Genomic DNA, 41,237 nt, shown 5'->3' on the forward strand with positions numbered 1-41,237 from the left:
GACCCGGCCGCGGTCGGCGCAGCCGTGACCGGGGACGAGGCGCTGGCCGCCGGCCTGCTGCGGGCGGCGGCCACCCTCGGCTGCGACTGAACCGAACCGGCGCCGGCCTTGCCGCGAACGCGATGTAGGGACGTCTCGCGCGCAAGGGGAGCAGGCTCGGTGGACGGCCAGCCGCCGCGGTTCGGGGAGTGGGAACGGGACCTGCGCGCCCGCCTGCTGGACGGGGACGAGCTCGCCCTGGCCGAGGCCTGCGACCAGTTCTCGCCCGTGGTCTACGGCCTCGCCGTCCGGGTCACCGGCGACCCCGCGGCCGCCGAGGACGTCGCCCAGGAGGTGTTCCTCCACCTCTGGGAGCGGCCCTGGGCCTTCGACCCCGACCGGGGACGGCTGCGGGCCTGGCTGGCCACCATGGCCCACCACCGCGCCGTCGACCACCTGCGCCGCGCCGGCGTCCGCGGCCGCGCCGCCACCCGGGCGGCCGCCGAGCTGCCGCCCGCCTCCGGTCGGAGGGCATGGAGGGCGGGTGGTGACGCGTCCGGCGCCGCCGGCTCAGCGCCGCAGCGGCGGCGCCGGCGGGCCGGGGACCAGCGGCGGCCGCCCGTCCAGCTCCCAGCGGACGGGGTCGGGAGCGCGGCCGAGCAGCGCCCGGATCCGCCCGGCGGTGGTGGGGACGAACGGCCAGGCGGCCACGCCCAGGGCGTCCAGCAGGGGGAGGAGGCGGGTGAGCTCGCGATGGGCGTCGGGGTCGGGGAGCCGCCAGGGCTCGGTGGCGGCCAGGCGGCGGTTGACCGTGCGGCCGACGGCGTGGACGGCCTGGAGGGCGCGGCGCAGCTCGGCCCGGTCGATGGCGGCGCCGACCTCGGCCAGGGCGGCGGCGGCCTCGGCCCGCTCGGGGGTGGCGGCGGCCAGGGCGGCCGGGTCGGGCTTGCCACCGAAGCGGCGCCACAGCAGGGTCGCCACCCGGTGGGGCGGGCCGGCGATCGCCCCGAGCAGGCCGCTGGCGGTCAGCTCGTCGACTTTGTCCCAGGCCAGCTCGACGTCGGCCGTCTCCGGGCCAAGGGCGCACAGGGCGTGGCGCAACGGGTCGAGCCCCACCCGGTCGATCCCGTCGTCGATCGTGGGGGCATGCCCCCGGCTGGCCGACAGCTTGGCTCCTGACAGGAGGAGATGGTGGTTGGCGACCACCTCGTCGGGCGGGCGCAGGCCCTGGCCGGCGCCGAGCAGGATGGCCGGCCACCAGACGGTGTGGAACCAGATGTTGTCCTTGCCGACGAAGTAGCGGTGGCGGGACTCGGGCCCCTGCCACCAGCGCCGCCAGGCGTCGGGGTCGCCGCGCCGGCCGGCCCACTCCACCGAGGCCGACAGGTAGCCGATGACGGCGTCGAACCAGACGTACAGGCGGCGGTCGCCCCAGCCGGGCAGGGGAACGGGCACGCCCCAGTCCAGGTCGCGGGTGATCGCCCTCGGCCGCAGGCCGGCCGCCAGCCAGCCGCGGGCCTCGGCGCCAACGAACGGCCGCCAGCTCGCCTCGTGGCCGTCGAGGTAGCGCTCGACCGCCGGCTGGAGCAGGTCCAGGCGGAGGAAGAGCTGGCGCAGGGGCCGCAGCTCGGCCGGCCCGCCGCAGCGCCGGCAGCGCGGCGCGCCCAGCTCCTCGGGGTCGAGGGTACGGCCGCAGGTGTCGCACTGGTCGCCGCGGGCGCCGGGGGCGCCACAGCCGGGGCAGGTCCCCTCCACATAGCGGTCGGGCAGGGAGCGGCCCTCGCGGCCGCAGAAGGCGGCCGGCTGGGTCGCCTCGGCGACCAGCCCGCGCTCGTGGAGGCGCGCGAACAGCTCCTGGGTGACGGCGTGGTGCCCGCGGGTCGCCGTCCTGGTGTAGTGGTCGAAGGAGATGCCGGCGCGCGCGAAGGCGGCCGCGATGCGCTCGTGCTCGCGGTTGGCAAGGGCCGCCGGCGACAGCCCGGCCCGCTCGGCCGCGACCGTGATCGGGGTGCCGTGCTGGTCGGACCCGGAGACCAGCAGGACGCGGTCGCCGGCCAGGCGGTGGTAGCGGGCGGCGACGTCGGCGGGCAGGTAGGCCCCGGCGAGGTGGCCGAGGTGGCGCGGCCCGGACGCGTACGGCCAGGCGACGCCGATCAGGACGTCCATCAGTAGGTCCTCTCGCTGGCACCGGCCGACGACAACGGCATGGAGTCGGCCGTCGGCCGACGATCAATTGGATTCCGACCGGCGAATCGCCGGTCGGGTCAGTCGAGCAGGGCTCGGCGCAGGAGGTCGCGCAGCTGGCGCTGCTCGTCGACCGGGAGCTTGCCCAGGCCCGGTGGTGGCTCGGACAACCGGTCGAGCAGGCGCATTCGCAGGGCGGTGCCCTCCTCGGTGAGCATCAGGGTCTTGACCCGCCGGTCGCCCGGCGCCGACCCGCGCTCGACCAGGCCCCGGTCGCCCAGCCGGTCGACGATCCCGGTGATGTTCGAGGGATCGCAGTGGAGGCCGTCGGCCAGCTCCCGCATGGGGATCGGGTGCCCGGGGCGCAGCACCTTGAGGGCGTGCGCCTGGGGGAAGGAGAGACCGAGGTCGGTGACGGTGGCGAGGAACCGCGCCCGCATCCGCGACATCGACAGCTCGAGCAGCAGCTCCCAGATCTCCCTTGCCACTGGCGAACTCCGAGAGGGTTCCCCAGACCCCTCCGGAGCCACGGGGGATGCGTCGACGTCAGTCCTCGCCGTCATCACCCGCTCCGATACTTGAGGCCCTCAATGGTATGACCAGGATTCCACACGCCGTTGCCGGTGACAAGAACCACGGGCCCGGACCAGGACAAATGCCACGCATTCCGGCGAGACGCTCCAGGGCAACCCGCGCGAAATCGTTGCCCCATAAGGAGATCGCCACACCTTCACCAGTCGCGAGCCGATGATGCCGTTGTGTCGCAACGGATTGACGAGAATCGAGCTTGTTGACCTTTGCTATTCCCGTCTTTACGATGCTCGGCCGAAGGGGGACGGGCCAATGGGGTCCGGTCCCGACCGGGGGAATTCCCCTTACTGGGCAAGGAGGCGCCCTTGAACCGCAAGGAACTCGTCGACTCGATCCAGAAGCACACGTCTGTGGCGCGTGCCGATGTCGACAAGGTGCTCGGCAGCCTGATCCAGCACACCCAGGTCGCCGTCAAGAAGGGCGAGCGCGTGGCGCTGGTCGGCTTCGGGACCTTCGAGCGGCAGGACCGCAAGGCCCGCACCGCCCGCAACCCGCGCAGCGGGGCGCCGGTGAAGGTGAAGGCCACCAAGGTCCCGCGGTTCCGGGCCGGGCAGGGCTTCAAGGACGTCGTTGCCGGCAAGGCGGCCGCGCCCAAGCTCACCCCGGTGAAGTCCACCGCCAAGGCGACCACCGCCAAGGCCAGCTCGTCCAGGTCCACCGCGTCGCGGGCCAGCACCGCCAAGGCCTCGACCGCGAAGGCCTCGACGGCCAAGGCCAGCACCAGGGCGGCCGCGTCGCGCACCAGGGCCGCCAAGAGCTCGGTGAAGAGCACCGCCAAGGCCGGCTCGCGCGGCAAGGCCAAGAGCGGCAGGAAGAAGTAGCACCGCCGACGACGTCGAGGCCCCGCTCCGGCGGGGCCTCGGTCGTTCCCTGGGGAGAGTCGCTCAGGCGGGGTCGGGCAGGGTGAGGATGTTGACGTAGGTGACCCGGGCGTCGTCGCCCTCGCCCTCGACCCGGAACTTGACCCGCTGGCCGAGGGTGAGCTTGCGCAGCCCCGAGCCACGGAACGCCTCCGCGGGCACGTCGTACTCGACGCGGGCGTCGGTGAGCACGACCGCCGCCTGGGTCTCGGGGTCGAAGCTCTTCACGGTGCCCTGCAGCATCACGCCTCCTCCGGTCGATCCGGTCGCGCGGGGAGCATATCCCTGATCCATCGGGGGCTACCGCTTCACTAGGTGAGCCCCCGAACCCCAAGATCCCGGAGCCGGCGGGCGGTCACCGAGGCCGGGTCGAGGCGGCCGGCGACCAGGCGGAGGTCGTCGGCGGTGTCGACGTCAAGGGCCAGCCCCGGCTCGTCGACCCGGACGGCCCCGGGCACGGCCAGGTGGCGGGCGGCCGACGCCGGGCCGAAGCTGGGCGCGAACGACGCCGGGTCGCGCCAGGCGAGCACGTTGGTGCCGCCGCCGTCGTGGCTCGGGACCACCGCCACCGGCGCCGTCGCCGCCGCCAGCACCCGCTCCAGCCCGGCCGCCGAGGCCAGCGGCAGGTCGGCCGCCACCACCAGCAGCCCCGACCCGTTGGCGGTGGCGGCCGCCGCGGCCAGGGCGCCGTTCAGGTCGCCGGCCCCCGCCGGCTCCTCGACCACCCGGCAGCCCATGGCATCGGCCCGCCGCCACACCTCACGGTCGGGGGAGACCACCACCGGCCGCTCCAGCCCCCGGACCGACTGGAGGGCCGCGACCACGTCCTCGAACATGGCGATGGCCAGCAGCCGCCGCTGCAACGGCCCGACCTCGGGCGCGAGGCGGCCCTTGGCCTCGGCCAGGGCCTTCACGGGAATCAGCGGAACAGGCATCGCCGGGCAACGGTACTATGCGCCGAGCATGGCCGGCCTCCGGTATCCCGTCTACACCCTGGCCAAGGTCGTCGTGCCGCCGGTGATCCGCTTCTGGGTCCGGCTCGACTGCCAGGGTCTGCTCAACATCCCCCGCGAAGGCCCGGTGATCATCGCCGCCAACCACATCTCCTACTTCGACCCGCTGTGCCTTGGGACCTTCGTCGACACGGCCGGGCGCCAGGTCCGCTTCCTGGCCAAGTCGGAGCTGTACCGCAACCCGCTGCTGGGGGCGGTCCTGCGCGGGGCCGGGCAGATCCCGGTGTACCGCGAGACCCGCGACGCCCACCTGGCCCTGACCGACGCCGTGGCGGCCATGCGGGAGGGGGCGGCGGTGGCCATCTACCCGGAGGGCACCACCACCCGCAACGCCGACTTCTCCCCGATGGCGGCCAAGAACGGGGTCGCGCGCCTGGCCGCCCTCACCGGGGCGCCGGTCGTGCCGGTCGGCCAGTGGGGCGCCCACCTGCTGTTCACCCGGGGCAGGCTGGGCCCGTTCCGGCGGGGCGTCCGGGTGGTCGAGAAGGCCGGGCCGCCGATCGACCTCGGCCTCGAGCCCGACGCCTCCCTGGCCGAGATCAACCTGGCCAAGGACAAGGTGATGGAGGCCATCACCGGCCTGGTCGCCGAGGCCCGGGAGGGCTGGAGCCCGCCCGCCTGGTACCGGCCCAAGGCGGCCGGCCCGACATGACCGAGCGGTTCCAGCCCGGCGGCGTGACCCACGCGCTGGTCAGCGGGCTGGTCGAGCTGGCCCTGGCCTCGGCCCTGCTGGCCGGCTCGCTGGCGGTGTCGGAGTCGAGCCCGGGGGCGGCCACCTCCCTGTCGGTGGCCAGCCTGGTCTGGGCCGTCCTGGCCGTCGTCAGCCTGGTCGTGGCCTGGCTGCGGGCGCGGGTGCTGGCCGCCGAGCTGGACGACGAGGCGGTGACCCTGCACGGGCTGGGCGGGGCCCGCCGCTACCGCTACGACGAGTTGTCGGCCGTGGAGGTGTCGGGCCGGCGGACCCGGCTGGTGGCTCGCGACGGCGGGGTCCGGGTGGTCCGCGGGGTCCGCGGCCCCGCCCAGGGCAACCGCTTCCGGGCCCGGGTCCTGGCCCGCGCCAAGGCGGCGGTGGGAGTTGATAGCCTGCCCGCCGACCAGAGGGAAGGGGACAGCGATGGCTGACGGCTTCGCCACCCGATCGATCCACGCCGGCCGCCTGCCCCTGCCCGCCGAGCCGCCGCTGGCCACCCCGATCTGGCAGACCTCGACCTTCGTCTTCGACGACGCCGAGCACTACGCGCACACCCTCCGCCAGCCGCGGGAGGGCTACGTCTACACCCGCTACGAGAACCCGACCACGGCCGCCCTGGAGGCGACCGTGGCCGACCTGGAGGGCGCGGCCGAGGGCCTGGCCACCGCCTCGGGCATGGGCGCCATCGCCACCGTGCTGCTGTCGCTGGCCGGGACCGGCGACCACGTGGTCGCCCAGCGCGACCTCTACGGCGGGACCCACTCGCTGCTGGCCCACACCGCCCCCCGCTTCGGCATCGAGGTCAGCTTCGTCGACGCCGGCGACCCGGGGGCCGTCCGGGCCGCCCTGCGCCCCACCACCCGGGCCATCTACGCCGAGACGGTCGCCAACCCGACCATGGCCGTGGCCGACCTGCCCGCCCTGGCCGAGGCCGCCGCGCAGGGCGGGCTGCCCCTGGTGGTCGACAACACCGTGGCCACGCCGTACCTGTGCCGGCCGCTTGAGCACGGGGCGGCCGTGGTCGTCCACTCGGCCACCAAGTACCTGGGCGGCCACAGCGACGTGGTCGGCGGGCTCGCCCTGTTCGCCGGGCCGGAGCGGCACGACGCCGCCTGGCGGACCATGATCGAGCTCGGCGCCTCGCCCGACCCGTTCGCCGCCTGGCTGACCTTGCGCGGGGTCAAGACCCTGGCCCTGCGCATGCGCGCCCACGGCGCCAACGCCCGGCTGCTGGCCGAGCTCCTGGACGCCCATCCCAAGGTGACCCGCGTCTACTGGCCCGGCCTGCCCGGCCACGCCACCGCCGCCCTGGCCGCCAAGCTCCTGGACGGCGACCCGGGGATGCTCAGCTTCGACCTGGCCGGCGGCCGGGACGCCGGCCGGCGCTTCATCGAGGCGACCCAGGTGGCCAAGCTGGCCGCCTCCCTCGGCTCGGTGGAGACGCTGGTGTCCCATCCGGCGTCCACGACCCACCGCCAGTTCGCCCCCGACGCCCTGGCCGCGGCCGGCATCGGCGAGGGCATGGTGCGCGTCTCGGTCGGCCTGGAGGACGGGGCCGACCTGGCCGAGGACTTCACCCGAGCCCTGGAGGTGGCATAGCCAATGGCACGGACCCGCCTGGCCGTCCTGTACGGCGGCCGCTCGGCCGAGCACCAGGTGTCGGTGGTCTCGGCCCGCTCGGTCATGGAGGCACTCGACCCCGAGCGCTTCGAGGTCGTCCCGATCGCCATCACCCGCGGGGGCGCCTGGATGCTGCCCGAGCGGTCGCCCCTTGAGCTGCCCGCCGCCGACGGCGCCCTGCCCGAGGTGGAGGCGGCCGGGAAGGAGCTGGCCGTCCGGCCCCAGCAGGGCGTCAGCGGGGTCGACGTGGTCTTCCCGATCCTGCACGGCCCCTTCGGCGAGGACGGGACCGTCCAGGGCCTGCTCGAGCTGGCCGACCTGCCGTACGTGGGCAGCGGGGTGCTCGCCTCGGCCCTGGCCATGGACAAGGCCATGGCCAAGGTGGTGCTGGCCCAGGCCGGGCTGCCCCAGGCGCCGTACCTGGTCGTGCCCGAGCGGGACTGGCGGGCCGACCCGGGCAGGGTGGCGGCCGAGGTGGCCGGGCGCCTGGCCTACCCGGTGTTCACCAAGCCGGCCCGGCTCGGCTCCTCGATCGGCATCTCCAAGGTCAAGACCCCGGACGGCCTGGCCGCGGGCCTGGCCGCCGCCTTCGCCCACGACCCCAAGGCCCTGGTCGAGCAGGGCGTCGCCGCCCGCGAGCTGGAGTGCGGGGTGCTGGGCAACGACGCCCCCGAGGCCAGCGTGGTCGGCGAGGTCATCCCCGGCCACGAGTTCTACGACTTCGAGGCCAAGTACCTGGACGAGTCGTTGAAGCTGGAGATCCCCGCCCAGGTTTCCGACGCCGTCCGGGCCCGGGTGCGCGAGCTGTCGCTGCGCGCGTTCCAGGCGCTGGACTGCGAGGGCTTCGCCCGGGTCGACTTCTTCTACGAGGAGGCGACCGGCCGGGTCCTGCTCAACGAGGTCAACACCATCCCCGGGTTCACGCCCAAGAGCATGTTCCCGATGCTCTGGGCCGCCTCCGGCCTCGCCTACCCCGACCTGGTCGCCCGCCTGGTCGACCTGGCCGTCGAGCGTCACGCCGACCGCAGGCGCTGACCGCCAGGGCGTAGGCTTCCCGGGAGCGGCGCGCACGGGAGGCGGGTGCCGATGTTCGAGCGTTTCACGGACCGGGCCAGGCGGGTGGTCGTGCTCGCCCAGGAGGAGGCCCGGCTCCTCAACCACAGCCACATCGGCACCGAGCACATCATGCTCGGGCTGATCAACGAGAAGAAAGGGGTCGCGGCCATCGCCCTGACCGAGCTCGGCATCTCGCTGGAGGCGGCCAGGACGGAGGTTATCGAGGTCATCGGCCGCGGCGACGAGGAACCGGCGGCCCACATCCCGTTCACGCCCCGGGCCAAGAAGGTCCTGGAGCTGTCGCTGCGCGAGGCCATGGCGCTCGGCCACAACTACATCGGCACCGAGCACATCCTGCTCGGCCTCATCCGCGAGGGCGAGGGCGTGGCCGCCCAGGTGCTGGTCAAGCTGGGCGCCGACCTGGACCGGGTCCGCCAGCAGGTGGTGCAGCTCCTGGCCGGCCACTCCGGCCCGGCCGAGCCGGTCGCGGCCGGGTATCCCCGGGTGGCCCAGGAGGCGGTCACGTCGATGGTCGCGGGCGGGCCGGGCGCCTTCCAGACGGAGCCGGCCGAGCTGGTCCGGGTGGTGCCGCTGGCCCGCGAGGTGTTCCGGGGCTTCGGCGTCCGGCTGGTGCTGATCTCGCTGGAGGTCTGGTCGGGCTGGATGGACCTGCGCTACGTCCTGCTGCCCGAGGAGCAGCCGGGCGCGCAGCACCTGGTCGACTTCGACTGGCAGGTCAGCGACGACGCCGGCACCGACTACCAGCTGATGGGCATGGCCACCGGCGGCGGCCGCCTGCTCCACATCTTCCAGCTCGGCTTCCGGCCTGCCCCCCCGGAGGCGGCCCGGGTCATCACCCTGCGGGTCGGCGACCCCGAGCAGACCGACAGCCCCCTGGTGGTCGTCGAGATCGAGCTGGCCGCCTAGGCCGGGCGGGCTTCGGCCAGCAGCTTGGCGATGCGGGTGACCCCCTCGACCAGGTCGTCGTCGCCGAGGGCGTAGGACAGGCGGGCGTAGCCGGGGGCGCCGAAGGCCTCGCCGGGCACGATCGCCACCTTGGCCTCCTCCAGGATCAGGTCGGCCAGCTCCATGCTGGTGACCGGGTGCTGGCCGCGCAGCTCCCGGCCCAGCACCGCCTCGACCGACGGGAAGGCGTAGAAGGCGCCCTCCGGCTCGACGCAGGTCACGCCGGGGATGGCCCGGAGCAGCTCCAGCATCTTGCGGCGCCGCCGGTCGAAGGCGGTGCGCATCTCGTTCACTGCCACCAGGTCCCCGGAGACGGCGGCCAGGGCGGCCGCCTGGGAGACGTTGGCCACGTTCGAGGTGGCGTGGCTCTGGAGGTTGATGGCCGCCTTGACCACGTCAGGGGGGCCGATCAGCCAGCCGACCCGCCAGCCGGTCATGGCGTAGGTCTTGGCCACCCCGTTGACGACCACGCAGCGGTCGGCCAGCTCCGGCACCACCACCGGCATGGACGAGAACTCGGCCCGCCCGTACACCAGGTGCTCGTAGATCTCGTCGGTCAGCACCCACAGGCCGCGGCCGGACGCCCAGCGGCCGATGGCCTCGACCTCGTCGGGCGGGTAGACGGCGCCCGTCGGGTTGGAGGGGGAGACGAACACCAGCAGCTTGGTCCGGTCGGTGGCGGCCGCCTCGAGCTGGGAGACCGAGACCCGGAAGCCGGTCGACTGGTCGGTCTCCACGATCACCGGCTCGGCCCCGGTCAGCGAGATCGCCTCGGGGTAGGTGACCCAGAACGGCGACGGCAGCAGGACCTCGTCGCCCGGGTCGAGCAGGGTGGTGAAGGCCTGGAAGAGGGCGTGCTTGCCGCCGTTGGTGACCATCACCTGGCTCGGCTCGACCCGCAGGCCCGAGTCGCGGGCCGTCTTGGCCGCGATCGCCGCCCGCAGCTCGGGCAGGCCCGCCCCCGGGGTGTAGTGGTGGAACCTGGGCTCGTGGCAGGCGGCCGCGGCCGCCTCGACGATGTGGTGGGGGGTGGGGAAGTCGGGCTCGCCGGCGCCGAACCCGATCACGTCCTCCCCGGCCGCCTTGAGCGCCTTGGCCTTGGCGTCGATGGCCAGGGTGGCCGACTCGGCGATGGCGGCGACACGGCGGGAGATCCTCGGCTCTTGGGCTGGCACAGGGGCTGCCTCCGTCAGGCGCTGCGGTTGTGGAGCGAGGATAGAGTGGCCGCATGACCGACCAGAAATCCACCCCGATCCTTCCGGGCGAACTGCGCCCGCGGGACGGCCGCTTCGGCAGCGGCCCCTCCAAGGTCCGCCAGGAGGCGGTGGCCGCCCTGGCCGCGGCCGCCCCCGGCTTCCTCGGCACCAGCCACCGCCAGGCCCCGGTCCGCCAGGTCGTCGGCCGCATCCGGGCCGGGCTGGCCGAGCTGTTCGACCTGCCGGCCGGCTACGAGGTCGCCCTCGGCAACGGCGGGTCGACCCTCTTCTGGGACCTGGCCACCTTCTCCCTGATCGAGCGGCGCAGCCAGCACCTGGTGTTCGGCGAGTTCTCGGCCAAGTTCGCCGCCGCCGCCACCGCCGCACCCCACCTGGACGAGCCCCAGGTGATCGTCAGCCCGTTCGGCAGCCACCCCTCCCCGCGTCCCGAGCCTCTGGTCGACCTGTACGCCCTGACCCACAACGAGACCTCCACCGGGGTGGCCATGCCGATCCGGCGGCCGTCCGGCGCCGGCGGCCTGGTCTGCGTCGACGCCACCTCGGCCGCGGGCGGGCTGGCCGTCGACCCGCGCGAGTTCGACGTCTACTACTTCGCCCCGCAGAAGTCGTTCGCCGCCGACGGCGGCCTCTGGCTGGCCTGCCTGTCGCCGGCGGCCGTCGAGCGGGCCGGGCGGGTCGCCGCCTCCGGCCGCCACATCCCGGCCATGCTCGACCTCGGGGTGGCCCTGGAGCAGTCACGGCTCGACCAGACCCTCAACACCCCTGCCCTGGCCACCCTGTTCCTGCTCGCCAACCAGCTCGACTGGCTGCTGGAGCAGGGCGGCCTGGCCTGGGCGACCAAGCGCTGCGACGAGTCGGCCGGGATCGTCTACGGCTGGGCCGAGGCCAGCGGGTACGCGACCCCGTTCGTGGCCGACCCGGCCATGCGCAGCCACACCGTGGCCACCGTCGACCTCGACCCGTCGGTCGAGGCGGCGGCGGTGTCGCGGGCGCTGCGGGCCAACGAGATCCTCGACACCGAGTCGTATCGCAAGCTGGGGCGCAACCAGCTGCGCATCGCCATGTTCCCGGCGATCGAGCCGGGAGACCTGGACCGGCTGACCCGGGCGGTCGACTGGCTGGTGGAACGCCTCTAGAGGTGGACCACCGGGCAGGTGAGGGTGCGGGTGATGCCGTCCACCGCCTGGACCCTCGCCACCACGAGCTTGCCCAGGTCGTCGACGTTGCGGGCCTCGGCGCGGACGATCACGTCGTAGGGGCCGGTGACGTCCTCGGCCTGCTGGACGCCCTTGATCTCGGCGATCTCCTTGGCGACCTGGGCGGCCTTGCCGACCTCGGTCTGGATGAGGATGTATGCCGTCACCACAAGCAACGACCTCCTTGATCATGCCGCCGCAACGGCGCGCCCACGGCTGCACCGGGGTCGAAAGGTCTGCGCATGGTACACGGGGGTCCTGGGTGTGCCAAGGGCGGGACAGGGGCCGGTCAGGAAGCGACCGGCCAGGCGTTTCACGAAAGCGCAAGGCTCGGTATGCTTGCCTTCCCCGACCGGGAGCGAGATGGCGGCACGGCAGCGGCGATTCCTCGACCGGCTGGAGGCCGGCGGGCTGCTGGCCGAGGTCGTGGCCGGTCTCGTCAGCCCCCCCGTGCTGGTCCTCGGCATCCCCCGGGGCGGCGTGGTCGTGGCCGCCCGGGTCGCGGCCCGGCTCGGCGCTCCCCTTGACGTGGTCGTGCCCCGCAAGGTCGGCGCCCCCGGCAACCCCGAGCTGGCCGTCGGCGCCGTCGCCGACGGGGTGCAGGCGATCGACGAGCCGGCCGTGCGCCGCCTCGGCCTCGACATGGCCGAGGTCCGGGCCGAGGCCGCCCGCCAGACGGCCGAGGTGGCCAGGCGGACCGCCGCCTACCGCCAGGGCCTGCCCCCGCTCGTCCTGGCCGGCCGGACCGCGGTGCTGGTCGACGACGGGGTGGCGACCGGCTGGACCTGCGCGGCCGCCGCCTCCTACACCCGCCGGGCCGGCGCCGCCCGGGTCGTGGTCGCCGTGCCCGTCGGCCCGGTCGGCCTGGCCGAGCGGTTGCGGCCGGTGGTCGACGAGGTGGTCGTGCTGGTCACCCCGGACCCGTACCTCAACGTCGGCCAGGCCTACGAGCGGTTCCCCCAGGTGGACGACGACGAGGTCCTGCGCTGTCTCCAGGAAGGGCGAGCCCATTCGCCACGCTAGACTGGGGAACTCTCGTCTCCAACGTTGGAGGGCCTAGATGCCGAGCTCGCCACCGTCCGACCTGGGCCTTGCCGCCAAGTCGATCGCCTACCACCCGACCGAGGCCGAGCTTCGGTCCTACACCGACGCCATGCCCCAGGCCCGACAGACCGAGTACGGCAACGTCAACGTCCAGACCAAGGTGGTGTCCCGCTCCAAGGGGTCGACCTACGTGGTCACCGACCGGCCCGGCGAGCACAGCGACCAGACCATCGACCGGGAGGAGGGCGCCCGGCTGGCCGCCCTCCAGGACGAGTACATCCGCGGCCAGGACATGGTGGTGGTGGACGGCTTCGTCGGCCACGCCGGCCCCTACCGCACCCCGGCCCGGCTGATCATCGAGAAGGCCAACGCCAACATCGCCGGCATGCAGCGGTTCCTCTACTACGACCCGGTCGAGGGCGACACCGGCCACGAGCCCGAGATCACCATGATCTACACCCCCAACCTGGCCGCCCCCGGCTACCCGAACGACCGGGTGATCGCCGTCGACCTGGAGGCCGGCGTCACCCGGGTGCTCAACTCCGACTACTTCGGGGAGTCGAAGAAGGGCGGCCTGCGGATGTGGAACCGCAAGGTCTACGAGGGCGGCGGGCTGGCCATGCACGCCGGCTGCAAGGTCATCCCGACCTCCCACGGCGAGAGGACCATGCTGATCGTCGGCCTGTCGGGGACGGGCAAGACGACCACCACCTTCACCAAGCAGAACGGCTCCCAGGCGGTCCAGGACGACTTCATCGGGCTGTTCGCGGGGGGGAAGGTCGTCTCCACCGAGGACGGCTGCTTCGCCAAGACGTTCGCCCTGTCGGCCGAGGACGAGCCGGCCATCCACGGGGCGGTGACCAAGCCCGACGCGTATCTGGAGAATGTCTCCCAGCATGGCGACAAGATCGACTTCTTCGACACCTCCTATACCCAGAACGGCCGGGCCGTGTTCAACATGCGCTCGATCGACAACTACCCGGCCGACCGGGTCCCGCCGGCGTCGTTCCTGCTGATCCTCAACCGCAACGAGAACATCATCCCGGGGGTGGCCCGGCTCAACATCGAGCAGGCGGCCGGCTACTTCATGCTCGGCGAGACCCAGGGCACCTCGGCCGGCGGCAGGGACGAGGAGGGCAAGTCGCTGCGGGTGCCGGGGACCAACCCGTTCTTCCCGCTCCGCCACGAGCAGCAGGGCAACCGGCTGGCCGAGCTGCTGGAGACCCACCCGCTGGAGGTATTCCTGCTCAACACCGGGCGGGTCGGCGGCCCCGAGGACGACGACCGCTCCAAGAAGGTGCGGATCCCGCACTCCTCGGCCATCGTGCGGGCCATCGCCGAGGGCTCCATCACCTGGGACGAGGACCCCGACTTCGGCTACCAGGTCGCCTCCGAGGTGCCCGGCATCGACGACCCCGAGCTGCTCCAGCCCCGCCGGCTGTACGAGCGCCAGGGCCGCTCCGACGAGTACCGCCGCCAGGTCGAGCGCCTCAAGGCCGAGCGGGCCGACTACCTGAGCGAGTTCCCGGGCCTGGACGAGGCCATCGTCAAGGCGGTCTCCTGACCGAGGACCTGAGGCGCATCGGTGAGTTCGGGCTGATCGCCCGGCTCACCGGGGAGCTGGAGCTCGGGCCCGGGGTTGAGGTCGGGGCCGGCGACGACGCGGCCGTGCTCGAGCCCATGCCCGGGCACAAGCTGGTGGTCACCACCGACGTGCTGGTCGAGGGGCTCGACTTCACCGCCGCCCTGTCCGAGCCCGAGGACTGGGGCTGGAAGGCGGTCGCCGTCAACTGCTCCGACCTGGCCGCGATGGGTGCCGAGCCCCGCTGGCTGGTGATCGCGCTGACCGTGCCCGACCCCACCCCGGTGCCGACCCTTGAGCGGGTCTACGCCGGCGTCGGCGAGGCCTGCCGGGCGTTCGGGGCGGCGCTGGTCGGGGGCGACGTCTCCGCCGGCCCGGCCCTGTCGCTGGCCGTGACGGCGCTCGGCGAGGCCGAGCGGCCGGTGCTCCGGTCGGGGGCCCGGCCCGGCGACCGCCTGGCCGTGACCGGCCCGCTCGGGGCCGCCGCGGCCGGGCTGGCCCTGCTCCGGTCGGAGGACCCGGCGGCCAAGGAGCTGCTCGACCGGTTCCCGGGCCTGGCCGCCGCCCACCGCCGGCCCCGTCCGGCCCTGGCCATGGGCCTGGCCCTGGCCCGGGCGGGGGCGTCGGCCATGATCGACGTGTCCGACGGCCTGGCCGGCGACGCCGTCCACCTGGCCGAGTCGTCCGGGGTCGGGGTCGAGGTCCACGACGCCGCCGTCCCCCTCGCCCCCGGGGTCGCCGAGACGGCCGCCCTGCTGGGCCGGGACCCGCTGGAGCTGGCCCTCGGCGGGGGAGAGGACTTCGTCCTCGCCGCCGCCCTCCCCCGCACCGCCGACCTGGGCGGCGTGCTCGACTGCGGCCGCTTCACCCCCGACCAATCGACGCGGGTCCGGGTCACCCCGGCCGGCGTGATGCCATTGGCCGGCCTGGCCTACGACCACTTCCGCCAGGGCTAGCCGGCGGCGAGGACCTCGTCGGCGGCGCGCTCGCCCGACTGCACGGCCCCCTCCATGTAGGAGTTCCAGGCGGTGGCGGTCTCGGTGCCGGCCCAGTGGAGGCGGCCGACGGGCTCGCGCAGGGCCTGGCCGTAGGAGGTCCAGACCCCGGGCGGGAAGTAGCCGGCGTAGCAGCCGCCGCTGTACTCCTCGTCGGCCCAGGACCGCTCCAGCAGCTCCCGCGGCCGGCCGGCCCGCTCGCCGAAGAAGCCGACGAGGGAGGCCAGGATGGTGGCCCGCCGGTCGCCGTGGCTTCGGCGGGCCCAGGCGCGGGCCTGGTCGCCCTCGATGAAGCCGACCAGGACCCCGGGCGACCCGCCCTCGGGGCAGTTGTCGTAGACGACCGCGACCGGGCCGCTGTCGCTGACGGCGAACCCGGACAGTCCATCCTGGCGCCAGAAGGGCTCGTCGTAGATGGCGTGGATCTTGACCACGCTGCCCATCGGCACCCGCTGGGTGAGCTGGCTGCGCCAGCCGGGCATGGCCGGCCGGTAGCCGATCCGCCCGGCGATCGCCGGCGGCACGGCCAGGATCGCCCGCCCGGCGGTCACCGTCCGGTCGCCGGCCTCGACCACCACCCCGGCCTCGCCGTGGCGGACCAGCCGGGCCGGGGCGCCGAGCACGACCCGCTCGCCCAGCGGCTCGGCCAGCCGGATCGAGATGGCCTGGGCGCCCTGGTGGAAGCGGCGCTCCTGGGCGCCCCCGGCGGTGGCGAGCAGCATGGCCATGCTCCCCGCCGAGCGGATGACGAACAGGGTGTGCAGCAGCGACAGCTCGCGGGCCTCGGCGGCCAGCGTCCCCCGGACGATCTCCCGGAGCCAGTTCCGGACACGCTCGGACTCCACCCTGGCCTGGAGCCAGGTCTCGACCGTCTGGGAGTCCCAGGACAGCGCGTCCGTGGCCGTCCAGGGGGCCTCCGGCGGGACCGTGGCCGCCATGGCGTCGAGCTCGCGGATGGCCTGCCCCAGGGCGACCGCGCTCATCGGGTCGCCCTCGTCGAGCGGGTCGCCCTCGTAGCGGTGGGCCTGGCCGTCGCGGACCACGGTGTTGAGCCCCCGCTCCCAGGTCGGGTAGGTGGTGACGCCGACCCGCTCGGCCAGGGTGGCGATGCGGTCGTGGGTCGGCCCGACCCACTGGCCGCCGTGGTCGATCGGGGTGCCGTCGGCGGCGGGCAGGGTCAGGGTCCGCCCGCCGACCCGGTCGCGCGCCTCCAGCACCACCACCTCGGCGCCGGCGTCCACCAGCCGGGTCGCGGCGGCCAGGCCGGCCAGGCCGGCACCGACCACGACGACGTCTGCTGCGGGGGCCACTGCTCTCTCTCCTCGCTCGGATGGCGTCCTGGGGGCCTGCGATGCCAGGGATGCTGCGGCGGTCGGGCGAGTCACGGCCCCTCGCGAGCGCCGAGCGGGATGCGGGCGAATGCTACGAAGGTGCGACGGGAAAACACCAGCGCCGTGTCCGCTTCGCGACGATCTGGTGCCGCCCCGCCCACCGAATGGGTACATTCCTTTCGAGAAAGGGGACGGCATGGCGATCATCGAGGACCGCACGACCCGCGTCCGCACCTTCGACTCGACCAGCCCGGCCACCGGGGAGGTGGTGGGGAGCTTCCCGATGGACGGGCCCGAGCAGGTCGGGGCTGCCGTGGGCCGGGCCCGGGAGGCCCAGCGGGGCTGGGAGGAGCTGGGCTTCGACGGCCGCCGGCGGGCCCTGCTGGCCTACAAGGCGCTGCTGGTCCGCCGCACCGACGAGCTGGTCGCCCTGGTCCACCGGGAGAACGGCAAGCCGCACGCCGACGCCCTGATCGAGGTGCTGATGATCGTCGAGCACCTCGACTGGGCGGCCGGCAACGCCGCCCGGGTGCTGGGGCCGCGCCGGGTCCGGAGCACCCTGGTGCTGGCCAACCACGCCGCCTCGGTCGAGTACCAGCCGCTGGGGGTGGTGGGCGTCATCGGGCCCTGGAACTTCCCGGTGTTCACCCCCCTGGGGTCGGTCGTCTACGCCCTGGCCGCCGGCAACGCCGTTGTCCTCAAGCCGAGCGAGCTGACCCCGGCGGTGGGCTGCTTCCTGGCCGACACCTTCGCCGAGGCCGTTCCCGGCCAGCCGGTGTTCCAGGTGGTGACGGGGGACGGGGCCACCGGCCACGCCCTCTGCCTGGCCGGGGTGGACAAGGTCGCCCTCACCGGGTCGCCGGCCACCGGCCGCAAGGTGATGGCCGCCTGCGCCGAGCGCCTCACCCCGGTGGTGCTGGAGCTCGGCGGCAAGGACGCCATGGTGGTGGACGCCGACGCCGACCTGGACGCCGCCGCCGACCAGGCGGTCTGGGGCGGCATGGCCAACGCCGGCCAGACCTGCCTGGCCACCGAGCGCGTCTACGTGGTCGACGCCGTCTACGAGCCGTTCCTGGAGCGGCTGGTCGAGCGGGCCTCGCGGGTCCGGCCCGGGAGCGGCCCCGACGCCGACTTCGGCCCTATCACCCTGCCCCGGCAGCTGGAGGTCATCCGGCGGCACCTCGACGACGCCTTCGCCCGCGGGGCCAGGGCCCTGGTCGGCGGCCCGGACGCGGTCCGCCCGCCCTACGTCGACCCGGTGGTGCTGGTCGACGTGCCCGCCGACGCCCTGGTCATGCGGGAGGAGACCTTCGGCCCGGTCCTGCCCGTGACCAGGGCCCGCGACGCCGGCCACGCCGTCGCCCTGGCCAACGCCAACCCCTACGGCCTCGGCGCGGCCGTGTTCGCCGGCCGCGGCGCCGGCCGCATCGCCCGGGCCCTGCGGGCGGGCAGCGTCAGCATCAACTCGGTGCTGACCTTCGCCGGCATGCCGTCGCTGCCCATGGGCGGGGTGGGGGAGTCCGGCTTCGGCCGCGTCCACGGCCCCGACGGCCTGCGCGAGCTCTCCCGGGCCAAGGCCGTCAGCCGCCAGCGGCTCCCGCTGCCGTTCGGCATGCAGAGCTTCGACCGCCCCGGCTTCGTGCTCCCCGCCGTCAAGGCGGCCATGAAGCTCCGCCACGGCCGCGCCCCCCGTCCGTAACCAGGGGTCGTCAGCCGAGCTTGCGGTGATCCCAGCTCGACACCCGGGTCGGGTGGAAGCGGATCCCGACCCGCTTGGCCGCCTGGGGGGCGAGGGCGGCGCGCAGGTCCGGACCGGGGGTGCCGCCGTGGCGGACGGCCAGGGCGACGCCGATGTCGAGGACCAGCTCGGGGTCGCGGACCAGCTCGGCGTCGCACTCCATGCTCACCCCGCGCAGCTCCTGGTAGGTCGTGCCGGTCTCGGTCAGCAGGGTGGCCCGGGGGTCGCGCTCCAGGTTGCGGGCCTTCTGGGAGGCGGCGTAGGTCCAGCAGTCGAGGCGCCCGCCCGCCGGCACGTACCACAGGGCGACCAGGTGGGGCCGCCCCCCGGGGCCGATGGTGGCGCAGGTCACCGTGCGCTGGGCGTCCAGGAAGGCGGCCAGCTCGGCCTCGCTCATGCGGATCTGGCGGCGGCGGTCCATGCCGGAAGTCTACGGCCGCGACGCTGGTAGCCTGGCCCGATCGTTCCAGGGAGGAGGTGACGGCGGTGCCGGTGCCCGCGCGCGTGCTCACCATCGCCGGTTCCGACTCCGGCGGCGGGGCCGGGATCCAGGCGGACCTCAAGACGTTCCTGGCCCACGGCGTCCACGGCATGTCGGCCGTCACCGCCGTGACCGTGCAGAACTCCATCGGGGTGCAGGGCTTCTACGAGCTGGAGCCCCGGGCCGTGTTCGAGCAGATCGAGTCGGTGGCCACCGACATCGGGGTCGACGCGGCCAAGACCGGGATGCTGGCCTCGGCTCCGATCATCGAGGCCGTTGCCGGGGCCGTCGAGCGCTTCGGCCTGCCCAACCTGGTGGTCGACCCGGTGGCGGCGTCCAAGCACGGCGACCCGCTGCTGCGTCCCGACGCCGTCCAGGCCCTGCGCGAGCGGCTGGCCCCACTGGCCACCGTCATCACCCCCAACCTTGGCGAGGTGAAGGTCCTGACCGGGGTCGAGGTGCGCGACCGGGGCGACCTGCTCGCCGCCGCCCGGGCGGTGCACGAGCTGGGGCCGCGCTGGGTGCTGGTCAAGGGCGGGCACCTGCCTGGCGGTCACGCCGTAGATCTGTTATTCGACGGCGGCCACGCGGTCGAGCTGACCGCCCCCCGCCTGGCCACCCCGCACACCCACGGGACCGGCTGCACCCTGGCCTCGGCCATCGCCGCCAACCTGGCCTCCGGCCTGGACGTGGCCACCGCCGTCCAGGAGGCCAAGCGCTACCTGTCGGGGGCGATCGCCGGCGGCTTCCCGCTCGGCAAGGGCATCGGCCCCACCGACCACGCCTGGCGGTTCCGGGCCGCCGGCCTGCTCCGCCCCGGCGGCCCCAGCCACCCCACGCCCGTGCCCTGGCCGTACGGGCCCAACCCCTACGAGGGCTGACTCCATGGCTTCACGCAAGGCGACGCTGGTGGCCAGGGCCCTGGTCGTCCACGACGGCAAGGTGCTGGCCGCCCACCACCGCCACGCCAGCGGCGACGACTTCTGGTGCCTGCCCGGCGGCAAGGCCAAGCCTGACGAGCGGGTCGAGGACGCGGCCCGGCGCGAGCTGCTGGAGGAGACCGGCCTGCCCATCGGCCTGGCCGGCGTTCTCTGGCTCCAGGACCTGGTCGACGAGGACGAGTTCGTGGTCGTGTTCGCCGGCTGGCTGGCCGCCGGCCACGACGGCGTCCTCGACATCGAGCCCAACCCGTCCGGGGACCGGAACCTGGCCGAGGTCGCCTGGAAGACCCCCGAGGAGCTGCTGGCCGGCGACTTCCGCCCCGAGGGCCTGCTCAAGCTGCTCGACCTCGGCAACCTCCCCGAGCTGTCCCGGCCCGAGGTCTCCTAGGGCGAGAACCGCAGGCCCTGCCGTTCGACGACGGTCGCCGGCTAGCCACCCTCGCCGACGGCCGGCTCGCGGCGCAGCAGCTCGGCCAGGGTGTCGTTGACCTCGGCGGGGGAGAGGCCGCCGGCGACCAGCCGCTCCGGCTCCAGCGGGCGCAGGCGCTGGCAGAAGGCGATCGCCTCCTCGACCGGCCCGGGGTCCAAGGGCCGCTCGTCGATCAGCTCGAACAGGGCGTCCTCGGCGTCGGCGTAGCGCCCCAGCGCCTCCAGCACCCTGGCTGTGGCCAGGCGCTGGGCCGCCGACAGTTCCAGCTCCCCGGCCCGGTCCAGCAGCTCGCCGGCCAGCCGCTGGTCGAGCAGCCGCTCGGACCGCGCGGCCAGGCAGCCGGCCAGGGCGAGGGCCCGCCGGTAGCGCAGCGCCGCCTCCCCGGGCTGGCCGGCCCCCTGGTACAGGTCGGCCTCGGCCTTGAGCAGCTCGAGGGCCAGCGCCACCCGCCGCAGGTCCGGGTTCGACCCGGAGGTGAGCAGGTCCACCAGCTGCCCGTCGTCGAGCACGGCCACGACCCGGCTCCCGACCCCGATCAGCGGCTTGTACGCCTCGTCGAACATGCCCAGCGCCTCGTCCCCCCGCCCGGCCTTGGCCAGCCCCATAATGGCGGCGAGCATCCGCCCGACCTGCTCGATCTGGCGCATCAGGTAGTCGCGCTGGTACAGGGGTACCCCTCCTCGCCGGGACGGCCGGGCATCGCCAGTATGGCGGTCAGCGACACTGAGAGGAGCCCATGAGCGACCACGAACGGCCGGAGGTTCCCCCGGCGCTGCGGCGGCTGGCCGCCTGGAGCTGGCGGCTGCTGGTCGTGCTGGCCGCCGCCGGGCTCGTGCTCTACCTGTTCATCCTGCTCAAGGTCATCGTCGTGCCGGTGATCGTGGCCCTGTTCCTGGCCACCCTGCTGGTCCCCCTGGTGGACTGGCTCCAGGCCCGCGGCTGGAAGCACCTGCCGGCGGTGCTGGCCGTCTTCGGCGGGGCCGTGCTGCTGATCGCGGCCATCATCGCCGGGTTCGTCCCGCTGATCGGCAACGAGCTGGAGACGCTGCGCCAGCGGGCCGATGAGGGCGTGGCCGAGGTCCAGCGCTACATCGCCTCACGCCCGTTCGGGCTCAGCGAGGCCGACCTCAACCGCTATCTGGACCAGGCCCGCGAGCGCTTCACCGAGAACTCGAGCGGCCTGACCCGGGGCGCGGTCGCGGGCGTGACCGTGGTCGGGGAGGTCGTCACCGGGCTGATCCTGTGTCTGTTCCTGACCTTCTTCTTCGTCAAGGACTCCGAGCGCTTCACCCGCTGGATCCTCGACTTCGCCGGCCGCCACCGCGAGGCCCACCTGCGCGAGATCGGCACCCGCTCGGCCATCGCGGTCAGCGGGTATCTGCGCGGCCAGGCCACCGTGGGCCTGGTCGACGGCCTGTTCATCGGGATCGGGCTGGCGGTGCTGGGCGTCCCCTTGGTCGTCCCGCTGGCCTTCTTGACCTTTGTGGCCGCGTTCCTGCCGCTGGTCGGCGCGTTCGTCGCCGGCGCCCTGGCCGCTCTGGTCGCCCTGGTCACCAAGGGCCTGACGACCGCCCTGCTGGTGGTCGGCCTGACGGTGCTGGTGCAGCAGCTGGAGGGCCACCTGCTGGCCCCGCTGCTGCTGGGCCGGGCGGTGTCTCTGCACCCGGTGGTGATCATCCTCGCCCTGGCCGCCGGGGCCATCCTCGGCGGCATCATCGGGGCGTTCCTGGCCGTGCCGATCGCCGCCGTGGTCACCGCCGTCGGCACCTACCTGCGCGGCGAACCGGCCGGCGAGCCCGCGGACGCGGGCGAGCCGGAACCCGAGACCAGCGGCCGGACGTGAGGCCTGGCGAGCCCCATCTCAGGTGACCCCGGAGGGTCGGAGCGTCTCGGGGGTTCGCAGGATCAGGGCCAGCGCGACCGCCGTGGGCACCGCGGCCAGAACGAACGCCCAGCCGAACCCGACCACCGGGACCGCCCAGCCCGCCAGGAGCGGCCCCACGGTGAACCCGAGGTCGCCGCAGAACCGGAACACGCCCACGGCGGTCCCTGACACCTGGGCCGGCGCGACGTCGGACAGCATCGCGCCCGGCGGCACTCCGGCCGCGCCCGACATCACGCCGAGCACCGCCAGCACCACACCGAGCAGCAGTGGGGTCGGGGCCAGACCGATCGCGGCGGTGGCCACGGCCAGCCCGGCGAGCGCCGGCACCAGCACGGGCTTGCGGCCGCGCTGGTCGGCGACGCTGCCGGCCGGGTAGAGGACCACGAGCTCGGCCGTCAGCGCGATCGCGAACAGCACCCCGATCCCCACCGTCGACAGCCCGAGCACGTCACTGGCGAACAGTGGGACGAGGGTGTCGAACACCACCGCCACCATCCACAGGTAGGCGAAGTTCGTCACCACCACCGGGACCAGCCCGGGAGTCCGCAGCAGCCGGGCCAGGCCGCCGCCCTCGGCGGAGGTCGGCCGGGGGATGCCCTCGGCCGGCGCCGGGCCGGGCCGGGCGGCGGAGTCGAGGACCAGCCACAGGACGGCGGCCATGGCCACCACCACAGCGTTGACGAGCAACGGCCCGGCCAGGCCGAGGCGGTGGGCGACCACGCCACTGGCGGCCCCGCCGGCCACGAAGCCGGTGTTGAACGCGCCGTAGAAGATCCCCAGGGTGCGGGCCATCTGCTGGGTCGGGACGACCCGTAGCACGCGGGTGTACAAGGCGGCCAGGGCGATGGCCGAGCCGACCCCGGCGGCCGCCCAGGCGGCCACCGCCATCGCGAAGCTGGAGGCGATCCCGGTCAGCGCGGAGCCGGCCGCGATCACCGCCAGCCCACCCGCCGCCGTGGCCCGCTCGCCAAGGCGGTCGACGATCCGACCCGCGGCCAGGTCGAAGACCAGACGGGCCAGGCCGTAGGCCGACACCAGCAGGCCCACGGCGCCGTAGCCGACGCCGAAGGACCGGGCGAACAACGGCAGGATCGGCAGGACCAGCCCCGCCCCCGCCATCACGATGAAGACGACCAGGACCACGGCGATGACACGGCGGTCCGACAGGATCGTCCCGATCCCGGCCTGTGGCTCCTGGTCCGGGCCCGCTAGACCGCCCGGCGGACCTTGTTGGCCTTGATGCAGGAGGTGCAGACGTTGCGGCGGCGCGGCGTCCGACCTTCCAGGATGCGGATGCGCTGGATGTTGGGGTTCCAGCGCCGCGGGCTCCGCTTGTGGGAGAAGCTCACCTTCATGCCGAAGCCCGGGTGCTTGCCGCAGATGTCGCAGACGGCGGCCATCGTCGAAGGACCTTCCTCAAGAGTGGGGTTGCGCGAGTTCACGAGCGCCGGGAGAGGGTAGCACGGGCTCGTCCGAGGCCGCACCTATACTGGGCCGGTGGCCGAGACCCGAGCTCCCGACCCGCTCGGCACCCCGCTGGCCAAGGCCCCCGGGGTGTCGGCGCCGCTGGCCAGGACCCTGGAGGAGTCGTTCGGCTACCGCACCGTCCGTGACCTGCTGGAGCACTACCCGCGGCGCTACCTGACCAGGGGCGAGCTCACCGACCTGGCCCACGCCAAGAAGGGCGCCGAGGTCACCCTCGTCGGCACCGTCCGCAACCTGGCCAAGAAGCAGCCCCGGCGCAACCTCCGCATCCTCGAGGTCCGGGTGGTCGACGACAGCGGCGCCTGGGTCTGCACCTGGTTCAACCAGCCCTGGCACGCCCAGAAGCTGACCGTGGGCACGGTCGCCGCCTTCTCGGGCAAGCTCGCCTGGAAGGCCGGCCGCCTCGGCATGGCCAACCCCGGCTACGAGGTCCTGCGCGAGGGCGACGACCCCGAGGGGTTCGCCAACGAGGTCATCCCCGTCTACCCGGCCAGCAAGGAGGTCTCCTCGGGCCGGATCCGCCGGGCCGTCGGCGCCCTCCTCGACCGCTACGGCGACGTCCCCGACTTCGTGCCCGAGCCGCTGCGCCGGGCCCACGGCCTGCCCGGCCGGGCCGGCGCCCTTGAGGCCATCCACCGCCCCGGCGACCGCAAGGAGGCGACCCGGGCCCGCGACCGCCTGGTCTACGACGAGCTGTTCGTCCTCCAGGTCGGCCTGGCCCTGCGCCGCCGCGCCCAGGAGGCCGGCCAGCACGGCCAGCCCCTCCAGACCGACGGCGACCTCACCAAGCGCCTCCTGGCCAGCCTCCCCTACCAGCTCACCGGCGCCCAGTCCCGGGTCATGGCCGAGATCGGCGCCGACCTGTCCCGTCCCAAGCCGATGCACCGTCTCCTCCAGGGGGAGGTCGGCAGCGGCAAGGCCCAACCCATCCACTCGCTGGTGCTCACGCCGAGCGGATTCAAGCGGATGGGTGCCATCGAGGTCGGTGACGAGGTTGTCAACCCGACGGGGGAGATCACCGTCGTGACCGGCGTGTTCCCCCAAGGCCTCCGTGACACCTGGCGGGTGGTGTTCTCGGACGGCACCAGCGCCGAGTGCGACGACGAGCATCTGTGGCTGGTCAAGACGTCCTGCGGTTGGCACCGGGGCGACACGCCGCATGTCAGGACGACCCGCGAGCTGCGACGCGATCTCACCAAGAGGAACGGCTCCTCCAAGTGGTACATCCCGGTGGCGGCCGCCGCCGAGCTGGAGTGCGGCGAGGAGCGTCCGATGGACCCCTACCTCCTCGGGCTGCTCCTCGGCGACGGCTCCTTCCGGGCGAATCTGATGATCTCGACGGCTGACCAGGAGATCGTGGAGGCCGTTGCCGAGGCGCTACCGCCGGACTGCTACCTCAAGCGCGAGCCGTCCAGGCCGTACGACTACCTCATCCGACGTCGGTTCCGGACGAACCAGTACGACCCACATCCGGTGGCTGCCGCCCTGAAGCGGCTCGGCCTGCGTGGCGCGCGCTCTCGCGACAAGCACGTCCCTCGGGCCTATCTGATCGCTCCGAGCAAGGTGCGCCACGCGGTGCTGCAGGGGCTGCTCGACACCGACGGCACGCTCAACGCAGAGCAGGGCAGCAACGTCACCTTCCTCTCGGCGTCCCGGCAGCTCGCTGCCGACGTTCAGTGGCTGGTCGCGTCCCTCGGGGGCGTCGCTCGGCTCCGTCCGGTCAAGAAGGTAGGCGAGGTCCACTTCCTCGTCAGTGTCCGGCTCCCGAACGAGTACCCCCCGTTCCGGCTGCGCCGGAAGGCCGAGCTGCTGCGGCCGCCGACGAAGTACCATCGGTTCCGGCGGGCGATCCGCAGGATCGAGCACGTCGGCCTCAGGCCCGTCCAGTGCATCTCGGTCGCGCATCCGAACCAGCTCTACGTCACCGATCATTTCGCGGTCACCCATAACACGGTGGTGTCCCTCTGGGCCCTGCTGTGCGCGGTGCAGTCGGGGATGCAGGGAGCGATCATGGCCCCGACCGAGGTGCTGGCCGACCAGCACGGCATCAACCTCCGGGGGCTGCTGGAGCCGCTGGGGGAGGGCGGGGGGCTGTTCGGGGGGCCGCGGGTCGAGGTGCTGACGGCGGCCACCACCGGGGCGGCCCGGCAGCGGATCCTGGACGGGGTGGCCGCCGGCGAGGTCGACCTGCTGGTCGGCACCCACGCGCTGCTGTCGGAGGGGGTGGAGTTCCGGCGGCTGGGCGCGGTCGTGGTCGACGAGCAGCACCGCTTCGGCGTCCACCAGCGGGTGCGGCTGCGCGAGAAGGGCGACAGCCCGCACGTGCTGATCATGACCGCGACCCCGATCCCGCGGACGCTGGCCCTGACCCTGTACGGCGACCTGGACGTGTCCACCCTTGACGAGCTGCCGCCGGGCCGGACCCCGATCGCCACCCACGTGGTCGCCGACGCCACCCTGCGGGAGCGGGCCTATACGCGGGTCCGGGAGGAGGTGGCCGCCGGCCACCAGGCGTACGTGGTCTGCGCCCTCAAGGACGAGTCGGACAAGGTCGAGGTCCGCTCGGCCAAGGCCGAGGCCGAGCGGCTCCGGGCCGAGGTCTTCCCTGATCTACAACTCGGGCTGGTCTACGGCGACATGCCGGCCCGCGAGAAGGAGGCGACCATGGACCGCTTCCGGGCCGGCGAGGTCGACGTGCTCGTCTCCACCACCGTGATCGAGGTCGGCGTCGACGTGCCCAACGCCACCGTGATGCTGATCGAGGACGCCGACCGCTTCGGCCTGTCCCAGCTCCACCAGCTCCGGGGGCGGGTCGGGCGGGGCCGGGCCCCCGGGCTGTGCATCCTGTTCGCCGACCCCCTGACCGACGAGGGCCGGGCCCGCATGGACGCCATCGCCCGCACCAACGACGGCTTCGAGCTGGCCAACGAGGACCTGCGCATCCGCGGCGAGGGCACCGTGTTCGACGCCCGCCAGTCGGGCCTCTCCGACCTCAAGCTGGCCCGCCTGGTCGAGGACTTCGACTGGGTCCGGCGGGCCCGGGCCGACGCCTTCGCGCTGGTCGAGGCCGACCCGGAGCTGGCCGGCCCCGACCACCGGCGGCTGCGCCAGGAGGTGCTGGCCCGCCTCGGCGACGGCCGCGCCGAGTGGCTGGCCCGCGGGTAGCACAAACCCCCCATACGCACTACGCTCCCGCCATGTCGAGCGACGACCGTGGCTGGTCGGACGAGGACCAGCTCGTCCAGTACCTGGCCGAGTTCGGCTTCAACCGCAACGAGGCCCGGATCTACCTGGCCGCCCTCGGCCGTCCGCCGCTGCGGGTCGCCGAGCTGGCCGAGCTGGGCGACGTCAACCGGCCCAAGGCCTACGACGCCCTGCGCCAGCTGGTCGACAAGGGGCTGTTCTCGGAGGTCAGCGGGTCGGGGCACGGCCAGGTGGCCCGCTTCCAGGCCGCCGACCCGATGCTGGTCGTGCAGCGCCTGCGCCACCAGAGCGCGCTCGAGCAGGCCGACCGGGTCCAGGACACCGCGCTGCTGGTCGCCGACCTGTTCGCCCGCTACTACGAGGCCCCCCAGGGCGACGACCCGTTCGAGTACGTGGAGCTGATCCGCAACTCCGACGCCGCCTGGGCCCGCCGCGACGCCATCACCGCCGGCGCCGAGAAAGAGGTCGTCCAGGCCCGCCGGATGACCCCGCCGGGGACCGGGCCGCGGGCCGGCGACGAGGTCGGCGTCCGCGAGGGGGTCAGCTACCGGGCCCTGTACGAGACCGGGTTCCTCGACTTCCCGCAGTTCGTGGCCCGGCTGGCCGAGCGCGAGCAGCGCGGCGAGCAGATCCGCTTCGTCGACAAGGTGCCGGTCGGCCTGACCGCCGTCGACCGCCGCAAGTGCCTGCTCAGCCTCAACCCGACCGGGCTGGTCAGCGGGCAGGGGAGCTGGGTCGTGCTGGAGCAGCCGGCCCTGGCCCACCTGCTCACCGACGCCTTCGACCTGCTGTGGGACTCGGCCACGCCAGGTCCCCTCCAGTAGCTGGGCAACCTTCTTGACTTCGCCCTGAACCGTGCCTACTGTTGCGGCTCGCTCCTGTTGTCCCCTCTGGGAAGGACAGATCGCTGACCCAGTCCGATGACTCGGATCTGATCGACCGGCTCGTCCGACATGGCCTCGGCCAGGGCGAGGCCCGCTGCTACGTCGGCATGCTGGCCCAGCGGGCGTTCAAGGTCAGCGAGGTCGCCGCCGAGGCCGGCCTGCCAAGGTCGCGGGCGTACGAGCTGATCCGTTCGCTGGTCCGCTTCGGGCTCTGCACCGAGGTGGCCGGAGGCAGCGGGGTCGCCCGCTTCCGGGCCGTCCCGCCCAACGAGGCCATCGGCCGGCTGGAGGCGTCCAAGGCCGAGCAGGCCCGCCGGCGCGACCGGGCCCTCACCGGCCTGGCCGAGGCGCTCACCCTCCGCACCGGCCCGACACCCGGGGCCGGCGAGGAGCCGCTGGAGATGCTGCGCCGCCGCGAGCAGCTCCTCGGCGTCATGGCCACGGAGGTCTGCCGGGCCCGCCAGGAGGTGCTGACGATCGTCAACACCTCCTGGGAGCCGGCCGACTGCCCGGGGATGCGCGACCGCCTGGCCGCCGGGGTCCGCTTCCGCACCATCTTCGACCGCGACTCCCTGGAGCACGACCCGCACCGGGAGTGGGTGGCCGCCTTCGCCGACGACGACGGGTTCGAGGTCCGGGTCGTCGACCGCGTCGAGACCCTGTACCTGCTCGTCGACCGGTACGTCGTGCTCCTCAACCTGACCGTCCCGGGCTCCGGGTCGCCCGGCAGCCATGCCGAGAGCCTGCTGATGCGCCACGCCGGCCTCGGCGAGATCCTCCACGACGCCTTCGAGCGCACCTGGGTGCAGGGCGCCCCTTTTGAGCAGGCCCTCGAGGCGGACGGCGCACCCGCCCTCGTGGGCGCAACGGCCAGCGCGCGCGGCCACGCCCCGATCCGGTGGCGCGGTTCGCACGCCAGCAACGGCCGCTCGGCCTCGTCTGGCTGAGCCGGCCCGACCGGTTGGACGGCGGGGGAACGGCCTTGGCCCCCCCGGGCTAAGTACCCCGCCGCCAGCCACTCAGGGGGGAGCGTGCGGGTCGTCGGAGGCCGCCTCGGCGGCCGCCGCCTGCGGGCCGTCCCGGGGCGGGACACGCGGCCGACCAGCGACCGGGTCAGGGAGGCGCTGTTCGGGGTCCTCGGCGACCGGGTCGAGGGGGCGCGGGTGCTCGACCTGTTCGCCGGGACCGGGGCGCTGGCCATCGAGGCGCTGTCGCGCGGGGCCGCCTCGGCGGTGCTGGTCGAGCAGGCCGCCCCGGCGGTGACGGTGATCCGGGCCAACCTGGACGCCCTCGGCCTGGGCGGCGTGGCCACGGTGCGCCGCACCCGGGCCGAGACCTACCTCCGGACCCAGCGGGACGGCCCCTTCGACCTGGTCCTGCTCGACCCGCCCTATGCGGCCCCGGTCGGCCTGGTCGCCGGCCTGCTCGGCCGCCTGGCCCGCACCGCCCTGGCCCCGGAGGCGGTGGTCGTGGTCGAGGCCGCCGCCCGCGCCGAGGCCCCGCCCTGGCCGCCGGGCCTGACGCCCGAACGCCCCCGCCGCTACGGCGACACCGCGTTGCACCTCGCCATCCTTGATGCTCCGGGGGGCTAGGCTTGAGCCCCCCGGGCCCCCAGTTGGGTACCCTTGACCTGAGCCCGACCCCCAGCCAGGAGACCCCGACCCGTGCGGACCGCTTGCTGCCCCGGCACCTACGACCCGGTCACCAACGGCCACCTCGACATCGTGGCCCGGGCGGCCAGGTGCTTCGACCGGGTGATCGTGGCCGTGCTCATCAACCCGGCCAAGCAGCCGCTGTTCACCCTCGAGGAGCGGCTGGCCATGCTCAAGGAGGCGACCGAGCCGATGGGCTCGGTCGAGATCGACGCCTTCTCCGGCCTGCTGGTCGACTACGCCAGGCGGCGCGAGGTCACCGCCATCGTCAAGGGCCTGCGGGCGGTCTCGGACTTCGACTACGAGCTCCAGATGGCGCAGATGAACTACCGCCTGGCCGGGGTCGACACCATGTTCATGACCACCAACCCGACCTGGTCGTACCTCAGCTCCAGCCTGGTCAAGGACGTGGCCAGGCACGGCGGCGACGTCACCGGGCTGGTGCCCGACTTCGTGGTGGCCAGGCTGCGCGAACGCGCCCAGCAGCCACCCGCCTGACGCGCTCCGACCGTCCGCCTTCTGCTACCCTGATACGCTGCGGTGAGTCCCACCGTCGTTTTTGTGTGCCCCTCACACGCCCCAGGCGCCATCACCTCGGATTGTCATGTTCATGAGCAAGCACGTCACAGCACCGGCGCTCGCGGTCGACGTCCGCGAGCTGCTCCAGAAGCCCGGGGCGCACCGCCACGTGGTGGTGGGCGCCCCCCTCGACGACCTGGCGACCCCGGTCGCCTCGGTCCCGCCCGACCGGCCCGTCACCGTCGACGCCGAGGTCGAGAGCGTGGTCGAGGGGCTGCTGGTCACCGGCAAGGTCAGCGCCACCGCGGTGGTCCGCTGCGTCCGCTGCCTGCGCGACCTTGACCATGAGGTGGAGGTCGAGGTGCGCGAGCTGTTCGCCCTCGAGCCCGGCGAGGACGAGGACGAGGGCTACGCCGTGCTGCCCGACGACCGCCTGCCCCTCGACACCATGGCCAGGGACGCGCTCGTGCTCGCCTTCCCGGCCTTCCCGCTGTGCCGCCCCGACTGCGCCGGCCTCTGCCCCGTCTGCGGCGCCGACCGCAACAGCACCGACTGCGGGCACGGCGGGGCCGACGACATCGATCCCCGCTGGGCCGGCCTGGCCGACCTGCGCACAAGCATCCAGGAGGAAGACGATGCCCGTCCCCAAGCGTAAGACCCCGCGGGCCAAGACCCGGCACCGCCGGTCCCATTGGAAGTCGGTGGCCCCGACCTACGCGTCGTGCCCCCAGTGCCGGCAGGCCAAGCTGCCGCACACCGTCTGCCAGAACTGCGGGTACTACGGTGGGCGTCAGGTCGTTGAGGTCGAGTAAGCGACAGCCGATCGAGAAGGCCCTCGGCGTCCGCTTCGGCGGCGAGGAGCTCTACGTCTGGGCCTTCACCCACCGCTCCTTCGCCTACGAGAACGGCGGCCTGCCCACCAACGAGCGGCTCGAGTTCCTCGGCGACGCCGTCCTCGGCCTGGTCGTCACCGACATCATCTACCGCGCCTTCCCCGAGCTGCCCGAGGGCCAGCTGGCCAAGCTGCGGGCGGCCACGGTGAACATGAACGTGCTGGCCGAGGTGGCCCGCGAGCTCGGCGTCGGCGACGCCGTCCGTCTGGGCCGGGGCGAGGAGCTCTCGGGCGGGCGGGACAAGTCCTCCATCCTGGCCGACACCCTCGAGGCCGTGCTCGGGGCCATCTACCTCGACAAGGGCCTGTCCCGGGCGGCCGCCCTGGTGCGGCGGCTGTTCGAGCACCGGGTGATGGAGGCGGCCGGGCGCGGGGCCGCCCTCGACTACAAGACCTCCCTGCAGGAGCTGGCCGCGTCCAGCCTCGGCGGGATGCCCTCCTACGCCATCGAGGAGGAGGGCCCCGACCACGCCAAGCGGTTCACGGCCACCGTCTCGGTCGCCGGCACGGCCTACGGCAGCGGCAAGGGCCGCTCCAAGAAGGAGGCCGAGCAGCAGGCGGCCCGTGAGGCGTTCGAGTCCCTGGCCGCCGACCGCATGGTCAGCGGCACCGGCGACGCCGGGACCGATCCACCGAGGCACCCCTCCGGGGTTCCCCGGATCCCTCCGGTCGACGTGGTCCCCGCCGAATCTCCTGCGCCCCCGCCAGCGGGCGAGTAGTGCCCGAGCTCCCCGAGCTGGACGTCCTGGCCGAGAACCTGGCGGCCCGGCTGGCCAAGGCCAGGGTGGCCGCGGTCCGGGTCGTCTCGGTGGCCGCCCTCAAGACCTTCGACCCCCCGATCGACGCCCTGGTCGGCCTGGCCGTCACCGGGGCCGGCCGCCGGGCCAAGTACGTCTGGCTCGAGCTGGGCGAGCTGCGCCTGGTCATGCACCTGTCGCTCGGCGGCCGCCTGGTCCTGGGGCCCAAGCCGGCCCCGCGCAAGACCGCCGTGCTCACCGTCGACCTCGACGACGGCCGGGTCCTGTCCATGACCGAGGGCGGCACCCAGCGCCGGGCCGCCGTCTGGCTGGTCGACGACGTCGAGAAGGTCCCGCCCCTGGCCGGCCTCGGCCCCGAGCCGCTCGACCCCGGCTTCACCACCGAGCGCCTGGCCGCCATCCTGGCCGAGGGCGGCCACACCCTCAAGGGCATGCTCACCGACCAGCGGGCCATGGCCGGGGTCGGCAACGCCTGGAGCGACGACGTGCTCCACCGGGCCCGCATGTCGCCCTTCGCCCGCCCCGAGCGCCTCGACCCGTCCGAGGTCGAGCGCCTCCACACCGCCCTGGTCGGCGTCCTCACCGAGGCCCGCGCCACCCTGGCCTCCCAGGTCGGCGACGAGGTCGTGATCCCCAAGGCCTCCGAGCGCCTGTTCGCCGTCCACGGCCGCGCCGGCGCCGCCTGCTACGTCTGCGGCGACACCATCCGCTCGGTCTGGATGGGCGAACGCGAGACCTCCTACTGCCCGACCTGCCAGACGGGCGGCCGGGTCCTGGCCGACCGCCGCCGGTCCCGCTTCCTCCGCTAGAATGCCAGCGTCCGGCCCGGGGACGCTCGGGCGAGGCGGCCCGCCGGAGGAGCCTGTGCCCGAGTTGCCGGAGGTCGAGACCCTCCGCCAGGACCTCGACAAGGAGGTCGGCGGCCGGAAGGTCAAGGCGGTCGAGGTCAGGGCGGCCAAGGTGGTGCGCCGCCACCGCAACCGCCGGGAGTTCGCCGACCGGCTCGTTGGCCGCAAGCTCGGCGCCGCCGCCCGCATCGGGGACCTGCTCCTGCTGGGCCTGGACGGCGGCCCGGAGACGGCCGCGCTGGTGATCGACCTCGGCCCCGGCGGGCGGCTGCTCAAGCAGCGCAGCGCCGCCCCGGTCGAGCGCCAGACCGACGCCGTGCTCAGCTTCTCGGTCGGCGGCGACCTGCGCGTCCTCGGCCTCGGGGAGGACGGCGAGCTGTTCCTGGCCGGCAACGACGACCTGGAGGAGCTGGCCGACCGGTGGCGCGGCGCCATCGACCCGCTGGCCGACGCCCTGGCCTGGCAGGCCCTCGGCGCCCGGCTCGGGGCCAGGCAGGAGCGGCTGCGCACCCTGCTCACCGACCCGGCGTTCGTGACCGGCATCGGCCCGGTCTACGCCGACGAGATCCTCTGGGCCGGCGGGCTGCGCTGGGACCGGGACTCCTCCAGCCTGACCGCCCAGGAGGTGCGCCGGCTCCACCGGGCGATCCAGGAGGTGGTCCAGGAGGCCGTGCGCCTGCGCGGGGTCTCGGTGGGGGAGACCCCCTGGCTCGACCTCCACGGCGGCAAGGGCGAGTTCGAGCCCCAGCTCAGCGTCTACCAGCGGGAGGGCCAGCCGTGCCGCCGCTGCCGCACCCCCCTGGTCCACGAACGCATCGAAGGCGGGCAGACCACGTACTATTGCCCCAAATGCCAGAGCTGAAGCCCCGCTCGACCGCTCCCGCCGCCGTGGCCGCGCTGCTCGCGATGGTCCTGGCGCTGGCCGGCTGCGGCGGGCCCGACCCGGCCCCGCCGCCCCCGCTCGACCCCGCCGCCGGCCCCCCGGCGCCGACGACCACGGCCGCCCCCGCCGCCGGCGAGGTCCAGCTGGGCAACGCCCCCGCCTACGTCGCCCTGGCCGTCAAGGACGTGACCGTCAAATCGAAGCCCGGCAAGGGCGACATCGTGGCCGTGTTCCCGCAGGCCCTGCCCTGGGGGAGCCCGACCCCGTTCCTGATCGACCACGCCCGGCGCACCGCCACCGGGGAGACGTGGCTCAAGGTGCTGCTGCCCCGGCGGCCCAACGGCTCCAGCGGCTGGGTCCAGCGCGAACAGGTCCGGATCAAGCCGGTGGCCCACGAGGTCGTGGTCGACCTCTCCTCGCGCACCGCCAGCCTCCTCCGCGGCCGCAAGAAGCTGCGCAGCTTCCGGGTCGGGGTCGGGACCGCGGGCACGCCCACCCCGACCGGGCGGTTCTACGTGACCGTGAAGCTCAAGCCGCCGCAGATCTCGGCGGCCGCCTACGGGGCCTGGGCCCTGGGGCTGTCCGGCTACTCCGAGGTCCACCAGAGCTTCGGCACCGGCGACGGCCAGATCGCCCTCCACGGGACCTACAAGCCGTGGCTGCTGGGCCGGCCGGTGTCCAACGGCTGCGTGCGCATGGACAACGAGACCATCACCCTGCTGGCCGAGACGCTGCCCCTTGGCACCCCGGTCACCATCCAGGCATGAGCGCGCTCCGGCTCAAGGCCGTCATCCGGGGCGAGGTCCAGGGCGTGGGCTTCCGCTGGGCCGTGCAGCGCCAGGCCGGGCAGCTCGGGCTCACCGGCTACGCCGAGAACCTGCCCGACGGGTCGGTCCGGGTCGAGGCCGAGGGCGATCCCGACCGGCTCGACCAGCTCGAGTCGTTCCTGCGCGAGGGCCCGCGCTGGGCCGAGGTCGAGTCGCTCGACAGCCAGCGGATCCCGGCCACCGGCGAGTTCCACTACTTCGAGGCGCGGTAACCGGACGGCGGTTTCGTCGCGATGGACTCGCTTGGCGCCTCCATACGGACGTGTTATAGTCCGCTTGTGAAATCAGTCCTCTGGGACCGCCCGGACGCGGTAACTGCTCGGCCCGGCTGCATCGGGCAGGGTCACGCACACGTTTTGGGCCTTCCTCTCCCAGGGTACAAACCGTAAGTAGTCGTCGGCCGTTCCGCACGGCGCTGGACGACCCTTGTGGCCTGCCAGTCCAGCGGACAAGAGCGCAGCGGTAACCCCGAAGCCGCTGCAGTGGGAGGAGCTTCCCGGATGTCGAAGGCGCTCATGGGCTACGTAGGTCAGCCGCCCGCGTACATGATCCTGCGGGAGCTGAATGCCCTCAAAGCGCGTGTCGCCGAGCTCGAGCGGCACCTCGCGGTAGCGGAGCAGGAGCTCGCCCTTCGCGAGGTCGAGGACTTCCGCCCCTCGACCACCAAGGAAGCGGCCCTGGCCTAGCCAGGGTTTCGTCTATTTCGGGGCCTCCCGCGGGAGGCCCCGAACGTTCGCCCCATCGGCGCCGACATCCCCGGGATCGTCCGATCCCCGTGCTAGCATCAGCCGGCCTGATGTTCCTCAAGTCGCTGACCCTGCGCGGGTTCAAGTCGTTCGCCGAGAAGACCACCCTGGACTTCGAGCCGGGGATCACGGTCATCGTCGGCCCCAACGGTTCCGGCAAGTCCAACGTGGTCGACGCCGTCGCCTGGGTGCTGGGCGAGCAGGGCCCCAAGTCGCTGCGCGGCGGCAAGATGGAGGACGTCATCTTCGCCGGCACGGGCAGCCGCGGCGCCCTCGGCCGGGCCGAGGTCGCCCTCACCATCGACAACTCGGCCGGGCTGCTGCCCATCGAGTACAGCGAGGTGACCGTCACCCGGCTGCTGTACCGCTCCGGCGAGAGCGAGTACGCCATCAACGGCACCACCTGCCGGCTGCTCGACATCCAGGAGCTGCTGTCCGACACCGGCGTCGGCCGCGAGCTGCACACCGTGCTCGGGCAGAACCGCCTCGAGGACGTGCTCCAGGGCCGGCCCGAGGACCGCCGGGCGGCCATCGAGGAGGCGGCCGGGGTGTACAAGCACCGCCGCCGCAAGGAGAAGGCGCTGCGCAAGCTGGCCGGCATGGAGCAGCACCTGGTCAGGCTGTCCGACCTCGTCGGGGAGCTGCGCCGCCAGCTCAAGCCGTTGCAGCAGCAGGCCGAGACGGCGGCCAGGGCGGCCGAGGTCGCCGCCGAGCTGCGCGAGGTCCGCCTCACCCTGCGGGCCAGGGAGCTGGCCGGGGTCCGCCAGCGCTCGGCGTCGCTGGACGCCGAGGAGGCCGCCTTCGCCGCCCGGCTGGCCGAGCTGGAGCAGCGCCACGACGCCGAGGAGGCGCGCGAGCGCGGCTTCCAGGCCGAGCTGGCCGAGCTGGAGCCCCTGGCCGGCCGGGCCACCGACGCCGTGCACCGCCTGGCCACCGTGCGCGAGCGCCTCCGGGGCACGGTCGCCCTGGCCGAGGCCCGTGCCCGCCACCTGGCCGAGTCGCTGGCCACCGAGCACGAGGGCCGCTCCGTGGCCGACCTGGAACGGGAGGCGGCCGAGGTCGCCGCGGAGCTCGGCCGGGTCGAGGACGAGCTGGCCGCGACCACCGCCACCGCGACCGAGGCCGCGGCCGTCCGCAACCGCGCCCGGGCCGCCCTGGCCGCCTTCGACCAGGCCGCCGCCCGGGCCGAGCGGGACCGGGCCACCGCCCACCGGCGCGAGGTCCGCCTGGCCAGCGAGGTCGCCGGGCTGGAGCGGACGATCGAGCAGATGGAGGCCGAGACGGCCCGGCTGCGCGAGCAGGCGGGCGCGGTCGAGCGCCGCCGGGCCGAGACGGCCGCCCTCCTGGACCGGTTCCGGGCCGAGCGGGCCGATCTGGAGGCCCAGCAGGCCGGCCGGGACGCCGACCGGCGGGCGGCCGAGGAGCAGCGCGACCAGCGGGCCGCCGCCGCCCGGTCCCTGGCCGCCGAAGAGCGGCGGGTCGAGGCGGAACGGGCCGCCGCCCGCGCCCGACGCGAGGCGTTCGAGGCCACCGCCCGGGCGGCCGGCGGCGACGCCCTCGCCTTCCTGGAGGGCGCCGGCCGCGACGGCGTCCTCGGCCCCCTCGCCCCTGCCCTCTCGGTCGACCCCGGCTACGAGGCCGCGGTCGCCGCCGCCCTGGGCCCCGACGCCGACGCCATCGTGGTCGCCGGCCCCACCGTCGCCACCGGCGGCGCCCGCCTCCTCCGCGACGCCGGCAGCGGCCGCGCCATCCTCCTCCATCCCTCGGCGAACGGGTCGGCCCCGGACCCCGGAACCAACGGCTCGCCGTCGCTGCTCGACCGGGTGGCCACCGCCGGGGTGGCCGGAGAGGTGGCCAGGGCGCTGCTGGACGGGGTGCTGGTCGCCGACGACCTGGAGCAGGCCAGGGAGCTGCTGGAACGGCATCCCGGGGGACGGGTCGTGACCCGGGCCGGGGAGCTGCTGGCGGCGGGGCGGGTCGAGGGCGGGGTGGTGCCCGAGGCGAACGGGCTGGCCGCGCGGCGGGCCGCCGACGAGGCCGCCAAGGCCGAGGCGGCGACGGCCGCGACCCTGGAGCGGGTCGGGGCCGAGCTGCGCGCGGCCCAGCAGGAGCTGGAGGCGGCCGAGGGGCGGGCCGCCGACGCGGCCCGGGCCCTGCGCGACGCCCAGGCGGCCGTGCGGCGCCTCGACGACCGGGCCACCCTCGCCGGCAAGGAGCTGCGCGGCCTGGAACGGGAGGCGGCCGCGGCGGCCGAGCGCCTGCACGAGCTCGACGCCGGCCGCGAACGGGCCGCCGCCCGCCTGGCCACCGCCCAGACCGACCTGGCCATCGCCCCCCGGCAGGGGGTGCTCGCCGGGACCGGGGCCGAACGCGACGCCGAGCTGCTCGCCGGCGGGCGGCCGCCCCTGGTCGAGGCCCTCGACCAGGCCGAGCAGGCCGCCACCGCCGCCCGGGTGGCCGGCGCCGCCGTTGGCGAGCGGCGCCGGCTCCTCGACCAGCGCCTGGCCGAGCTCCGCGCCCTGGCCGCCGCCGAGGTCGAGGCGGCCGAGCAGCGGGCCCGGGCCCGCGGGGCCCGCCTCGACGGCGCCCGCCGGGCCGGGGTGGCCGCCACCGCCGGGGCCACCGCCCTGGCCCGGCTGGAGCGGTCCCTGGCCGCCGCCGCCGCCGAGCGCGACCGCCTGGCCGGCACCCTCCAGGCGGCCCGGGAAGGCCTGGCCGCGGCCAGCGCCACCCGCCGCGAGGCCACCGCCGCCCTCGACGAGCACCACGCCGTCACCCGGGCCTCCGACGAGGCCAGGGTCGAGGCCCGCCTGCGCGCCGAGGAGCTGGGCAAGCGCATCGTCGAGGAGTTCGCCATCGACCCCGACGAGGCCATGGCCGAGTACCTGCCCGGCGAGGCCCGCCTGGCCGAGCTGCCCGAGCCCGACCCGCGCCGCCAGCCCTCGACCGAGCTGCGCCGGGTCGCCACCGCCCTCGACCGCCGCCTCACCCTGCTGGGCCGGGTCAACCCCCTGGCCCTGGAGGAGTTCAAGGCCCTGGAGGAGCGCTACAGCTTCCTCTCCAGCCAGCTCCAGGACCTCAAGGAGAGCCGCCGCGACCTGCTCAAGGTGGTCAGGGCGGTCGACGAGCGGGTCCGGGAGGTGTTCGGCTCGGCCTTCGAGGACGTGGCCCGCGAATTCGAGCGCACCTTCGGGCTGCTGTTCCCCGGCGGCGAGGGCCGCCTCGTCCTCACCGACCCCGACGACCTCCTGGCCAGCGGGATCGAGGTCGAGGCCCGGCCCCCCGGCAAGAAGGTCCGCCGCCTGTCGCTGCTGTCGGGCGGCGAGCGCAGCCTGGTCGCCCTGGCCTTCTACTTCGCCATCTTCCGGGCCCGCCCCAGCCCCTTCTACGTCCTCGACGAGGTCGAGGCCGCCCTCGACGACGTCAACCTGCACCGCTTCCTCGACCTGCTCGACGACGCCCGCGAGCACGCCCAGCTGCTGGTCGTCAGCCACCAGCGCCGGACCATGGAGGCGGCCGACGCCCTCTACGGCGTTTCCATGCAGGCCGAGGGTGTCAGCAAGGTCGTGAGCCGGCGGCTCCGCTCTGGCACCCTCGACGGGAACGACGAGGCCGTCGCCGTCGCAACGAGGTGAGGTAGGGAGTGGAAGGGCTGCAGATCCTGCTCGTGGTCGCCGCCACCCTGGTGATCGTGAGCCTGCTGGCCGTGGTGCCGCTGGTCGCCGGGCGCCGCCGGCGCCAGGACGCCGACGAGGTCCGCCAGGTCGACCTGGACCGTGAGCCGGGCGTCGGCGACGACGCCGGGCAGCCGCCAAGGCCGGGCCGGGAGGTCGCCGACGTCGACCTCCCCCCCGACGACCGCGGCGTGGCCACCGCGGCCCCGCCGGCCGAGGAGGTCATCGCCCCCCGGCGGCGCTTCCGCGAGCGCCTCGGCCGCTCCCGGGCCGCCCTCTCCCGCGGCATGGCCGGGCTGCTGGCCAGGGGCGCCGACGACGACGAGGCCTGGGAGGAGCTGGAGGAGGCGCTGCTCGCGGCCGACGTGGGCGTGGCCACCTCCACCGAGCTGGTCGAGCGGCTGCGGACCCGGGCCCGGGCCGAGCGGGCCAGCGGCCCCGAGCTGCGCGAGCTGCTCCGGGCCGAGCTCCGCGACGCCGTCGGGTCCGGCGACCGGTCGCTCGCCCTCGACCTGCTCGAGGACCACCAGCGCCCCGGGATCGTGCTGGTCGTCGGCGTCAACGGCACCGGCAAGACGACCACCGTCGGCAAGCTCGCCCTGGCCCTGGCCGAGGAGGGCAAGCAGCCGGTGCTGGCCGCCGCCGACACCTTCCGGGCCGCCGCCACCGAGCAGCTGGTCATCTGGGGCGACCGCGTCGGCGCCCCGGTCGTCCGCCACCAGCAGGGCGCCGACCCGGCCGCGGTCGCCTTCGACGGCCTCGCCTCGGCCCGGGCCCGGGGCGCCGACGTCCTCCTGGTCGACACCGCCGGCCGCCTCCACACCAAGACCAACCTCATGGAGGAGCTGCGCAAGCTCCGCCGGGTCCTGGAGCGCGAGGGCGGCCAGATCCGCGAGGTCCTCCTGGTCCTCGACGCCACCACCGGCCAGAACGGCCTCGCCCAGGCCCGCCAGTTCACCGACGCCGTCGGCGTCACCGGGGTCGTCCTGACCAAGCTCGACGGCACCGCCAAGGGCGGCATCGTCATCGCCGTCCAGCGCGACCTCGGCATCCCGGTCAAGCTCGTCGGTCTCGGCGAAGGCCCCCACGACCTCGCCCCCTTCGACCCCGACGCCTTCGTGGACGCGCTGCTGTCCGACGACGGCGCCTAGCCCGGCGACCCGGGCGGCGCGGCGCCCTCGTCCGGGAGCAGGGCGGCGGCCAGGCTGGCGGCGAACCAGCGCTCCCACTCGTCCAGGGCCCAGCCCCGCTCCAGGACCAGCAGGCGGTAGGTGTCGGGGGCGGTGTGGAGCCAGATGAGGTCGCGGGCGCGCTCCACCGGCAGGCCGGGGGCGAGGGCGCCGGTCTCGGCCAGGTGGGTGGCCAGGGCGGTGGCGCCCGTGAGCCGCTCGCGGTCGATGGTGGCCGCCAACTCCTGGAGGTCGGGCTCGCCGGCACGGGCCGCGGCCAGCAGGGCACTGGTCAGGGGACCGGCCCGCTCCAGCATGGCCCGGCCGATGGCGGCGTACCGGGCCAGCTTGCCGCGCGGGTCGGGGTCGGCGGCCAGCGCCTGGAGGGCGGGCCGGCGAGCGAGCGGCACGGGGTCGACGTCGCCGGCCAGCAGCACGTCGTAGACCCGCTTGACCAGCCGCGGCTTGGGCCCCAACACCTTGTAGAGCAGGGCGACCGAGACGCCGGCCTCGGCGGCCAGGTCGGCCATGGCCAGCCCGGCGTAGCCGCGCTCCAGCAGCAGCCGGTGCGCGGTGTCGACGACCCGCTGCTCGGTGCGCCGGGCGGCGGCGGCCCGGCGGGCGTTGTCGTAGGCGCGGGTCTTGACAGGACGCGGCAATTTAGTAGAACCTCATTCTACCGAAAGAGTAGCACGAGGAGACGACAGCATGGACACGCGCACGGCGACCGCCCACGACCTCGTGCGGCGGAGCCTGCGGCTGATGCAGGCCTGGGACGACGCCGAGGCGGCCGAGCTCATCCACCCCGACGCCGCCAACGACGAGGCGGTCAGTGAGCCGCCGGACGCCCGGGGCCGCGGGCCGGCCGCGTTCAAGGCGACCTACGACTGGCTTCACGCCACCTTCGAGGAGCTGCGCTGGGACGTGGAGGACCTGGTGGCCGAGGGCGACCTGGTCGTCGCCCGCACCGTGATGCGCGGCCGGCAGGTGGCGCCGTTCGTGACCTACGGCCCCGACGGCCGGCCGGCCCAGGTGTTCGCCTCCAACGGCCGGTCGTTCGCCAGCTCCCAGACGCACTGGTACCGCCTGGCCGAGGGCCGCATCGTCGGCCACGCCGCCGACCGCGACGACCTCGGCCAGGCCCGCCAGCTCGGCTGGGTTCCGCCCACCCCGGCCTTCCTGCTTCGCTCGGCCCTGGCCAGGCGCCGCCTGCGCCGCGCCACCCCCTGACCCCGGCCCACCGGGGTCAGGCGCTCACCCGGCCTGGCGCTCCCCGCCCAGGTGGCCGCGGAGGAACCCGACCGTGTCCGACCAGGCCTCGGCGGCCTGGTCGGGGGCGTGGAGGGGCACGTCGCGGTTGGCGAAGGAATGCTCGGTGCCCGGCCAGGTGCGGACGCGCACCTCGGTGCCGGCGGCCCGGAGGGCGGCCACGAACCCGTCGAAGAACTCCGGGGGGTCGAACTCCTCGACCTCGGCGAGCTGCAGCAGGACCGGGCAGCGGATGGCGGCGGCCCGCTCGGGGTCCAGGGCGGCGTAGTACACGGCGGCCGCGTCGTAGGCCCCGGTGGTGGCCTGGAGCAGGGTGAGGAACCCGCCCATGGAGAAGCCGAGACCGCCGACGGGGCCGCCGCCGGCGCGCTCGCGCAGGTCGGCGGTGGCGGCGTCCAGCCGGGCCCGGGCCGCGTCGTTGTCCAGGGCCTCCATCAGCGCCTCGGCCTGGCCGGAGTCGGTGGTGGTGCGGCCGTCGTACAGGTCCGGGGCCAGGGCCGCCAGCCCGGCCGCGGCCAGCTCGTCGCAGCCGGCCCGGACGTGCGGGAGCAGGCCGTACCAGTCGTGGACGACCAGCACCCCGGCCGTCGCCGGGCCGGACGGTTCGGCAAGGTAGTCGGGCATGGT

Annotated in this window: 42 protein-coding genes and 2 pseudogenes; 31 read left to right on the plus strand and 13 right to left on the minus strand. The window is 74.5% G+C overall.

The window, feature by feature from the left end:
- The first annotated feature begins 159 nt into the window (after window positions 1-159).
- Window positions 160-441: pseudogene (locus tag VF468_15575) on the plus strand (sigma-70 family RNA polymerase sigma factor).
- A 108-nt stretch (window positions 442-549) separates the two neighbouring features.
- Here the strand turns inward: VF468_15575 and metG are convergent.
- Window positions 550-2,145 carry a methionine--tRNA ligase gene (gene metG / locus VF468_15580; GenBank protein ID HEX5879714.1) on the minus strand — a complete coding sequence of 532 codons (1,596 nt, stop codon included), beginning with the start codon at window positions 2,143-2,145 and terminating at the stop codon, window positions 550-552.
- Between the two features lie 98 nt (window positions 2,146-2,243).
- Window positions 2,244-2,651 carry a MarR family transcriptional regulator gene (locus tag VF468_15585; GenBank protein ID HEX5879715.1) on the minus strand — a complete coding sequence of 136 codons (408 nt, stop codon included), beginning with the start codon at window positions 2,649-2,651 and terminating at the stop codon, window positions 2,244-2,246.
- Window positions 2,652-3,059: 408 nt separating this feature from the next.
- Between VF468_15585 and VF468_15590 the strand changes: the two genes are divergently transcribed.
- Entirely contained in the window at window positions 3,060-3,575 is a 516-nt protein-coding gene (locus VF468_15590; protein HEX5879716.1) for an HU family DNA-binding protein, read from the plus strand.
- Between the two features lie 63 nt (window positions 3,576-3,638).
- Here the strand turns inward: VF468_15590 and VF468_15595 are convergent, their stop codons facing one another.
- Both VF468_15595 and cofC read right to left on the minus strand, forming a co-directional pair.
- Window positions 3,639-3,857 carry a hypothetical protein gene (locus VF468_15595; GenBank protein ID HEX5879717.1) on the minus strand — a complete coding sequence of 73 codons (219 nt, stop codon included), beginning with the start codon at window positions 3,855-3,857 and terminating at the stop codon, window positions 3,639-3,641.
- A gap of 68 nt (window positions 3,858-3,925) precedes the next feature.
- Window positions 3,926-4,549, minus strand: a complete 624-nt coding sequence (gene cofC, locus VF468_15600; GenBank protein HEX5879718.1) for a 2-phospho-L-lactate guanylyltransferase — start codon at window positions 4,547-4,549, stop codon at window positions 3,926-3,928.
- 28 nt (window positions 4,550-4,577) lie between these two features.
- On the opposite strand from cofC, the gene VF468_15605 reads away from it, so the two are divergent.
- The 5 genes and pseudogenes from VF468_15605 to VF468_15625 all read left to right on the plus strand — a co-directional run bounded on the left by VF468_15605 (window position 4,578) and on the right by VF468_15625 (window position 8,465).
- Window positions 4,578-5,279 carry a lysophospholipid acyltransferase family protein gene (locus VF468_15605; GenBank protein HEX5879719.1) on the plus strand — a complete coding sequence of 234 codons (702 nt, stop codon included), beginning with the start codon at window positions 4,578-4,580 and terminating at the stop codon, window positions 5,277-5,279.
- Window positions 5,276-5,749, plus strand: a complete 474-nt coding sequence (locus VF468_15610) for a hypothetical protein (protein ID HEX5879720.1) — start codon at window positions 5,276-5,278, stop codon at window positions 5,747-5,749. The genes VF468_15605 and VF468_15610 overlap by 4 nt, the downstream gene beginning before the upstream one ends.
- Window positions 5,742-6,917 carry an aminotransferase class I/II-fold pyridoxal phosphate-dependent enzyme gene (locus VF468_15615; GenBank protein ID HEX5879721.1) on the plus strand — a complete coding sequence of 392 codons (1,176 nt, stop codon included), beginning with the start codon at window positions 5,742-5,744 and terminating at the stop codon, window positions 6,915-6,917. Before VF468_15610 ends, VF468_15615 begins: the two co-directional genes overlap by 8 nt.
- A gap of 3 nt (window positions 6,918-6,920) precedes the next feature.
- A complete protein-coding gene (locus tag VF468_15620) occupies window positions 6,921-7,973 on the plus strand; it encodes a D-alanine--D-alanine ligase family protein (protein ID HEX5879722.1) in 1,053 nt (350 codons plus the stop codon).
- Between the two features lie 51 nt (window positions 7,974-8,024).
- Window positions 8,025-8,465 (plus strand): annotated as a pseudogene (locus VF468_15625) (Clp protease N-terminal domain-containing protein).
- Window positions 8,466-8,917: 452 nt separating this feature from the next.
- On the opposite strand, the gene VF468_15630 reads toward VF468_15625, so the two are convergent.
- Window positions 8,918-10,135, minus strand: coding sequence for a pyridoxal phosphate-dependent aminotransferase (locus VF468_15630; GenBank protein HEX5879723.1), 1,218 nt, complete (start codon window positions 10,133-10,135; stop codon window positions 8,918-8,920).
- A 53-nt stretch (window positions 10,136-10,188) separates the two neighbouring features.
- On the opposite strand from VF468_15630, the gene serC reads away from it, so the two are divergent.
- On the plus strand, window positions 10,189-11,313 hold the full coding sequence (gene serC, locus VF468_15635) for a phosphoserine transaminase (GenBank protein HEX5879724.1): 1,125 nt from the start codon (window positions 10,189-10,191) through the stop codon (window positions 11,311-11,313).
- Here the strand turns inward: serC and VF468_15640 are convergent.
- Window positions 11,310-11,543 (minus strand): Lrp/AsnC ligand binding domain-containing protein, encoded by a 234-nt coding sequence (locus tag VF468_15640; protein HEX5879725.1) that lies wholly within the window; start codon window positions 11,541-11,543, stop codon window positions 11,310-11,312. The two genes, serC and VF468_15640, sit on opposite strands and share 4 nt — an antisense overlap.
- Window positions 11,544-11,736: 193 nt before the next feature.
- Here VF468_15640 and VF468_15645 point away from each other — a divergent pair, with 193 nt between their 5' ends.
- Genes VF468_15645 through thiL form a run of 3 tightly spaced genes read left to right on the plus strand, consistent with a single transcriptional unit; the run spans window position 11,737 to window position 14,955 of the window.
- Window positions 11,737-12,396 (plus strand): phosphoribosyltransferase family protein, encoded by a 660-nt coding sequence (locus VF468_15645; protein HEX5879726.1) that lies wholly within the window; start codon window positions 11,737-11,739, stop codon window positions 12,394-12,396.
- Window positions 12,397-12,433: 37 nt separating this feature from the next.
- The gene (locus VF468_15650; protein HEX5879727.1) at window positions 12,434-13,981 is read left to right on the plus strand and encodes a phosphoenolpyruvate carboxykinase; all 1,548 of its coding nucleotides are present in this window, start codon (window positions 12,434-12,436) and stop codon (window positions 13,979-13,981) included.
- Between the two features lie 32 nt (window positions 13,982-14,013).
- The gene (gene thiL, locus VF468_15655) at window positions 14,014-14,955 is read left to right on the plus strand and encodes a thiamine-phosphate kinase (protein HEX5879728.1); all 942 of its coding nucleotides are present in this window, start codon (window positions 14,014-14,016) and stop codon (window positions 14,953-14,955) included.
- Here thiL and VF468_15660 read toward each other — a convergent pair.
- Complete coding sequence (locus VF468_15660) at window positions 14,952-16,304, minus strand: FAD-dependent oxidoreductase (GenBank protein HEX5879729.1); 1,353 nt, start codon at window positions 16,302-16,304, stop codon at window positions 14,952-14,954. The genes thiL and VF468_15660 overlap by 4 nt on opposite strands.
- Window positions 16,305-16,521: 217 nt before the next feature.
- On the opposite strand from VF468_15660, the gene VF468_15665 reads away from it, so the two are divergent.
- Window positions 16,522-18,024 (plus strand): aldehyde dehydrogenase family protein, encoded by a 1,503-nt coding sequence (locus VF468_15665; GenBank protein HEX5879730.1) that lies wholly within the window; start codon window positions 16,522-16,524, stop codon window positions 18,022-18,024.
- Between the two features lie 10 nt (window positions 18,025-18,034).
- Here VF468_15665 and VF468_15670 read toward each other — a convergent pair whose 3' ends face one another.
- Window positions 18,035-18,484 (minus strand): pyridoxamine 5'-phosphate oxidase family protein, encoded by a 450-nt coding sequence (locus VF468_15670; protein ID HEX5879731.1) that lies wholly within the window; start codon window positions 18,482-18,484, stop codon window positions 18,035-18,037.
- A 65-nt stretch (window positions 18,485-18,549) separates the two neighbouring features.
- Here VF468_15670 and thiD point away from each other — a divergent pair, with 65 nt between their 5' ends.
- Entirely contained in the window at window positions 18,550-19,425 is an 876-nt protein-coding gene (gene thiD, locus VF468_15675; protein ID HEX5879732.1) for a bifunctional hydroxymethylpyrimidine kinase/phosphomethylpyrimidine kinase, read from the plus strand.
- Window positions 19,426-19,429: 4 nt separating this feature from the next.
- Window positions 19,430-19,873: an NUDIX hydrolase gene (locus VF468_15680; GenBank protein HEX5879733.1), complete on the plus strand. Its 444-nt coding sequence runs from the start codon at window positions 19,430-19,432 to the stop codon at window positions 19,871-19,873.
- 41 nt (window positions 19,874-19,914) lie between these two features.
- Here VF468_15680 and VF468_15685 read toward each other — a convergent pair whose 3' ends face one another.
- The gene (locus VF468_15685; GenBank protein HEX5879734.1) at window positions 19,915-20,583 is read right to left on the minus strand and encodes a DUF6483 family protein; all 669 of its coding nucleotides are present in this window, start codon (window positions 20,581-20,583) and stop codon (window positions 19,915-19,917) included.
- 68 nt (window positions 20,584-20,651) lie between these two features.
- Here VF468_15685 and VF468_15690 point away from each other — a divergent pair, with 68 nt between their 5' ends.
- A complete protein-coding gene (locus VF468_15690; protein HEX5879735.1) occupies window positions 20,652-21,758 on the plus strand; it encodes an AI-2E family transporter in 1,107 nt (368 codons plus the stop codon).
- A gap of 18 nt (window positions 21,759-21,776) precedes the next feature.
- Here VF468_15690 and VF468_15695 read toward each other — a convergent pair whose 3' ends face one another.
- Both VF468_15695 and rpmB read right to left on the minus strand, forming a co-directional pair.
- Window positions 21,777-22,943, minus strand: coding sequence for an MFS transporter (locus tag VF468_15695; GenBank protein ID HEX5879736.1), 1,167 nt, complete (start codon window positions 22,941-22,943; stop codon window positions 21,777-21,779).
- 65 nt (window positions 22,944-23,008) lie between these two features.
- Window positions 23,009-23,200, minus strand: coding sequence for a 50S ribosomal protein L28 (rpmB, locus tag VF468_15700; protein ID HEX5879737.1), 192 nt, complete (start codon window positions 23,198-23,200; stop codon window positions 23,009-23,011).
- Between the two features lie 97 nt (window positions 23,201-23,297).
- Between rpmB and VF468_15705 the strand changes: the two genes are divergently transcribed.
- The 15 genes from VF468_15705 (at window position 23,298) to ftsY (ending at window position 39,323) form a co-directional block, all read left to right on the plus strand.
- A complete protein-coding gene (locus tag VF468_15705) occupies window positions 23,298-26,450 on the plus strand; it encodes a helicase-related protein (protein ID HEX5879738.1) in 3,153 nt (1,050 codons plus the stop codon).
- Between the two features lie 32 nt (window positions 26,451-26,482).
- Window positions 26,483-27,313 carry a helix-turn-helix domain-containing protein gene (locus VF468_15710; protein ID HEX5879739.1) on the plus strand — a complete coding sequence of 277 codons (831 nt, stop codon included), beginning with the start codon at window positions 26,483-26,485 and terminating at the stop codon, window positions 27,311-27,313.
- Between the two features lie 41 nt (window positions 27,314-27,354).
- Window positions 27,355-28,320 carry a helix-turn-helix domain-containing protein gene (locus VF468_15715; GenBank protein HEX5879740.1) on the plus strand — a complete coding sequence of 322 codons (966 nt, stop codon included), beginning with the start codon at window positions 27,355-27,357 and terminating at the stop codon, window positions 28,318-28,320.
- Window positions 28,321-28,404: 84 nt separating this feature from the next.
- On the plus strand, window positions 28,405-28,965 hold the full coding sequence (gene rsmD, locus VF468_15720) for a 16S rRNA (guanine(966)-N(2))-methyltransferase RsmD (GenBank protein ID HEX5879741.1): 561 nt from the start codon (window positions 28,405-28,407) through the stop codon (window positions 28,963-28,965).
- A gap of 72 nt (window positions 28,966-29,037) precedes the next feature.
- Entirely contained in the window at window positions 29,038-29,523 is a 486-nt protein-coding gene (coaD, locus tag VF468_15725; GenBank protein ID HEX5879742.1) for a pantetheine-phosphate adenylyltransferase, read from the plus strand.
- 112 nt (window positions 29,524-29,635) lie between these two features.
- Complete coding sequence (locus tag VF468_15730) at window positions 29,636-30,199, plus strand: YceD family protein (protein ID HEX5879743.1); 564 nt, start codon at window positions 29,636-29,638, stop codon at window positions 30,197-30,199.
- Window positions 30,180-30,356, plus strand: coding sequence for a 50S ribosomal protein L32 (gene rpmF / locus VF468_15735; GenBank protein ID HEX5879744.1), 177 nt, complete (start codon window positions 30,180-30,182; stop codon window positions 30,354-30,356). Before VF468_15730 ends, rpmF begins: the two co-directional genes overlap by 20 nt.
- A 10-nt stretch (window positions 30,357-30,366) precedes the next feature.
- A complete protein-coding gene (gene rnc, locus VF468_15740) occupies window positions 30,367-31,155 on the plus strand; it encodes a ribonuclease III (GenBank protein ID HEX5879745.1) in 789 nt (262 codons plus the stop codon).
- A complete protein-coding gene (locus tag VF468_15745; GenBank protein HEX5879746.1) occupies window positions 31,155-32,003 on the plus strand; it encodes a DNA-formamidopyrimidine glycosylase family protein in 849 nt (282 codons plus the stop codon). Before rnc ends, VF468_15745 begins: the two co-directional genes overlap by 1 nt.
- A gap of 55 nt (window positions 32,004-32,058) precedes the next feature.
- The gene (locus tag VF468_15750; protein ID HEX5879747.1) at window positions 32,059-32,904 is read left to right on the plus strand and encodes a DNA-formamidopyrimidine glycosylase family protein; all 846 of its coding nucleotides are present in this window, start codon (window positions 32,059-32,061) and stop codon (window positions 32,902-32,904) included.
- The gene (locus VF468_15755; protein ID HEX5879748.1) at window positions 32,892-33,692 is read left to right on the plus strand and encodes a L,D-transpeptidase; all 801 of its coding nucleotides are present in this window, start codon (window positions 32,892-32,894) and stop codon (window positions 33,690-33,692) included. Before VF468_15750 ends, VF468_15755 begins: the two co-directional genes overlap by 13 nt.
- The gene (gene yccX / locus VF468_15760; protein ID HEX5879749.1) at window positions 33,689-33,964 is read left to right on the plus strand and encodes an acylphosphatase; all 276 of its coding nucleotides are present in this window, start codon (window positions 33,689-33,691) and stop codon (window positions 33,962-33,964) included. The genes VF468_15755 and yccX overlap by 4 nt, the downstream gene beginning before the upstream one ends.
- Window positions 33,965-34,252: 288 nt before the next feature.
- Entirely contained in the window at window positions 34,253-34,438 is a 186-nt protein-coding gene (locus tag VF468_15765) for a hypothetical protein (protein ID HEX5879750.1), read from the plus strand.
- A 110-nt stretch (window positions 34,439-34,548) separates the two neighbouring features.
- On the plus strand, window positions 34,549-38,133 hold the full coding sequence (gene smc / locus VF468_15770) for a chromosome segregation protein SMC (protein HEX5879751.1): 3,585 nt from the start codon (window positions 34,549-34,551) through the stop codon (window positions 38,131-38,133).
- Between the two features lie 17 nt (window positions 38,134-38,150).
- The gene (gene ftsY, locus VF468_15775; GenBank protein HEX5879752.1) at window positions 38,151-39,323 is read left to right on the plus strand and encodes a signal recognition particle-docking protein FtsY; all 1,173 of its coding nucleotides are present in this window, start codon (window positions 38,151-38,153) and stop codon (window positions 39,321-39,323) included.
- Here the strand turns inward: ftsY and VF468_15780 are convergent.
- A complete protein-coding gene (locus VF468_15780) occupies window positions 39,320-40,000 on the minus strand; it encodes a helix-turn-helix domain-containing protein (GenBank protein HEX5879753.1) in 681 nt (226 codons plus the stop codon). The two genes, ftsY and VF468_15780, sit on opposite strands and share 4 nt — an antisense overlap.
- 49 nt (window positions 40,001-40,049) lie before the next feature.
- Here VF468_15780 and VF468_15785 point away from each other — a divergent pair, with 49 nt between their 5' ends.
- Window positions 40,050-40,571, plus strand: a complete 522-nt coding sequence (locus tag VF468_15785) for an ester cyclase (protein ID HEX5879754.1) — start codon at window positions 40,050-40,052, stop codon at window positions 40,569-40,571.
- A gap of 24 nt (window positions 40,572-40,595) precedes the next feature.
- Here VF468_15785 and VF468_15790 read toward each other — a convergent pair.
- On the minus strand, window positions 40,596-41,237 hold a 642-nt coding region (locus VF468_15790), incomplete at its 5' end, for an alpha/beta fold hydrolase (protein ID HEX5879755.1).

It is taken from the genome of Actinomycetota bacterium, assembly GCA_036280995.1.
Taxonomy (GTDB): domain Bacteria; phylum Actinomycetota; class CALGFH01; order CALGFH01; family CALGFH01; genus CALGFH01.

What these genes read in the sequence shown, in the direction of transcription:
- VF468_15595 (HEX5879717.1), bottom strand. Translation starts at nt 3,857, where the DNA reads ATGCTGCAGGGCACCGTGAAGAGCTTCGACCCCGAGACCCAGGCGGCG.
- rpmF (HEX5879744.1), top strand. Translation starts at nt 30,180, where the DNA reads ATGCCCGTCCCCAAGCGTAAGACCCCGCGGGCCAAGACCCGGCACCGC.
- VF468_15710 (HEX5879739.1), top strand. Translation starts at nt 26,483, where the DNA reads ATGTCGAGCGACGACCGTGGCTGGTCGGACGAGGACCAGCTCGTCCAG.
- VF468_15615 (HEX5879721.1), top strand. Translation starts at nt 5,742, where the DNA reads ATGGCTGACGGCTTCGCCACCCGATCGATCCACGCCGGCCGCCTGCCC.
- VF468_15665 (HEX5879730.1), top strand. Translation starts at nt 16,522, where the DNA reads ATGGCGATCATCGAGGACCGCACGACCCGCGTCCGCACCTTCGACTCG.
- VF468_15650 (HEX5879727.1), top strand. Translation starts at nt 12,434, where the DNA reads ATGCCGAGCTCGCCACCGTCCGACCTGGGCCTTGCCGCCAAGTCGATC.
- VF468_15755 (HEX5879748.1), top strand. Translation starts at nt 32,892, where the DNA reads ATGCCAGAGCTGAAGCCCCGCTCGACCGCTCCCGCCGCCGTGGCCGCG.
- VF468_15610 (HEX5879720.1), top strand. Translation starts at nt 5,276, where the DNA reads ATGACCGAGCGGTTCCAGCCCGGCGGCGTGACCCACGCGCTGGTCAGC.
- VF468_15680 (HEX5879733.1), top strand. Translation starts at nt 19,430, where the DNA reads ATGGCTTCACGCAAGGCGACGCTGGTGGCCAGGGCCCTGGTCGTCCAC.
- VF468_15670 (HEX5879731.1), bottom strand. Translation starts at nt 18,484, where the DNA reads ATGGACCGCCGCCGCCAGATCCGCATGAGCGAGGCCGAGCTGGCCGCC.
- VF468_15605 (HEX5879719.1), top strand. Translation starts at nt 4,578, where the DNA reads ATGGCCGGCCTCCGGTATCCCGTCTACACCCTGGCCAAGGTCGTCGTG.
- serC (HEX5879724.1), top strand. Translation starts at nt 10,189, where the DNA reads ATGACCGACCAGAAATCCACCCCGATCCTTCCGGGCGAACTGCGCCCG.
- VF468_15690 (HEX5879735.1), top strand. Translation starts at nt 20,652, where the DNA reads ATGAGCGACCACGAACGGCCGGAGGTTCCCCCGGCGCTGCGGCGGCTG.
- yccX (HEX5879749.1), top strand. Translation starts at nt 33,689, where the DNA reads ATGAGCGCGCTCCGGCTCAAGGCCGTCATCCGGGGCGAGGTCCAGGGC.
- VF468_15645 (HEX5879726.1), top strand. Translation starts at nt 11,737, where the DNA reads ATGGCGGCACGGCAGCGGCGATTCCTCGACCGGCTGGAGGCCGGCGGG.
- VF468_15730 (HEX5879743.1), top strand. Translation starts at nt 29,636, where the DNA reads ATGAGCAAGCACGTCACAGCACCGGCGCTCGCGGTCGACGTCCGCGAG.
- VF468_15785 (HEX5879754.1), top strand. Translation starts at nt 40,050, where the DNA reads ATGGACACGCGCACGGCGACCGCCCACGACCTCGTGCGGCGGAGCCTG.
- metG (HEX5879714.1), bottom strand. Translation starts at nt 2,145, where the DNA reads ATGGACGTCCTGATCGGCGTCGCCTGGCCGTACGCGTCCGGGCCGCGC.
- VF468_15620 (HEX5879722.1), top strand. Translation starts at nt 6,921, where the DNA reads ATGGCACGGACCCGCCTGGCCGTCCTGTACGGCGGCCGCTCGGCCGAG.
- smc (HEX5879751.1), top strand. Translation starts at nt 34,549, where the DNA reads ATGTTCCTCAAGTCGCTGACCCTGCGCGGGTTCAAGTCGTTCGCCGAG.
- rpmB (HEX5879737.1), bottom strand. Translation starts at nt 23,200, where the DNA reads ATGGCCGCCGTCTGCGACATCTGCGGCAAGCACCCGGGCTTCGGCATG.
- VF468_15765 (HEX5879750.1), top strand. Translation starts at nt 34,253, where the DNA reads ATGTCGAAGGCGCTCATGGGCTACGTAGGTCAGCCGCCCGCGTACATG.
- cofC (HEX5879718.1), bottom strand. Translation starts at nt 4,549, where the DNA reads ATGCCTGTTCCGCTGATTCCCGTGAAGGCCCTGGCCGAGGCCAAGGGC.